The sequence below is a fragment of the Methylobacter luteus IMV-B-3098 genome, assembly GCF_000427625.1.
Lineage (GTDB): Bacteria > Pseudomonadota > Gammaproteobacteria > Methylococcales > Methylomonadaceae > Methylobacter > Methylobacter luteus.
This window is the reverse complement of sequence record NZ_ATYJ01000014.1, coordinates 172,586-229,748: the sequence shown is the minus strand read 5'-3', so window position 1 is coordinate 229,748 and position 57,163 is coordinate 172,586. Positions and strand designations below refer to the sequence as shown.

Here is a 57,163-nt window from a genome sequence, read left to right as displayed (position 1 = left end):
TCCAAAAATCTCGGCGAAACTTAAATCCTGTTTCAGCATGGGCTGCACAAAGCCCGCTGCATCCACGGCGGATTTGATACGCGGCTGCCAGTCTTCGGCCGGATCGTTGAATAGAGAACCGGAGCCAATCCAGTCCGCTACGCAGGTAAAGCCCGCCAGCACGCGCGCCTGCAAATCGTTGGCAATGACGGGAAACTCGGCTTGCAGAGCAGCTATTAATCCGGCGAGCAATTCTTCCCGGCGTTGATTCCAGGTTGTGCCGCCGAATATTTCTTCTATCGCCGAGTAAGTCACATTCGGCGAATAACCGTGATGCTGGCCGAGAATCTCAGGAATGTATTTTCCTAGTTTCAGATATTGGGCCGTCGCTTGGCTGACGCCGGCATGGCCACCCCAGTTTTTTTCCGTATCCGGATTGGCTCTTTCCAGCCCCGGCTTGGAGTTATTTATGTAGCCAGCGGTGCCGCGATAAATTTTTTCCTGAAAAGTCGGGCTGACTTTGCCGATATCGTGAGCACCCGCAATAAGTTCTGAGCCATCAGGAAAAAATTCGGCCACTAACCAGTGAGGTAACCGATGAAGCAGTTCCCGAGCGATCTCGCCGACAATCTGGCAATGATTTAAAACATGCCGCCCAGCGCGGCTTTCACCCGAAGGGGTCTGATAAGTTTTAGCCAGGCACTCATTTAACTGAAGCGCATCGATATAAGAATTACTTGGGGAGTGACGTCTGAACACGTAGGTTGATTCCTTATTTCATGCCTGTCCAATGTAGCTACAAGTACTTCTTTACAGTTGCAAAACGAAATAAAAGCATTAAACTTTATCTATTAAGATATTTTATATATAAATAATATTTTCATATAATCTAGCATTATGACTCAGCTTTTGCAACAGGCTTTAAAATGGGAACAACGGCAACGTTTGACGTTATTAGAAGCGACGGTGTTTTGGAGTGGGAGCGTCTCTACGAATGCGTTAACGGATAATTTCGGCATCAGTCGAGTACAAGCATCGAAGGATTTAACGCTTTATCAGGCGATGTGCCCCGATAACATTCGCTACGATAAATTTTTAAAAAGGTATGTGATTGAAGCCACTTTTAAACCGGCTTTTATGGAAGGGACTGCCAGAGAATTTTTACAGGTTTTGAAAGTACAACGGGACGGAACCCGTGGTGCTGTGCTGACTCTGATAAATAATTTACCAACTGTTGAGATTGTGGAATCGGTATTCAGGCAAATCGATCGGATGATCTTGCAAACAGTCAATCAGGCTATAGTGGCAGGCAAAGAAATACGCGTATGCTATCAATCAATGGCTCGGCCAGAGCTGGCAGAGTTGCAGTTGTCTCCACATGCGCTGGTTTTTGACGGACTACGCTGGCATATGCGAGCTTTCAGCCGAAACCATAACGAATTTCGGGATTTTGTTATAGCGCGTGTGCTATCAACTGAATTTATTGGAGTAACTGATATCAATTCCTCTAATGATCTGGCTTGGCAACAATTTGTCACCGTCAGAATCGGCCCACATCCGGGGCTGAGCGATAGTCAGAAAGCGGCTATTGAATTTGATTATGCAATGAAAAACGGAGTTCTAGAGCACAAGGTAAGGGCGGCAGTTGTGTCTTATTTTCTAAAGGCGATGAGAATCGGTCCTGATGACAAAGAGCGCGAGGCAGTCGTTCAGCAGATTATTCTATTGAACAGAAATGAATTGAAAGATTATTTGTTGTTCTAGAGCATTGATGAGCCTGTTCCTTCTTCTCAAGCGATCTACTCTATTACACTATCAAGCTCAAATAACGATCTAAACCACACCTAATTTATCGAAACAGCAGAGAAAGCTTGAATGGCGAATCAAAAAAGCTATCAGCCGCCCTATACTATTACCCCAACAATATTGAATCTGGTCGCCGAAATCAGCGAACAGATCGGACGTTACACGATCTTGGCTGAACAAAACCTGACGCCACGCTTACGTCGGGAAAACCGGATCCGTACCATCCAGGCATCGCTGGCGATTGAGAACAATACACTGACTTTGGAACAAGTGACGGCAGTGATAGATGGGAAACGCGTCCTCGGTTTGCCCCGTGAAATTCAGGAAGTCCGTAATGCCTTTGCCGCTTACGAAGCAATGGAAAACTGGAATCCAGACTCTGAAGCCGATTTATTGGCAGCGCATGGATTGCTGATGTCAACATTGGTCGACCAATCGGGCATATATCGTCCCGGCGGTGTCGGTATCTTCCGTGGCAAGCAACTAGTGCATATGGCGCCGCCTGCCGACCGAGTGCCTCATCTAATGGCTGATTTGTTGGCTTGGTTGAAACGTACTGAAGAGCACCCTTTAGTTGCCAGTTGCCTGTTTCATTATGAACTGGAGTTCATCCATCCTTTTACCGACGGTAATGGACGTATGGGTCGATTATGGCAAACCCTGATTCTGCGCCATTGGAAACCCTTGTTGGCTTATTTGCCTGTGGAAACAGTTATTCGTGAGCGCCAGAATGATTATTATCGCGTCTTGGCTGAAGCTGATGAACGCGCAGAGACCACGCCATTCGTCGAGTTTATGCTACAAGCTTTATCAGATGCCATTGGCGAGGCAGTTACTACCGACCAAGCAAGCGACCATGTAACCGACCAAGTAAAACGACTGCTTGAAGTTATTGGTAACAAAGAAATCAATAGCGCCAACTTAATGCAAACATTAGGCTTATCTCACCGGCCAACATTCAGAGATAATTATCTGAACCCCGCTTTAGATGGGGGCTGGCTAGAGCGCACCCAACCCGGCTCACCAAGAAGCCCTACACAGCGTTATCGGCTTTCTAAAAAAGGGAAGCTGTGGTTGCAAAATGAGGACAAAAATAAAGGCTAGCCCGAGCTTGGCCTGATAGCACGGCTTCAGAGTCATCAAGTGACCTGTCGGCGACATGGACTACTCAGACTGGGATGAAGCATCTTGTTTCGGCGGATTCTTAGCCGCCAGGTCTTCCTCTAAGGAACGCCCCAAAGCTTGCAAGCCTTTCACTAGATAATCAATCATTTGCTCTTCATCAGCCTGCGTTGTTGCATCCGGCAGCAGGATGGCCTTGAAGCCATGGCTCATAAAGGCCTCCCATTTGGCCTGGATGACTTTTGGCATTAGCAGGGCAAACGCATCAAAATGATCAGCCGCTTGTTCCAGTTGAGTCTGGGCGGCATTGCTTTCCTGGACAGTCTGAGTCTGGCTGACTACCGGATTCCGACCGGCCTGTGCATCGGATACAGTGATCGCGGGCTCGGCATAGGCTATGCCTCGGCATAACAAGCTCGACAACAATAAAATGATTTTAATTAAGCGCATAATTATCAATAACTCACATCGATGGATACGGGCGTAGATAACGCGTGAGCATCATCCATGGCCGTGATGGTCACATGGGCCGACTGCGGTGAACCCGTCTTACTGAAGCTGATCCGATAGCCGGTCGAGCCGATCGGCTGCCCGTTCACTTCCCAACTGTAGCCGATGATCTTGCCATCCGGGTCCGAGCATCTAGCTTCGGCATACACCACATAGATGTTTGGCTTGGGCGTCAGCTCGCACGAGGGCGGCTGGTTAGGCATCAAGGGCAGCGCTTCGTTTACGGTCAGTGTCTCGCCCATCTGGCTGTTCAGCGTGTAGCTGATGAGATGGTCGCCGGCCTCGGCGATCTCTTTCACCATGAAACTGCGGTTGGTATAGTCGTCCACCGGCACGCCGTCCACCTTCCAGATCTGCCCGATGACCTTATCCAAGGGATGCCCCCCGTAGACGGTCGGCCGCACTGTCACCGTCATGGGCGCCCGGCCAAACAGGTTCGACTTGCCCACCTTGAGCGTGGCGCTGTACGGCGCTGCCGCTTCGGTGATGACGTGCTGGGTCAGTACGGTCTCATGCCCCCGGCTATCCCGGATCGCGACACTGATGTCGTACTCGCCGGCATACAGAGCCTGGGCCGAGGCCCGGTTCGGGAACGCCGCATGCTGGCGGCCGTTGACATTGGGCGGGAACGACCATTCGTAAGTCAGGCCTTCGAACCGCCGGTTCATGGCCGGCAGGTCATGGGCCACAAGCAGGTTCAGATCAGACGGTGCCTGCACTGTCAGCTGCTTCATGGTAATGCTCCAGTTTGGCCAGACATAGGCCCAGGGCGCATAGCTCAAGGTGGCCTCCCTCAGCGTCGCTTCTTTGAAGCCGTCCACCCAGGCCCGGAAAACCAGCGGCTGCTTGTCGATCAGATCCTGCGCGGTCGGCGACCAGTCCAGCGTCTGTCCTGCGACGAGAGCGCCGTCCGGCAGCTGCCATTCCGACACCATACGGTGTACGCTCTCCATGCCGCCCCAGGACGGCTTGACCGTGCCCTGATAGTGGTATGTTTTGCCTACCTCGATATCCCTCGGTCCTTGTGCGCTGATTCTTGGTTTCTCTGGCATGTCCACGACCACATAATAGCGCGCTGCCGTCCAGGCTGCCGGGTCATTGTCGCTGGTATCCGCTGGTCGTGTCCGCAACGTTACGTAGACCTTGCCCTCGGTTTCCTCGGTAATCGTGGCGGTCGGGCCGGTTTGCACGGTTTTGCCGCTGGGCGCCTCGATTGTCCATTCATTTACCGTATCCGTGGTCAGGACGCCCGCCCGGTACAGCTGCGCTGCCAGCGTGACCGCTTGCCCCGGCGCCACATGGCGTGGACCCACGATTTCAGCGTCCAGCTTCGAATAGGCCCAGACTTCCACGGGATCGGCGTAGCTTTCGACCAAGGTGTTCTTGTTCACCATTTTGGCCCGGACCCTGCGCCGGCCGGGTTCCGGCATAGAAACATTATGCCGGATCGTATTCGACCTCGGCTGGGGCTCCCAGGTCAGGCCGCCGTTATCGCTGCGCTCCCAGGTCACCTCCTTCAATGCGGCGCGGTTGTCCTGCGTCATCACCAAGGAAAGCGGGAATGTCTTGGGTGCCGGACCATCCAGCGACTTGGCCGTGATCGCGCCTTCGATCGGCGTGCCCTTGACAACTTCGACATAACGGATTGACGAGGTCAGGGTCACATCCAGTTCCGGCCTATCGCTGACCAGCTTGGCGACCGCCGACAGCTTCATGAATAGCAGGCCGGTCGGGTTGATCTGGAAGGTCACTTCGCCGTTGCCCAGGTCCTGCATATCCGTGATCGGCGTCTTGGCCGATTTGAGGTTGGTCTGAACGAGAATCTGGGTTCGCCATTGCCCCATCGTTCCCGGTGTGTAGACCAGGCCATCCCGGGTATACTTGCCGACCCTGACCTTAACGGTCACCAACTCGGTATCCGGGGTTTGTTGCGGGACATCGATCAACAACTTCAAGTTGCTCTCCGTGCCGCCAATCGCCGTGATCACCTGTTCGGTATAGGACTGCGGATAATCCTGCCAGGCCGCACGCAAGGTCACCGGCCGCTCTTCCAGCAAGCCCAGGTTCGGTGTTGAGAGCCAGTAACTGCCGCCGCTCATGACGTTGCCACGCTCCAGGTTTTGCTGGCTGTCGATCAGCTGGTATTTCAGCTTGGCGCTGGTCGGCATCGCCGCTTCGAACGTTGCGCGGGTAATCGGCTGACCCAGCGGGACGTAATATTTACCTTCTGATATTTTATAGCCACCTTTCAGCGTGACTTGTGGTGGAGGGGGCTCCTGAACGCTCACATCGAAAGAGCCGGTCTGTACCACCGAAGTCAGTCCATCGGCAAACTGGCACTTGACGGTATAGCCCAGAGCATGAATTCCTACAGGGCTCAATGCGCCTTCCAGCTTGATATGGTTCAATGACAGGGACAGGTTTTTGGTCAGCCCGTCGGCGCCGGTGAACTCCACAAAACAGGCCCGACTGCCTCTGGCGGCTTCATCCAGAGCAGCGGCCTGATCAATTGCCAGATGACAGACAGGCTCCGATATCTGCCTGAAGGTCAGGTTGACCGTTTCAATCCCGATGTAGACCTCGCTTTTGCCGACAAAGCCAAAGTCCCAAACGACCGGAGAAACCGTCACAGTTTTGACGATCGGTTCGGAGTCATAACGGGTGTCATTAACCCAGCGTGAGACTACGGCCTGCACGGAGAAATCGCCGGCCGTGCCCGGATACCCCGCCAGCGTGGGCAGGCCGTTGTCGTCGGTGCCGGCGGCCAGATCAGGCACGGTCGTGGTCAAGGCGACATAGCATTTCAACGGATCGGCTTCCGCCTCGGCCTGTACGGTGGTCAGCGGGCAGGACGTGTCCGCCGGTAGCTGCAGTGATGCTTCGATTTTTGTTTCGCCCTGATAAACGGTGGCCGGCGATACCGTTAAAGTAGGCAGTGGCGTTGATTTGCCATAACCTTCGTCCTGCTCGGAATCCGGCCCTGAACCGACCGGGTTTTTGGCCACGACGGTGTAAAAGTAATGTGTCAGACCGGCAATGGTCGTGTCATTGTAATGGGTCGCTGGCCAGGCCAGGCCGGATGCAATCAAATCCCCCTTATCACCCGCGACATCCGAGCGATAAATATCATAAAGAGTTGCATCAGGTTCAGCTATCCAGTTTATCGTCACTTTGTCGTACTGAGTGCCATCGGTGGCGCTTACACCGTTAACTTTACCCGGCAACAGGAAGCCTGTTTGAGTCCAAGTGACACGGGGTGTGGTATCGCTTAAACCATGCTGGCCATGGTCGTTATCGCCTGTCACCCAGAGGGTGCCGTTGGTTTTCAAGGCGAGGGAATGAAACCATCCCGCTGAGGCCGTTGTCACGTTGTCCAGGACTTGTTTCCAGTAGGGAGTAGATGTCGTTGTCCCATCGCCGTATTGTCCATTCTCGTTGTCCCATCCAGTGGCCCAGAGTGTGCCGTCTGTTTTAGTGGCCAAAGCAACGGTATTTTTTATGCCTGTATCTGGCATAGCGTTGTAGAATGAGATGTCTTTGACATGGTCAAAAACTTGTCGCCACTCAGCTAGCACTGTAGGGTCTTCCACACCCAAACCATCCGACATATCAGGACCTCCTCCATAAGCCCAAAGGGTATCGTCATTCTTGATACCGAAAATAAAAGGATATTCACAAGCAGGGCTGCATGACGAGATAGGAGCCACCACTATTTTCTTGAATCCAGATCCAACAGAAACGAAGTTGCCGCCATAGTAATACCCTTTGGCGTAAAGCTCACCATCGGTTTTAAGTATATAGGTTACTATTGATGGCAGACCCCGAGTTAAATCATAGGAAGTCGTGATTTGCTTGATGTCTGTATAAGTCGTAGCCTGCCAATTATTCGGCGCTGTGCCTGTATAGGCTGTGCCCGACACGATAGCCCAAAAAGTGCCTTTTTCGGCACTGGCATGAAGGGCCGACACGCCAGTCAAAACTTGTTGCCAGGTATGACTATACCCGAAGCCGGCCACCCACAGCGTATTGTCGTTTTTCAGGGCGAGCGAAACGTTGGCTCCAGCCAGTATATCTTTGACGTCAGTCAGCACTTGTTTAAACGTTGTACTGTTATCGAATGTGCCGTCACCCAACTGACCCGAACTATTAAGGCCCGTAGCAAACAAGCGGCCGTCGGCTTTAAGAGCCAAACTATATTTATAGCCGGCGGAAATCTTGATGTAATTGTCGTTTGAACCTGTAAGGGTCGTAATTTCCGGCATACGGTAGCCGTAATCGGTATTGGTTTGCTGAGCTGTACCGGTAAGCTTCACGAAATAACCATAAGTTACACCATGAAGAGCGGTCTGGTCATAATTGTCAGAGGCCGATCCAGTTACTGTGGTTATTAACGACTTGGGTCCATTCAAGCCTTCAGATCGCCAGATTTCGTAAGTAGTCGCACCATCTCCCATAGGTGTCCAAAGCAACTTGACACCGCCGGCATAAGTCCCCTTACTGACAGTGAGCGTGCCGGTAACGTCAGACCAGGCGGGCGAGGCACCCCCCAGCAGGGCCAGCAATAAGGCAACAAATAGATTGATTAACAGACATTTAGGCAAGCGCATCTTGAGATAATCCTTGGACGTTTAACCTCCATGCGCCGGGTTATCACGGCGGCACGCAGGTGTTTTTTGAACACATGCAACGAGGGCAGCTTAAAATGCCTATTAAGCCCTAAAAAAAAGTTTTCTGTCGGGTCGAAAGACGCGGTTTTTCGCTGACCTTTTACTTTTTGGGGGGCTCATGCGGTTTTCGCCAGGCATAAAAAAACCGAGCACTGAAAAAATCAGGCTCGGTTTTGGGATGAAATCAGGCGCTAACATAACAGCATTAGCGCCTTTTTTGTTCAAAAGTCTCGATAATCTCAAGCAATACTTGGCTGTAGTTGCCTGAGATTTCGAGCGGTCTGTGCAATCGAACGGCCCGAATGGCGATTCCGAGTCTCTGTTTCAGATTAGGATCGACCCGGTACCGAGCACGAAGCCATTGAACATATTGGCGGTCGTCCCCCTGCCAATCAGCAGGAGGTGAGAACGGCGACAGCAGGTTTCCTGGCGAAGTATCGATCCGACTGGCATCGAATACATAGTTGCTCATAGAAACCTCCCTTCTAAATGACAGACCGGAACGCGAAAGCATTCGGCCCGTCCTGGTTATAGACATCCAGCCAATCGATGCTTTTGACATCCACAGGCAAAGGGCCTTTGGGCTCACGAATGACTGCTTCAATACCTTGAGCCCTGGCACGCTCAGCCAGCTTTCTCGCCGCCTCAGAGCCGGGCCGAAGGCCGGTCTTCCTATTGGGCTGATCCAGATCCGCCCAGATGATCAGCTTTTCAACGCCCGCAGGTATCTCAAAGCCTTGCATGAAGGTGGAACTGATTAACGGCCAGGTGACCATACCCGTGGCTTCAATAACAGCCAAGGCAGTTTCGATGCCCTCCGTGACCGACAACACCCGTACAGGGCGACCAAGACGGACAGCCGCTCCCATGATCAAGCGATCGGAAGGAATCGACATCATTTTCTTGGGCGAAGCCACAGGCGCCTTACGACCCTCGCGCGTCAGAAACGTGCGGTGTATGGTAATCGCCTGATCACCTTTTTCGACCAGGGCCAGCATGGCTGGGAAATAGCCGATTATCCGGTTGTCTTCATCCCGGTATTGAAGCCGGGGATGAAAACGCAGGCTAGGCCAATCGGATAACCAGCCATCCAGACCGCGGGCCTCTAAATACAGCCTGACGGGTTCCGCATCGGGATGGTGAAGCGATTTTGATTCGCGCCAAAGCGTCCTCAAACTGCGCTTGATTTTCTCATCGTCCGAGGCCGATCTTGACGGCTCGATAATCACCGGCTTTCGACCAATAATCAGATTCTGATGCGAATCGCAAGACAGTCCGAGCACATCGGCCACGGCCGATAAGGCTTCCGGAAAACTCCAGCTTCTTAGCCACATCAAGAGTGAAAACCCGTCGGCATAAGGCCCACAGGTATTACAAATGCCGCCACCATAAATGTCGGCATTACGAAACAGCTTGAAGCCATCTTTTCCACCATGGACAGGGCAACCAGTATGCCGGCCGGGTTTCGAGATCGCTTTTGCCAGTTCGGGCGCCAGGGAGTCCAGAACGGACAACCAGACACCGCGAGCTGCGTTTCTTACAACATTAGACGCAATCGGTTTAGTGCTCATGCCAACACCTCTTCGACAAGAACACCAACGGGACTCACTTGGGTACCAATTTTAAGTTTTGGGTAAAACATGGTTTTTCTCCTTGTAAAAGTCCCGCCAACCGGGACTTCCTTGATCCCCCTCCAGGTGAGAATCAAGGAAGTCCCGGAAGGCGAACAGGATGAAAAAACCATCCGAGAAAAACCATGGGCCCAGCCGGGAGTTTTTCCCGGATGGGTTAATTGAAGCGTCTAGTCAACTAGACGCATAAAGCCTGACTGTTCAAGACACGTCAAGACGCACTCTTCAATAGTCAACAGAGAACAAGCGTACCGTTCCAAAATACGGTTCAATACAACATGACCCGCAATAGGAACGCCAAATTGCGCTTGTGCAATCGCAATGGCCTGCTGATCAGAACGTGTGCCACTGACCATACGCTCGTAAAAATCAGAGGCGGCCTCCAGGTCCTCGCTATCGATTTCATCAACTTCACTCAGCATCAAAACCTCCAGCAGCACGCTCACGGAGAACTTTGACTTTGACGGGTCGATGAACCGTTTCCTCGACCACGTCATAGCCAACCAGCAAAGCGATGAAGTTATGGCGGATCTGATCGCAAACGGCATCAAAGGCGCAAACCAGATCGACACGTTCTCGCAGCGCCTCCATTGACCACTCTTCGGCATCAAACGCTTCGCCTTGATCAATGCCTTTGCCCGCATAAACGGCCAATTGCACAACAGGCGGCACACTGTAGTTACGGCGTGGCTTCCAACAGGCACCGCAAGCATCCGTCAGGGAACAATCGGCTAACTGGGCTTTCAGGCGGGTGATTATCGACAACTTCTCATCATGGGAAAGCAATAAAGCTTCTATTGAGGGCTGCGACAAATAAACACCCGACTGCCACGCGTTTCTGCTTTTGAGAATCTCCTGAGCAATAACTTGCTCGGCAGCCTCCTCGAAAGCAGGCGGCACTTTTTTGAAGTTCCGCTGGCCGCAAGAAGGACAATAGCTGAGATGTCCTGTCAGCTCACGACGAGGCTCATGCAACACCAGATAACCCCCGGAACGACCGTTAGTACCGATGGTGTAACAGCCACCTTGAGAGTCAGTGAACTCATCGATCGGCCATCTGATTTCATCCCAGAAATCCGTCTCCAGCAGGTCATAGGCTTTGTCTGATTGCTCAGAAGTCAAGCCCAGACGATGGATCTTGATGCACTGCGCATAAGAGGTCGACCGATTCCATGAATTCAGGGTGTCGTAGCGATAATGAGTTCGCAAAAAATCAACCATGGCCGAACGGCTGCGACGGTCAACTTTCTTGGCAAAAAATGAATTTGTCATGATTTTTCTCCTGCTTAAAAGCAAAAAAAAGCGGGAAAAATCATGAGTCCCGGCTGGGAAAAAGATTTTTCCCGCAGGGGTTTAGTTAGTTAATTAATCAATAGCGTCAATTGAAAACTTGTACGATCCAGTCTCGTTTCTATCGGAACCGGACGTATAGCCTTCGCTGACCAGTTTCAACACTTCATTTAAAGCGAGCTCCAGATCAAATGTCTCAACGCCTTCGATAGCCAAGCTCATAGTCAGACGTTTCTGGATGCCGTTGGCGTAATGCCAGTCTTCCGCCTGGTTAAAGGCGTCTTCAGGCGTGGGAGCGGTTGCGGCAATACTGCCTATCGCGCCGAACAACTGAATGGCAATCCAGGTATGGTCCGCTGTTTTGCGGATGACATAATCGCCCAGATGCCCCACCGCATCGCATTGCAAATCACCGTTAGGATTTTTGTACGGTTGGCCAATTGACGTGGAAGTTTGTTTCATCGTGTTTCTCCAAAATAAAAAAAATAAATCGGGAAACACCTCACGCCGCGACCGGGAAAGTATTTCCCGAACGGGTTAATAGAATGAATTAAACAGCCGTTACCAAAGCAACCTGGCCATTTTTATCGAGCACCACTTCAAACGCTTTGCCATAAAGGGAAGGGCAGCCTTGAAAACTCGGCAGCAATCGGTGGAATGCCTGGCCAGAATCTGTCAGCACATTGGCGATAACGAAAGTGGAAAAAGCGTCACCATCGGTCTCGTGTATGGCTTCCTGGTAATCTTCGTGTTCTGACCGGAACGTTGACACTTGTTCCAGGACAGCTGCAGAACCATCGTCTTTAGGCATCACAATGCAACCACCGTTTTCGTTGCCTTCGTAGAAAGCCTGACTAGTAATTTCAACGACATCGTTGCCAATCCGGATGCGGTAGGAATCGCAAAACTTAACATCCACCCATACCCAACTGCCTTTAAATCGCGAGGCGTGTGTTTGATTAACCAGATCAATCATGACTTCTTCCTCATCGAGAGAGCGAATCATCGAATGAATCCAGTGCCCGTTATCAAGACACCCCTCGTAAATCAGGGAATCCCGCATCCAGGCAAACATGAAGCGCGCAGCGCCATCGCTTTGGATATCGCCTTCAATATCGACAATTTCCACCTGACGATTTTCAACTTCTGCGCGAGTCACGGGTTTTTCCGGACAAGCCGTGAAGCAGCCGTAAAGCTCAGAATCGCAGACAGGATAGGACGTGATCTTGCGGACTGCCTGTTGTGGAAGTACCTCCACATCATTGAGCAAGCCCAACAATCCCCAGTGCCTCATCATGTCAAAGAACTGCACAAAATCCTGAGCGGACAATGTGCTTTTGAGCTGAAGCAGGCGATTTTCGATAGCCTGTTGCAACGCTTGATGAATGAGCTTAATCACATCGGACTCATCAACGAGGTTGTCCCGATCCGGTAACCGCGCATGGAAACGCGCAGAGTCGAGATGGATGACATGCGTCGTACTGCAATACAAATGGGATCGGTAAATGGGCAAGCCCTGCAGATACACTTCAAACGCATAATGAGCGCCATCGGGTTTATCCAGGCCGACCAGATGAACCGAGCCGACTTCAGTATCGACAAAATCCAGGCCGGAATCCAACACCTGATCTCTTTCCAGGCTTTCGCCATTGAAAAAAACCGGAATTGGAAATCCTTTCGCGAAGCGTTTGAGCGTTGATTCGATCAGTTTCGATTCGAGCTCAACACCTAACATCTTGATGCGGGTGATGCCATTCCAATCAGTGACGGGTGATACCGTAACCGGCTTGAACGACAGGACATCCTCCGTATTAACGGAAATGCGGCCGCTTTTGCTGACGACAGCGATGTGCCGGCAGGCAAAGAGAGCTGACAGAAAGCCAATACCGAACGGATGCTCTTGAGCGACAACATCCGCATCCCAACCGGATTCTGCCACAGTTAGCAGCGTTTCGATGGAATTGATGCCACAACCGTTATCCGTGATCTGGAGAATTTTAGTCTCCGGAGCGAATTCGAATTGAACGGAAGCTGCGCCGGCACGACGGGCGTTCTGCATGAGTTCGCCAAGAGCCGTGGTCTTGTTGGTAAAGCTGAACTTCAAGCTTTTAACCAGGTTGCCTGGGTTCACTTGCATTGAGATTTGTTTCATAGTTTTGTCTCCAAAAAACCGGGAGACAAAACTTCCCCCACTGGGAGCAAAATTGTTCCCGGCGGGTTTTTAAAGTAAAGGTCGCTTGCCATGCGGAGCATGGGGCGATAATGGCCTGAAGCCAGACAAAAACCATGAATCCCGACCGGGAAAACATGGATTTCCCCTGGACAGGTTGAAAATACGGCTAAGCCGCTAAAAAGTAATCGCGCCGAAACGCTTCACCGATTCCTTATTTTAAGTGCTGAACTGGCACTGCTTTTGAGTTCTCTCAGAGAACTGCAAAAATTCCGTCTTTCCGCAATGCTCGATCCAGGCAAGCATTCTGGAAAGACGGTACAGAACTGAATCTGTGCCGTCTAAATGTTAAGCTACCCAGAAAAGGAAAACGCCTTGTCCGGGTAGGAAAATGGCTAATCAAAAAAACGAATTAACCATATGTGAAGGTAAAGCATTAAATTAATGCTTTACGAATAGTACCAGCGGCATCCATATCAAGATAATCGGCAAAAACATCTATCCCATCTATCAAAACATGAATACCATCGTCATCTTTAGTATAGGTAAAGCCAGCATTGTACTCATCGCACAAGTCAGCTAGTTTTGATAAGAACTCAGATTGCTTTTTTGAAAGCATAAATTCTCCATTGGAACTGAATAAAAAATCTGGCCAATCAAAAAAGATTGGCCATAAGGCAAAGATCAAGCGGTCAACAACAGGTCTCGGCTGATTCTGAATAGTTCAGTTTTCAACTCGGAGACGTTGCTGATGCAGATCGAGTTATCGAACAAATGGCTGACATTATGGCAGATGCCAATGCCAACCAGTTCGATGCCCGTCGCTTCACAACGATTGATGATCGCTTTAGTCAAACTTCGATCATCGGGTTCGCCATCGGTCAGAACGATGATGACTTTCCGCGCTTCACGCGTGGCCAGTACAGATCCTGCCGCATACCAAAGAGCCGAATGCAGTGGCGTGCCTCCATCCGTAGCCGGCAAAAACACTGCCGCATTAGGACGAGCCTTCTGCCCATGCTTCAACAACGGAACCACATTGGACGTATCACCATACGGAAATCGCGTCACAGCCGGATTAACACCTGAAATGCCTTCAAGCGCCAATACCAATGCAACGGCCGATTCAATGGCAATATCGATCAACCGGGACTTCGATTGCTGATCATACACGCCACTCATAGAGCCGGAGCCGTCAACCAACAGGTGAATTGCGGTATTGGGTGCCGAATGATGAAATCGGCGTTCGAAAATGCGCGCATCACCTTGAACCAAGCGGGACAATTTTCGACCGACAATACGATTGCCTGAACGCTTAGCCACAGGTCTGTCATAACGGCTTGATTGCACCAGGCCCTGAAGAGAAGCCCGGATTTTGCCCGAATGATTCAGTACACTGTTTAACACGGCATTGCCAGCAGCAGAATTCCTGGAAGGATCCATGGCAAGTGGCATTTCAATATCCGAATCATAAGCGTTTCGAGGCTGACTGCCCAAAAGCGCTTGAACGACTTCGAACAAGTCATCAGGCACATCGTCTTCACCGGCCGATAATACAGAAGCCAAGGCTTGCGCCAGTTGCTCACTGTCCTGGCCCTGTGATTGATCATTACTGCTGCCGGCGGACTGTGTATTGCCCTGACCAGCTTGTTGATCGTCCTCCTGATCATTGTCGTCATCACCCTCATTACTCGACTGTGAGTTTTGAGATTGGCTTTGATCCTGACCATCATCCTGATCGCTTTGAGAATCATCATCTTGAGACGAATCATCCTGTTGGGAATCATCATCGCTTGAATCATCATCCTGATCAGAATTACCGGAAGCCGTCTGCGATTGCGATGACGAATCATCACTCTCTTGCTGCTGAGACTGCTTCTGTTGCCGCACTCTTTCCTGTTCCTTTTCCTGCTCTTCTTCGATCATGCGCAGAATACGATCGGTAAGCCGAACACAAGCACGCGTAGAATCTAGATTCGGGACTTCGGAAAGAAGACCTGCAAGTCGGGTTACTGCGCCGACCGGGAAGGTTTCTTCCAACAAGGCTTCAGCAGTATCTGCATAAGATGACAGGGCATTCTGCCCCAGCACATCATTACGAAGACGAAACAGCAAAAACTGACTCAAAACGGCAGCGGGATGAACCTGCTGATCTTGACTGACGACTTTAAAATCGCCCGTCTTAATCAAATGCTCAACCACTTTTTCCGTCGTCCGTCTGGTACCCGGATAAGTTTCCTGCATCTGCTTCTCGATACGGATATCTTCCAGAAAATTGAGAATGTGCTTGCGGATCGGACTGGTAGCGGCATTACCAAAATCAGCGAAATCGGTAAACCGCAGATGAGCCGCTTCATGCGCCAGATAGCCCCAAGCCACATCCTTGTAAGACGAATCTTCAAAGTTGTAAGCCGGCAGGTTGATTGACTTGCCATCGGTATAGGCATGCTGGCCGCCTACTCTGACCTTGACACCAAATTTGTTGCCTAAGGCTGCCGCAACAATGGGAAATGCGTTGTTCAATGTGTTATTTCTCATGGTCTACTCCAAAAAAATGGGCAAATCATGATTCCCATAGGGCATGTTTGCCCCTTGAGGGTTAAAGTTTAAATTATCAAAATCCGTTCATTACTTTTTTGGCCAAATCACAAGGTCTGCAAACATGCCATCCAGAATAGCTAAAAGCTCATCCGGGATACTTAGTTCATCTTTGTGATCATAGAGTGAAAACAGATTTGAAGTTGATACAGTCATTTTCCCGAAATCTGTATCAAACTGGAAATCTCCTTTGTACTGTTCCAACCCCTCAGCGTCATCGGTTATAGGCTTGATGTTAGCAAACAGCTGAAGCAGTTCGAGCGTTTTTCTCGCATTCACTTCAGAGTCGCATGTTGCCGTATTAAACATCAGATGGCACCCGCTGATTAATTCATCAAACAAGTGACATTGAATCCAGTTGAAAGCAATATCAAATTGAGGGTTATCCCACAAGTCAATATGCCATTCTCCTTGCAAGCGAGTAATAACTTTTTTTTGCATGCTTGCACTTAATTTTAATGTACTCATATTCTGTCCAGGAAATGGAGGCGAGGGCAGAACACCCCTGCGGGATGCATTGCACCCGCCGGGTAGAATGAAAAAAGCGAGATTAGAACCAGAAATCGCCAGCTTCAGCAGAAGCAACAGTTTCGTCAGGTTTCATCTCATCAGCATTGACATCCCGATCATCCTGAACGGATTCAGCAGGGATGGCCGACACTGATTGAGCCGCGGCATTTACAGTTTCCTTAACGGATTCTATAAAGACAGCCGCCGCCGGAGTTTCGAACACCGCTTCCTGAATGGTGCTGACTTGAGTATCAGCAACAACGGCAGGTGCGGCATCAGAAACATCCTGACCAGGCTGGAAAGTCGCCAGGAAATCGTCAAACCCAGGAATATCATCGATATCAGCACTTTCGGATGGCGCTTCAGGTTGTTCACCCACAGTGCTCTCTTCAGCCACAGCGATAATCTCTGGCGCAGACGATTGAATCACTTCCGGAGCAGAAACAGGCGCTGGAACAGCAACCTCGGAATCCGCCGCGAGAATGACCTGGTCATCAGAAATGACCTGCTCATTCACAACAACATCATCGTCAGCTTCCTCTTCTTCAGGGAAGATACCTGGCACCTGCAACAAGCCGCTGCCATGACGTTTGATCTTGTCCGGATCGGACAACAACAGACCTAGTCTGAACAGACTGTGGAACGCCACGCCGTTATAAGGACCGTTAGCCGGTAAAGCGCCCAGAACCGTATCGATCTCGTCGACAACCGGCATGCACCGATGGTCAAGGAAACCCAAACTATCCAGTTTATCCCGCATGCGACGGAACGTATTCAACGCTCTGCCAGTCACGGTGTCCTTGCCCACAAACGAGCGCTCGACCAGTTGGTTGGCTTCCTGGGCAATCTCATGAAAAAGCTGATCACTCATAGAATTCGCACGCCGAACCAATGCTTCATCCGCCTGCTTCGCGTGCTGAGCCAATGATTCATCCGCTTGTCCGTCCGAATCCGGTCGGGTAACGCGGAAAATGACATAGTCGAAGCGCAATTTGCTGGCCACGCTGGCGACGGGCTCAATGGCACGACGGATAGCATCGCCGAATTCAGGATGGCGGGCGATCCAGTCTTGGGTATCGTTGTCATAGGTCGAGATGAACTCTCTCTTTGCCTCCTCAAAGGTTTTGGAAAGGTTGTCCAGCTCTTGTATGATCCGAGGAATTTCGCTCCTGGGATTGGCAAAACCGCCGAGAAAACGGGTGCCCGATTCCAGGCAGATACGTTCCGCTTCCTTCTTGATCCGGTTGAATTCCCTCAATTTTTCAGGATCGACGGTTTTCTTGGTACCGAGATGCGCCAAATCTTCCGGGGGAAGTATTGAACCATCGCCGAGCACCAGGTCCTCAGGGCGTAATTTTTTCGAACTCGTCCACAGGTTAATGTCGAGTTTAACAACATCGATCTGGTCCAGAATCATTTCTGCATTATGTGACATAGCTGCGTCTCCAAAAGAATAAATACAAGAGAGGGCAGACTACGCCCACCAGGGACGATAGTTGCCCCCTGTGGGTTAAATTCAAAAAGTTGTCAGAAATAAAAATCGTCAACAAAGGTCTCGACCGTGGAGAGGTCAAGCCTTTTGTCGAGCAGATCAATGCTTTCTGCAAGCGAACGAACAAATTCCAGATCCGTGTCGAAAAACGACAAGGCCTGGCTTTCCAGTTTCAGTTGGTCGCTGATTTCTATGCCGTCTTCACGAGACAGGGAAATCGTGACACCGCTGGCTGCGCCTTTTTTCTTCAGCGCCATCAGCAGGAGCAGAGAACCCACTCCGTTTTCTTTCAGCAAAGAACCAGCACCCGGCTTAATAAGATCGCCGTGGCCGTCTTTGACTTTCTCTACCCAGGTACAATCAGGATAAGCTCTCAAAACGGCAATCGCGTACCCCGTAGCAGTACCCTTCAAAAACGCAACAGTAGCGCTATTCACGGAACTGGGCATCTTGATGCGCCAATAAATGCGCGCATCCTCCTGGGTAGAATGGGGATCTTCGCCGGCAGGCTTTGAAGAGGCTGGCGGGATCGTACTGATGTTCCCGTCATCATCAATAAAGCACATGCCTAACGATTGGTAGCCCTTGTTTAATTTTCCACGCTTCTCCGTATGCACATCGTCGGGATGAGACATAGGAAAATCCTTGGCCGTTAAACGGGTACCGGTTTTGCCCCAGCGTTTCGTATAAGTCCCATCGCCATTAATCCTGATTGCCCAGTCTTTCGACGAGCCATCGGGATTCCGGTAACGGAACAGTTCATACTGACGGTTTGACATGATCAGTTACTCCAGGCATCGCCGAAGACATCCTGCGCGATACGGTGGATAGCTTCACGTTGGGCCGGTTCCGCACGCAAGGTGAGAGCACGATCCAGCGAATAAGCCAGCGCATTGGGAGCGCGTTTGTACGCAATCATCAGATTGGTCCAGCGTATCAACGTCCGGGTGGACATTGTGACGCTCAACTCGCCTGAACCATCAGTTCCACCGATAAAAAGTCGGCGGATTTCATTGGCCACCTGGATCATTTTGTCTGTCAACGTTTCCATCACGGAATCGACAGGAATGCCCATGCTGGCCAACACGGATTTCAGGATGTCCTTCTCAACAGAAGCTTCGGGATAACCGACTTCCATTAATCTGAAGCGATCGAGAAACGCCAAGTTCTGCTGCATGACGCCTTGATAAAGTCCGCTTTGATCGCCTTGGCCGGCCGAGTTGCCGGTAGCAATCAAACGGAACTTGGGATCAGGCTTAATCACTTCGCCGCCGTTTTGAGGAATCATCAAAGGTTGGCCTTCAATGATATCGTTCAAGCCAGCCAGCTCGGACGGATCCATCAAGTCGATCTCATTCAAAATCAACAGATGCCCATGCAGGACGGCCTGAGCCAAAGGCCCATGGACAAAAGTCATGGAACCGTTGACGAGCATGAATTGACCAATCAGATCATTTAACTCAAGACGACCATGGCAGGTCGCTTGCTGAACGGGCCAATTAAGACGGGATGCCACCTGGCAGATCAGCGAAGTCTTGCCGGAACCTGTAGGTCCGGTCAGATACAACGCATCACCCAGCGGATTGGCCAGAAAAGCCAATACATCCCTTAGATGTTCATTTCTGAACAGGTATTCCTTCTTGGCCGGAATGGAAGGATGCTGATCCTCCTCAAAACCTTCCACCATCATCGCTGCAGGAGCCTGGATGCCGAAAGTTGAGCCAATAGGGAATTTTTTAGTTTGAGTATTCATCGTGTGTTTCCTTAAGTTATAAAACCAAGGAAAAACACACGTAGCCCGGCCGGGGAACATGGATTTCCCCTGAACAGGTTAAAAATATAAATGCGGCAGAGCCGCTTAAAAAATAATCACGCCGTAGCGCTTCATCGATTCCTTATTTTGAGTGCTGAACTGGCACTGATTTTGAGTTCTCTTAGAGAACTACAAAAATTCCGTCTTTCCGCAATACTCAATCCGAGCATTCTGGAAAGACGGCACAAGCCTATTATGCCTGTGTCCGTCTGAATGTTAAATGCTAAAAACAGCAAAAGTGCACGTCTTTAGAGAAGAGGCCTTACAACTTGCCGCCTGCACTACAGGCCAGGATGGCTGCCATCGTCTTTTCAGAAGCAAACCGCCAGTCAGCGCTGGACCAGCAAGCAAGCTCAAAACCTGACTGTACCACGCGCACATAGGTGCAAGCTGCCGATAGCCAGCGAATCTCGCGGCCGTTTGCGAGCTTAACCGCATCTTCAGAGCCATAGACACTATCCAAGGCTGAGATTGCGTGAGCAAGTTCTTCCTGCGTCCAGTCATGATAATCGGCCAAACGCTTTGCGGTCGCTCTTGGCGTCATGATGTCGATGGTCTCGGTCAACTGAGCCAATGAGCTGTAGCCCAGATCCGCACAAGCCGGATTGTCCACGTACATCCCGTTGCTGAGCCTGAAGAATAGATAACCGTCTTCAGTCAGTACCGCATCGGGCTCAACAGGCTTTACAGTGGTGTCTTTGTCAAATGACATATTAGTAACTCCTTGAACATTAAAAAATCGCGGAGTTACTCCCTGGCGGGAATAAGCCCGCGAGGGTTCAAAAATGAAACACGCTTCCTGGAAGGGAAGGTGCCTGATTACATGTGGAGGGCTGAATCGATTAAATCCAGCAATTCCTGTGAAACGCCGCCATGGTTAATCCAGGCTGTAGGTAACGCTTCTCTCGCATCCATTAACGCAAGTTTCAATACCTCAAAATCATCAGAGCTATGCAAAACGCAGTTGATACGAACGATCAGGTCAGGATCAATGCCTTCCTGTTCAGCAAAGCTCGCATCGGGCAATGCAGCTCTGGCTTGTTCCAAAGCCTGCTTTAACCGAAAAAAACGATTAGTCAAATATTCCAACATAGTCAAAATCCCCACACCTTCAAATTGTCCAGAACTTCACTCGGCACCGTAAGGTTAGAGCGAATAGGATGAAAGGTTTCGGCATCGAGAATCATGGCGATCCTATAATACTTGTCATCATACATGGCGCCCCAGTTCTCACTGTTTTCCTTGTGAATGACAATATCGTTCTTACCATTTCTTGACATGAAAATGCTAGGCATCTTCTGAATACGAAATGGACCGACCGTTTTCGGTACAAGATTGGATTGAGTGTTAATCAACATGATGATTTCCTCCATTAAAGGGGAGAAGCTATTTTCCTAAAAGGAAAATAAGCCCTCCCTCAAGCTAAATCGAAAGTTAGATTAAATGCGTCAAGGGCGAGAAATACGCCAATGACATCAGATGCTTGACAATAATCTGTTGAACGGCCTGAAAACGGCGTAACAACGATTTTGCCGGCGTTTTACGATCAATGCGCCAGACCTTTCCCAATGAGAGAGGGTAAGCAAGCAAAAACTCGTGCGCCTTAATCTTTTTCGAATGACCGTCAAATCCCTTATGGAAATACCGGCCTCTGGATTGAGCATTCAAGAAAATACCTGTCATAAAGGAATCATTGACAGCCAAGGAGAGCTCAAGGTTATAGTCTTGAGCAAGATCCAAAACCTCTAAGCTGGTCAAACAGTAGTTCTCCGGTTTTTCAGCAACCTTGGGGCAAGCCTTTTGGGCAAAATCACGTGCTACATTAAAGTCGCCTTCCAATAAGGATCGGCAAGCCTGATAGGCAAACTGATCTTGCTTCAGCTTGATCACTGACGAATCGGGTTCTGGAAATTCCGAAACTTCTTCAGCGAAAAATTCCAGGGTTTCGCCTTCAATTTCTTCATAGTCATCGAATAGGAGCGGCATATCAGGCGTATCCTCCCAAATCTCGCCCTCATCAAATGCCTTGGTGGCAATTTTGATGGCGGACTCGGCATTCAATGCTGAGATGCCAACAACTATTCGATGTTGGTAGTCAATGGTGTAACTGACTGCGAATTTTTTCAATTCAGGCATGGTGTTTCTCCTAAATCTAAATCAGAATGGGGAAACGCCAAGCCCCAGACCGGGAAATGGTGTTTCCCCGGTTGGGTTAAGTTAATGCAAGAAGAACTTGCGTATTTTTGCCAGACGGTACAGCACCGAATCCCGAATGGCATCGGGATCAAGTTCTGTCAATAGGCAGCAATTGTTAAAACTAAATGGGTTGGGATCGTTGTCGTCCGTTAACCATTTGTATATTTCGACAACGGTTTCCAATGAGCAGCGGCTGTCAAACAGATTCTGCAAAGAATCCTGCAGAAGACATTCGCAGACATCGAAAATCTCCTGTTCCGACCAGGGCGGTGTTTCTTCCAGCAACGGTTCCGTGCTGTGAAGCCATAGCCACTCGTCCTCGATTCAGTCCAGGTTCAGCGAAGGATCAAATCCTCGGTATCGTCGGCGCATAGTGCCTCCAAAAAATGGGGAACACCTGCACCCAGCGGGGACAGTGTTCCCCGATGGGTTAAAAAATTAACGACTAAAGGCTCGTCAGAACCAGAAATCGCGCTCTAATGTAGACATGACCGCATCCATTGAGAATGGCACGGTCGCTTTTTCTTCGTCCTTGGTCGTAACACGAGTTCGTTCCGAGGACGACTTACGAAATTGCTCCAGAAAGGCGGGATCAACATCGGGTTGCAAGGCCATTAACGCCGCCTTGTAATCGATGCTGCCCTGAACCAGAAAGCGACTGACCCTAAGACCTGCACTTTCGGCTTGGGCATATTCACCCATCAGGTCCAGGAAGCCTTTTTCAATGTCGGCCTGCTGCTGCAAAAGAGGCTCGATCCTGGCTTTCAATTCCCTGATCGTTTCCTCATTCCGATGGTAATCAGCTGCAAGCAACTGCCATTGATCCATCTCCTGGCCGGGTGGTATGTAAATATCGCGATCCGGATCCGTTGGCGGCGGCTGATTCTTTTTCATACGCTCGACAAAATCGCGCGCTTTAAAGATCAGTTCCTGGATCACCTGATCATCTCTTGGAATCAAGAAATCGAATTGCTCCTTGTCATTCCAGTAGAGCGACAAATAGCCTCGATCGGTTTCGGCAACCGCGATCTGCTGCTGGACTTGATAGTAATACCGTTGGTAAATCTTCGAATTGACGCCGTTTTGTTGCGCGTCGCGAAAATTAGCTTCCATCGGCACTTTCAATTCCACCGGAATCCCGTCATCGTCCAAGCCATCAAACGAGGCCCGAAGAAACGGGAATTCTTCAGATTCGGCACAGATCGGCAAAAGCAGGGTGTTATGCCGGCGTTCAAAAGAACTGCGCGCGGTGGATTCAAGGCGAATGCCACGTTGAACAAAGGGATTGTTGGCCAGATTATCGAGCAATGTGATCCCTTTTTTCTCCGTGTACAGACGGTAAATTGTCCTTGCCGAACACTTCCCAAGCACCACGATAGCTTCCGATGCCGAAACACCAGAAGTCCGCCATTCATGCCATTCGGGCGTGCGCTGCGGAAAGTTGACAATTTTCATTGTCGATCTCCCGTTTCACGCAAGTTCCAGAATTTTCTGAGGATGCTGAATCCCTTGCGACGAATAATCGTCGGTGTGTCGTACTCGCGGTAATCAATGCTGTACCACAACTTGTTGATTATTATCCTCATAATGCCTCCAAAAAATAATGGGAAGCACACGATGAACCCACAAGGGAACGATGCTTCCCAGGTGGGTTAATTTAATAATGAAACTTACTTAAGAACCGTTACGAACAACTCAGGAAAGGTCAGATCTCCGATTAATGCCAGCGCAAAAGTCAGCGCGATGAACAAAAAGGATATGCAGTTGATAAGTAGGTCTTTAATCATAGGATGCTCCTAAAAAACAAAGGGCATCCTTAACCCAAATGGGCATTCAGAATGCCCGAAAGGGTTGATACAGTTAACAATTAAGCTAATGTGGCTCTTGTTTCACTTAGAGGCGTTTTACGTTGCCTGTTGACAGTAGCGTTTTGGCCCTGAGCTTGCTTGCCAGAATCTGATGCAGAATCGGTGTTCTGAGCTACATCTGTTTTTGGCGCAGAGGATTGCTGTGCTGAAGCTGGCTTAGCGTTAGGGTCAGCATTGGGCGCAGAGGCTTGTCGTGCTGGACCTGGCTTAGCATTGGCATCAGCAGGAAGCTGAGTTACTTCAGCCGCTACTTTAGCCGCATTAAGCCCATGTTTCATGAAATCCAGATCGAATCCTGAGAATTGTTCGCCGACATATTCAAGCGCGGCTTGCCAAGAACCTTCTCGGGTAGCGCGATTGATGAGGCGTGGCAGCATCTGTTTGGCCTTCACACTGGCTTCGGATTGAACCTCTTCAATAATACGCTCAGCCTGGCCTTCGATAATACGTTCAGCTTCGTCCTGGTCATAAATACCGGTGAAACCAAAGGCAATACGAGAACACTGGATTAAGGCTTTATGGCGCAGCATCCTTTTGGTATGCGACTGCCAGGGGGTTTTAATCTCAAAAGGTTGTCCGTTTTTAACGCCTTTAAAGGTTGATCGATACGTTTCATCCAGGAACTCCTTGATACGGACTGGATGCGCTCTGCCTTTACGGTAGATCACGCACTCGATCGACGCAGGGCAAGGCTTGGCATCCGCCTCAGTCACGATGTTTTCATCGTAAATGAACTCAAGGCCATCCATATCAGGATGCTGATTGATGATGCGCGACCAGCCATCGACAGAGACAACAGGCACGATACCGTTCTGTTTGTCGGGATAGGCGAAAATTTCCTTAGTGAACGGATTCAGCCCATATTGGTCAGCAACGATCAATAAGGCCATCATCTGGGCATCGGTGACTTCGCCGTCTTTGACTTTGAAAGCGGTCGCCTTCAACGTGTTGATCAACTCTCTTTCATCCGAGAAACTGAATTTTTCTGCGAATTTCTGGAACAGTGATGATTGTTTGCTCATGGTGTTACTCCTAAATAAAAATGAATTAAGGTAGGGACACCAGGAGTCCCAAGGGACAATGATGTCCCCATGGGAAAATTTAAAACGAAGCGATGCTCAGAAAAGACGGAGCAACGCCGTGATTAACCAGCAATACTCCTAAAGCGGCTGATTACCATCAAAATCATCGTAATCCGAATAAGCCTCCGATGGACTTGACGATGGTGCAGAGCCAGAAGCTGCCTTATCCGATTTGGAACCGAGCATTTTCAAGACATCCGCATGGATCTCAGTCGTATACCGATCATTGCCAGAATTATCCCGCCATTTGCGGGTACGATTAGGTCCCTCAAGCAAGACTAGCGCGCCACTTTTGAGGTGATCGCGGGCAATTTCGGCAAGCTTGCCGAACAGAACAACACGGTGCCATTCTGTCCGTTCTTGACGCTCGCCAGATTTATCTCTCCAAGATTCCGTCGTAGCCACGCTCAAGTTGGCAATTGCCTTTTGCTGCGCGGTGTACCGAATTTCTGGATCAGCACCTAAACGACCAATAAGAACTGCTTTGTTGTACATTTGAAAGTCTCCTATAGACAAAAAAGAAAAAGGAGACCATGCCCCTTTGCTGGGAATGATCTCCCAGAGGGGTTAGTTGGATGTCAACGCTTCAATGAGAGCGTGACGACTGGCATTTAAAGCCGCGCCTGCCTTCAATGTTTGACTGGCAGGCCAAATGGCGCCAATGCTGAACATCATCAGAACAAGAATGAATAGTCTCATGTCATTTCCTTTGGAAAATACCAGAGGAAACACACGAAGCCCGGCCGGGGAACATGGATTTCCCCTGGACAGGTTAAAAATATAGCGGCAAAACCGCTTAAAAATAATCACGCTAAACGCGCTTCATCGATTCCTTATTTAAAGTGCTGAACTGGCACTGGCTTTTGAGTTCTCTTAGAGAACTACAAAAATTCGTTATTTTTGAGTATGCCAATATAGAAACAGCGAAAATTACATATCGTTTTCGCTCTTTCAATTTCTTAGACGACTCAAATGCTATCTGTATTTAATACAAAAATACTCTATGTCCGGCTAAAAATCAAAAAAACGTTCTGTCTCAGTTAGAGCCAAAGACAAAGATAACGCACTGACTAAGGCGCATACAGGACATACTCTATCGTAACTTGATCGGCGGTAACTGTCGTAATATGGCCAGCAAATTTCGTCCTCCATAAATTGAAGCAAACACACTGATAGCAGTTTTCGAAAATTTCAATTTTCAAATTGCATGTGCTCCATCAAAAGAGACCGTTTTTTGGCGTTTTTCGACCCGACGCATTTTCAAAAATGCGCATAATATAAGCGATCACTGAAACAACTAAGCAGAGATCGATGAAAACGCCTGAAATAGCAAAAACTAAATTTGTCCGGCCGTCAGTTACCGCTTTCGAATGTCAGCAGATAGATCTGTTCCAGGATTTTTTGGTTAACCATAATTTCCAGCGGGAGCCACTATCCAATACGATTGAACTATGGGATGCCTTGCCGAAATATTCGATTTCACAGGTCGAACAAAACAAGATGCGTACAAAAGAGGGGTTGTTACCGCTGCTTCGAAGAGATGTAACATTCATGAGGAACAACTATAGCATTTATATTTCTCCCGCATTGTTGGCTGACGAAAACGGGCAAGCCTACTACCCATCTGCCAATGAATCTCTCGTTGAAGACGCACTAAGAAAGATTGCGACCTTTCAAAACCAATGCTTTCACGATCTTAAGGACATGCAATGCGGAGTCACTTTCAGCCTGCATCAATTGAGAACCGAACTTAAAAATCAAGGCCATACCCGTTCTTACCAGGAGGTCATTAAATCGTTACTCATACTATCCGGTTCAGACATCGAAATCCGAACTAAAAATGCAAAAGGGGAGGGCGTTTCTATCGAAAAATTCATCTCCCTGACTGGCTTTTCAAGAAAAGACAGACTTGAAAATCCAGATTCGCAATGGGTTGCATATTTTCATCCGCTTGTAGAAAAAGCCATGAGATATGTTGATTACAGGCAATTTAACTATAGCGAAATGATGCACTTGAAATCACATTTGGCACGTTGGCTATACAAGAAATTGGCGCACTACTACACCAATGCCAGCTTAACAACCCCAATTACCCTGTCTCACGCCACTATCCGGCAGGAAAGCGGTATGCTGGAGCGTGCGCGAGGAAATGACGCTATCAAGGAACTAGAAGAAATTTTCAAAAATTTCCAAGCTATTAACGTGTTTTCATCTGTAAAAAGAATAGAGGACATACGAGGTCCCCGGAATAAAATTATCAATATTATTTACGAGGCCAATCCACATCAGAATTTCATTAAAATGGTCAAGGCAGCCAACAAAAGACAAGCTGATGCTAAAGAAAAATTACTGCAACTGCATGTGACAACCGGTAAAACTATCACCCAATCTACTAACTGGCCACTGTAACTACTATCCACCCACATCTTCCTCAACTTCTTGCCATATCCCGGTAGTTGACGCATCAACAAGCAAGCACCATTCCGATCTTGCACATTGGCAACCGTTATCCTACGACCAGCAATAGCCCCAGTGCATCCACCCGCAGAGGGCGTCAGCAGCCCTCGATCAGCTTCCCGGCATCGAAACCACCAGATCCGGGAACTGTTGTGCACTTGATGTTTTGGTTGTCCAAACCAACAGCCGTCGGGACTGAGCGGCAGCTTAACCGCGAACCGTTCGTTGACTAATCTGACGGTAGGTTTAACCCGCAGGTGACGGTAGGTTTAACCCGCAACTAGCGGTAGGTTTAATCCGCAGGTGCAAAATCGGGCTAACTTATCCACAGATTTTTCAGAAAAATGCGGTAGGTTTAACCCGGAGGTGCTCAAAAATGCGGTAGGTTTAACCCGCAGGTACTCAAAAATGCGGTAGGTTTAACCCGCAGGTGCTCAAAAATGCGGTAGGTTTAACCCGCAACTGAAATGCGAAAGTAGGTTTAACCCGCAACTGACGGTAGGTTTAACCCGCAACTGACGCCGTATTCAATTGAAAAATAAAATGTTTTTCAACCCCTCCTTATATATCCTTTCTTAATATCCTTTATATCCTTAGTTTCCTTCGAAAAAAGCTCAAATGTATTAAATCAAAACAGGCTGTTTTTGGCCTTCTTTCGACCCGACACAACGTTAAAAAAATGCTTATCATTGCGCGTAGGTATTCTCTACGTCGTGTAAGGCCAATGTCATCCAAAAGCATAATTCCAATAAAAAAATATCTTCCTCCGTCATCTGGCTATTTCAAATGTCAGCAGATCGATATGTTCCAGGATTTTCTGTACAACACGCCGAAGGAATTAGAGAGCTTGTCCGATTCCATTCCACTCTGGGACTGTTTGCCGAAATATGTTCTTTCTAGCCAAACGGCAAACGAATCAAGAAAGAACAATCAATTTCCTCCAATGCTTAAGCTCAGATGCCAGCATTTCGAGCAATGGTTCTCTGTTAAAATCTTGCCAGCTCTCATTTCTGATGATGAAGACGATGTCTCTGTATATTATCCAAGTGCCACGGAAGAGCTTGTTGAAGAGGCGCTTGAGGTATAGTCATTTTTGGTGTATGACCTAGAGAGGAAAGCGGTGTAACCTGTTGGTAGATCTCGCCAGATCAACCACCAACCTAAGGAAAACACCGCTATGACAGATAGTAATGTTATTAACCTGAATAAGCCAGAACAGAATAATCCGTTACAGGAAGTGCTGCGGGAAGGCGCCCGTAAACTATTGGCTGCCGCCATTGAAGCCGAAGTCGCGGCCTTCCTCGAGCAGCATCGCGCATTAACAACCGATGAGCATAAAACCGTCGTGGTCCGGAACGGTTATCTGCCTGAACGTTCGATTCAAACCGGGCTCGGCGACATTGCGGTCAACGTGCCGAAAGTGCGCGACCGTTCCGGCTCGGGCATCAAGTTTAACAGCAATCTGGTGCCGCCCTATTTGAAGCGTACCAGGAACATGGAGGAGTTTCTGCCCTGGCTTTATCTGAGAGGGATCTCCACGGGAGACTTCTCAGAGACTTTAAAGCATCTGCTGGGACCGGAGGCGCCGGGCTTGTCCGCGGCCACGATCAGCCGTTTAAAGCAGGATTGGGAGCAGGATTACCAGAACTGGACGCGGCGTGACTTGAGCCAAAAGCGCTACGTCTATGTCTGGGCCGACGGCGTCTACAGCCATGTGCGCCTGGATGACCGATTATGCCTGCTGGTGATTATCGGCTCCGATGAAAACGGCCGCAAAGAGCTGGTAGCCCTGGCCGACGGCTACCGTGAATCGGCGGCGAGTTGGGAGGAGGTATTGACGGACTTGAGGCAGCGAGGCCTGAAGGATTCACCCAAACTGGCTATCGGTGATGGGGCGCTGGGCTTCTGGAAAGCCGTGGCCAAGCTCTGGCCGGAGACCGACCAGCAGCGCTGCTGGGTGCATAAGACGGCCAATGTCCTGGAAAAGCTGCCGAAAGCCATGCAGCCCAAGGTCAAGGAGGCGCTGCACGCGATCTGGCAGGCGGAAACCCGGGAAAAAGCTTACCAGGCCTTTGATCATTGTATTGAACGGTTCGAGCCGAAATATCCGAAAGCGATGGCCTGCCTGGCTAAAGACAAAGAGGCTATGCTGGCCTTTTATGATTATCCGGCCGAAAACTGGCAGCACATTCGCACCAGCAATCCGATAGAGTCTGTCTTTGCCACCGTCAGGCTGAGAACGATCAAAACCAAGCACTGCGGCAGTCGGACGACCACCCTGGCGATGGCCTTTAATATTACAGTTGTAATTTGAAGGATATTGATGTCGTCCGCTCAGTCCAATGCCTGTTGTTCCTATGCATTGACGAGGTAAGTGATGAATGCGACGACAAGACAGTACGCGGCCCGGTCAGCGAATTGGCAATCGGACTTGCAGATCGGGTTTGCCAGGATTGGCCAGCATTTTGGGCGGCAGGCCATGCGCCAGCGGGCGCTCGATTACGTGACGGGCTTGCTCAGCCCCATTGAGCGCAAAACCAGCTGGCAATTGTCGGAAGCGGTCAATCGACAGACGCCCTACAGCTTACAGCATCTGCTGGACCGGGCACGCTGGGATGCCGATGCGGTGCGTGATGACCTGCGGACGTATGTGATCGAGCATCTGGGCGAGCCCGATGCCGTGCTGGTGGTCGACGAAACCGGCTTTCTCAAGAAAGGCCGGCATTCAGTCGGCGTGCAACGCCAGTACAGTGGCACAGCCGGACGCATCGAGAACTGCCAGCTCGGCGTGTTTCTGGCCTATGCCAGTCAGCGCGGGCGGGTGTTGATGGACCGCGAACTGTATTTACCCAAGGAATGGGCCGGCGATACGGTCCGACGGGCTGCCGCCAAAGTGCCTGAAACGGTCGAATTCGCCACCAAGCCGCAGTTGGCGCAACGCATGATCGAGCGGGCCGTTGCCGCGCAGGTGCCGTTTGCCTGGATCACTGGCGATGCCGTGTATGGCGACAACCGCAGTCTGCGCGTCTGGCTGGAGCAGCAGGACTTGCACTTCGTGCTGGCAGTGGCGAACAATCAGTACGTGTGACCGGACTCGACCGGCCAAAAAACGGTGGCTCAGCTGGCGGCCACGGTCCAACAGCAAGACTGGGTCAGACTATCGGCGGGCGATGGCACCAAGGGACCGCGCTATTATGACTGGCTGAGAATCCCGCTGCTGTCCTGGCAGATGCCGGGGGAACGCTGGCTGCTGCTACGGCGCCGTTTGACGGATGGCGAGTTGGCTTACTACGTTTGCTATGTGCCGCCCGGTACGGATCTGCAGACCTTGGTACAGGTGGCAGGCTCGCGATGGACCGTGGAAGAGTGCTTTGCGGCAGCCAAAGGCGAAGTCGGCCTGGATCACTATGAAGTGCGTAGTTGGCACGGTTGGTACCGACCCATGACCCTGGCGATGGCGGCGCTGGCCTATCTGGCGGTGTTGTGCGCCCGTGCTAAGGAACCGTCTGCCGCTAAAAAAACAGCAAACGGCTGAGCTGGCAAGCCTGGAAGCAGCGGCGGCACTGATTCAGTTGACCGTGCCGGAAGTGCGTAAGCTGTTGTGGCAATGGCGGTGGCGGCATCCGCCCAAGGCCGTGCACACCGTGGGTTGGTCATTATGGCGAAGACGCCATCAAGCCGTGGCCCGTGCCTGCCACTATCGGCGGCGCAGGCAGCGAGAGAATCTACAACTGTAATACTAATCTCAAGTTTTTAATACTTTGATAATGTGATTTTTTTATCGCTGATCAATATCTGAATCATCACAGTATCTCCAATGCCATAACCCAAACTGATCATTTTCTGAATCAGATGATAAAAGCGTCGAAATTTCATAGAAAATCTTGCTGGCGCATCGAATCCATTCACTACATAGTCACCTTCTTCAAGATGAGGTACAACTCTTACAGGAGCTTCAATAAACTTATTGCGTACCAAGTACTCAGTAAGAGTTAATGGAAAACTAACATAACCATCAATTATTTCAGCGGGTTTAACCGACGGTCCTCCTACGCTTTCCATGGCTCGCTGTATTGATGCAATATTAAGAGGTCGACCACGTAAAGCAAAGACACCGACGTCCAACTTAGTAAATATTGATGAATTATCCAGATTCATCGATAGCATGACATTGCTAAAAACATTCTTTGCTTGAGCGATTTCATAACGAGACATTGCCCCACCTGCAGACAGCATTAAATTGTATATTTCCAGTTCAGAATCAGAGAGAACGTCTTCGACTGGAATCATTGGATCAGCTAAAAAGTCATCGGATTGAATCACTTTTGCCCATGGTACCCCCCCTGTGTCAGGATAGTTGTCCTCTCCCGCTAACGGGATAATTGGAAACTAGACAGGGGACGGAAAGAAAGCTCAATGCCACATTATTCAGCGGAACGCAAAGCGTCTGTATTAAGAAAACTGTTGCCACCCCATAACCGCTCAGTACCGGAAGTCGCCCGAGAGGAAGGGATTTGTGACCAGACGTTATACAATTGGCGTAAACAAGCCAAACAACAAGGGGTGCCCGTGCCAGGCAGCAGGAAACAAACAGAAGACTGGTCGCCGGAGGCAAAATTTGCCGCCGTGGTGGAAACTGCGGCCATGACCGAACTGGAACTGAGCGAATACTGCCGCCGCCAGGGCCTTTATCCCGAACAGATCCGGCGCTGGAAGGAGGCCTGTATTCAAGGCGCACAGAAGGCCGGAGCGCAACAACAGCAGCAACGACTGGAAGCGAAGCAGGACAAACAGCGCATCAAGGCGCTCGAGAAAGAGCTCAACCGCAAGGAGAAAGCCCTGGCGGAAGCGGCGGCTTTACTGGTGCTGCGAAAAAAGTTGACCGCCCTCTGGGAGGCAAACGAGGCCGATTAACCTCGTACCCGGAGCGGCAACAATTAGTGACCTGGATCCGCGCAGCCATCTCAGCGGGTGTCCGGAAGCGTTTGGCCTGCGCAGAGGCGGGCCTGAGCCTGCGCACCTTCCAGCGCTGGACGCAGGAGGCCGGCCAGATTAGTCAGGATCAGCGCGCGCAAGCGCAACGTCCGGCGCCTGCGAACAAGCTGTCGGAACAGGAACGGGCCCAGGTACTGGCTGTCTGTAACCAGCCGGACTATGCCGACCTGCCGCCCAGCCAGATCGTGCCGAGACTGGCGGACCAGGGCGTGTATCTGGCCTCGGAATCCAGCTTTTATCGCATTCTGAAGGCGGCGGATCAGTTGCATCATCGGGGCCGTGCGAAAGCCAGACAGAAATCCCGGCCGCCGACCACACATCAAGCCCGAGCGGCCAATGAAGTCTGGACCTGGGACATCAGTTATCTGCCGAGCGGCGTGCGCGGTCGGTTCTTTTATCTGTACCTGATCGTGGACATCTTCAGCCGTAAAATCGTTGGTTGGGAAGTGCACGAGCAGGAGTGTGGCGAAGCGGCGGCCGCTTTGGTACAGCGCGCGGTCTTGGCCGAGCATTGCTGGCGCAAGCCCCTGGTGCTGCATGCCGATAATGGCAGCCCGATGAAGTCGCAGACGCTGCAGGCCAAGCTTTACGAGCTGGGCATTACGCCTTCCCATAGCCGGCCCCGGGTCAGCAATGACAACCCGTATTCGGAAGCGCTGTTTAGGACCTTGAAATACTGTCCGCAATGGCCCTCGCAAGGCTTTGCCTCCCTGCTGGTCGCGCGTGAATGGATGAGCCGCTTCGTGTCTTGGTATAACGAAACGCATCGTCACAGCCAGATTCGGTTTGTTACGCCGGCACAGCGCCATCGGGGCGAAGACCGGGCGATTCTTAACCGACGTGATCAGGTCTATGCCCAGGCCAAAAAACGGCATCCGGCCCGCTGGTCAGGCGCCACAAGAAACTGGACGCCAGCAGGCCCTGTTACGCTGAATCCGGAACGGAACGAGGCGGAAATAAAACAGGCTGCGTGATCAAAAAACACGACAACTATCTTGAAAAACACCGTACCTGTGAGAGTATGGATTTAACGACTGTCAGTGGTGGTTCAATCATTATTGGGCGCGACCGATTAGGGTCGTAATAATAACGCCTGGCTCGCGATAAGCCTTGCTGAATATCTTCGGTATCGAGACGGCGACCGGCAACCGCCAACATTTTTTTTGATTGAGTCAAAACCCTATTATCAGCCGGCATAGACTCCCCTAGCCAGAACCAGCCATCTTCCTCGACAAGCCAATTAAAACCAGTGATCATCCTGCATGTTTGCAGAACATCTTGTACTGTTACCATCTCTCGACTTAGTTCAGAGGCACATCCAGCAACCCAGTGAACTTGTGCTCCGCCGCTGCTGCGAATCATATCAAGTGCGGCTTCACGAATAGCACGTATTTTTGCTTCGTTATGCGTTGCGGGATTGATAACGACTTTTTCCCATGTTCTTGATATTCCGCCTGGATTTTCTGTGATCTGAAAACCGCCTTTACCGAGAACTTCACGGGAGAAGCGACTCAAACTTTCAACAGATAGTGATTCTCCCAACTGATCCCTATAATGCTGATCAATATCGGCGAGCGTGGCAGGAAGACAAGTCAAAATACTGCTAAATAGCTTATCGATAATAGGCGTTTCAAATTTGTGAAACTGAAGTCTTTCAAGCATCGCATCAACAATTTGCCTGACGCGTTCTCGAGTCAATGCAAAAACATCACCGACAGCCTTTAAGGTCGATATCTCTTCACCCGCTACACCGTAACGCAAAGCAAACATTTCGGCGAATCTTGCTTCGGCTGGTGTTAATTGGTCAATATCCATCGTTTTCTCAAGTTTTTTTCTGGCAATCCAGCAACCGATCTTACGAATTTCTTCGGCGGCCGTCAGAGAGTCATCAACCTTAACTACGACTACAACCGGCTCTGGTACAGGAATCTCAATCTCCGTGTTCAAGACCCATCCTTTCGGTACTTCAAGCGCTGCTTCCCAGGCATTTATACTTGCCTGTCTGATATTGTTCGGAATAGATTTTTCCCGGCTTATAAGCGTGGCAACACTAATACCGGCCTTCAACGCTACCTCTTTCCGACTTAGCTTGAGTGCTTTACGTCGTTCTCTAGCTCTTACCGCCAGTAAGTCGAGCTGAGTGAGTGGTAAACTTTCTGCTGGCTTTAGGTTGATAAAGAAATCACTATCCGATTTTGCTCCACTTACAAGTTCACTCTCAAGATCCAGCAACCATCCATTCGGTACTTTAAGGGCTGCTTCCCATGCATTAATATCTTCCTGGCTGATAGTGCTTGGAATGGATCTTTCCCAGGAAAAAAGCACTCCCGGATTAATACCAATTATTACTGAGGCTTCATTTCTATTTTGCTTGAGCACTTTGCGCTGAGCTTTAGCTCGTTGACCTAAAAAAGCGAGTTGATCAGGGGTTAAGTTTTCCGCTGGCTTAGATTGAATAGAGAAAAGGCTAGCTGTTGTTTCTGTGTCTTCCGTGTCACCGGTTAATACCTCTTCACTGATTGACAACGCCTGGCTAAGCAGGTTGAGATACTTTTTTTCACTCTGCGGCCCAAATTGTTTTTCCCACGCTCTGTAGGTTCCAATCTCTTGACCTACACGCCGAGAAACCTCCACTGCACTCAGACCTAATGCTTTGCGACGCATCCGTATGCGTGTTGCGATCTTGAACGCGCGCTGATCTAATTTGGGTCTCCCCCCTTTATTCATTAGCCCTGCTCCAACTTTCCTTATATGGTTTTTATCCAATAATTTTTTAATTATTTATTTTAATTAAATCTGTCACTATCAAAAAATAGTAAAGGAATAACCGGTTGTGCCTATTTCATCTGAATGAATTAGATTTTCGTCTAAAGGGATTAGATGGTGTTTTGCATATGTCATAACCGTGGTTTTTACACTGCCTTGACTCTCGGCTTTATGAATGCCAAGACACCAAATACTCCGTAAGTCGTCCTGAGAGGATTTAACCTTTAACACTTTGACCACATCGTTCATCATGGCCTTTATGCAATATTCAGGCGAGTGGTGCTGCTTAAACTCGATACCCAGCGCGGATTGCTTGTGTTTTTGTCTGACCCAAAAATCGATAACGCAAGTGTCTTTGTTTTTGGATATTCTTTTGTCGAGTTCGTAACGAATTTCTTTATCCCAACTGGCCACTTTTTCATGATTTTGACAATGTATGGCAAACTCAACCTGAACCCATTTTTCCCAGTCTAATATTTTTTCCCTCTCCTTATAAATAAAGGACAATCTATTCATGGTCGACTCTTGCTTAAAAAAATCTCCAGCCAAGTCTTTTAAAAATTCGAAATCGCTTTTCATAGCGGTGTTTTTCAAGATAGTTGTCGTGTTTTTTGATCACGCAGCCTGTTTTATTTCCGCCTCGTTCCGTTCCGGATTCAGCGTAACAGGGCCTGCTGGCGTCCAGTTTCTTGTGGCGCCTGACCAGCGGGCCGGATGCCGTTTTTTGGCCTGGGCATAGACCTGATCACGTCGGTTAAGAATCGCCCGGTCTTCGCCCCGATGGCGCTGTGCCGGCGTAACAAACCGAATCTGGCTGTGACGATGCGTTTCGTTATACCAAGACACGAAGCGGCTCATCCATTCACGCGCGACCAGCAGGGAGGCAAAGCCTTGCGAGGGCCATTGCGGACAGTATTTCAAGGTCCTAAACAGCGCTTCCGAATACGGGTTGTCATTGCTGACCCGGGGCCGGCTATGGGAAGGCGTAATGCCCAGCTCGTAAAGCTTGGCCTGCAGCGTCTGCGACTTCATCGGGCTGCCATTATCGGCATGCAGCACCAGGGGCTTGCGCCAGCAATGCTCGGCCAAGACCGCGCGCTGTACCAAAGCGGCCGCCGCTTCGCCACACTCCTGCTCGTGCACTTCCCAACCAACGATTTTACGGCTGAAGATGTCCACGATCAGGTACAGATAAAAGAACCGACCGCGCACGCCGCTCGGCAGATAACTGATGTCCCAGGTCCAGACTTCATTGGCCGCTCGGGCTTGATGTGTGGTCGGCGGCCGGGATTTCTGTCTGGCTTTCGCACGGCCCCGATGATGCAACTGATCCGCCGCCTTCAGAATGCGATAAAAGCTGGATTCCGAGGCCAGATACACGCCCTGGTCCGCCAGTCTCGGCACGATCTGGCTGGGCGGCAGGTCGGCATAGTCCGGCTGGTTACAGACAGCCAGTACCTGGGCCCGTTCCTGTTCCGACAGCTTGTTCGCAGGCGCCGGACGTTGCGCTTGCGCGCGCTGATCCTGACTAATCTGGCCGGCCTCCTGCGTCCAGCGCTGGAAGGTGCGCAGGCTCAGGCCCGCCTCTGCGCAGGCCAAACGCTTCCGGACACCCGCTGAGATGGCTGCGCGGATCCAGGTCACTAATTGTTGCCGCTCCGGGTACGAGGTTAATCGGCCTCGTTTGCCTCCCAGAGGGCGGTCAACTTTTTTCGCAGCACCAGTAAAGCCGCCGCTTCCGCCAGGGCTTTCTCCTTGCGGTTGAGCTCTTTCTCGAGCGCCTTGATGCGCTGTTTGTCCTGCTTCGCTTCCAGTCGTTGCTGCTGTTGTTGCGCTCCGGCCTTCTGTGCGCCTTGAATACAGGCCTCCTTCCAGCGCCGGATCTGTTCGGGATAAAGGCCCTGGCGGCGGCAGTATTCGCTCAGTTCCAGTTCGGTCATGGCCGCAGTTTCCACCACGGCGGCAAATTTTGCCTCCGGCGACCAGTCTTCTGTTTGTTTCCTGCTGCCTGGCACGGGCACCCCTTGTTGTTTGGCTTGTTTACGCCAATTGTATAACGTCTGGTCACAAATCCCTTCCTCTCGGGCGACTTCCGGTACTGAGCGGTTATGGGGTGGCAACAGTTTTCTTAATACAGACGCTTTGCGTTCCGCTGAATAATGTGGCATTGAGCTTTCTTTCCGTCCCCTGTCTAGTTTCCAATTATCCCGTTAGCGGGAGAGGACAACTATCCTGACACAGGGGGATAGTCTTTATCAGTCAAACCGCAACAAAAATCCTGTTATAAGCCGACATTGGCTCTTGCTGCTGGACGGCTCATCAATTGCTCACCAGACGGTGAAAGAATTGTAATTGAAAATCCCTAGCTCCGCGGCATAAATGGGTTTCCGGTTTGCCTTTTAAACGAGGGTGATGACAAATTTGTGACGCTTTGGAGCAGGGAGACTATTGCCAGTTTGGTATCCTTGATGGTTTTAGATATAACTGTTTTCTGGTCCGGCGTGAGAATTCTGCTGTTAGGTAAATTTGGCATTGGTTTTCCTTGAAGAATTAGCTCTTTGCGTCCATCCCTGCCGCTTATGGACAGGGATCTTTCTGAAACGATTATGCTTGGGCGATAGAAGAACTGCTTTCTGCTGGAATTGGTCTGTCTATTATCCCCAATTCGTTCTCGCCTTCGTTATCCATTAACGCCTCTTCTGATGGGTAAAGAACAATGCAATCATCCGTGATACCAATAACTGATTTATCATTTAATTCAATCATTTCAATTATTACTCCACCTCCAGAATGATGAGGTTTCACATTTTTTACAAAGCCGTTTGTATTTACACTATCAATCGAGCAGATCCATTCATTAACCTCGGCATCTAAATTTCCGGATAAAAGTCCTTCTTCAACCAAGATCTGGGCGGATTGATTAAGCTGTTCAGCAATATCAGTAAACTGACATCCGTTGGCGCTGTAATCGATGGTAAGAGTCATTTGTACTTGCATATTTTTCTCGCAGTAGTTGATGAGTTAGTGTTGATACACATTTTCCACGGTTTGAAAAATATGCAAGGCTCTAAACTGCGTTTTTTTGCTTGCATCTCTGATCGGACTTTAAATCTGATGAAAATGCACCTGTTGTTAATGAGGAAGCCTGCCGCATTCTGATGAGCTGGCTCTGATGATTTAGGCTTTTCCCTTTCCAGGGGAGGGAATATCTGGGAAAGGAGTTCTTATTGTCCGTTAAGAATTCCCAGGCTATTGAGCGGTCAACTCAGCCAATCGGTCGAAAACGTCGATGTATGGATAGAGCAGTTCGTCCTCAGAGATCAAGCCTTCGCTCTGTAATTCAAACAGAATATCTTGCAGCCATACAGTAGGCGTTGTTGGGCCATCGAGCAGGGCTTCGCCGTTCTGGTCTGGAACGACCCATGCGATTCCGTTATCGGGAATGGATTCGAAATCAGCCAGATAATACCTTACGGATTCTGACTGCAAGTTATCGGGCTGCCATTTCAAAATTCTCATGAGATTTCCTCATTGGATCGTTAAGGAAAATGACCATTTTTCGCCCGATGAGTTTCAATATCAGTATCGTGGGAAATCATTCTTTATATTGAAAAAAATTCAAAAACAGCCCTTGCATATTGGGGCTGCATATTCTGGCCCAGCCTGAACACCGATTCTGGTTTCAAGTTGAACACTTTTTGGGTTATTTCCAGAATCGGTGTTCAAGCTGCCGGAATCGCTGTTCAGATTGCCAGAATCCTTCCTAACGCATTGTTTTCTTAAACCTTAGTATCCTATTCGGTTCTGTTGCATTAGTTAGTAGCGGTCGTTTCCAGTAAGCTATACACTCTCCGCCGACCCTCCAACAAACCGACATGATTAACTTCAAAGGACACCGATTTGAAAAGGACATCATCCTGACCGGTATCTGCTGGTATCTGGCTTACCCGCTGAGCTATCGGAATCTGAAGGAGATGGTGGCGGAGCGCGGCGTGTACATCAACCACACGAGTATCTATCGTTGGATTCAGAAATTCACGCCTCAACTGGAGGCTACTTTCCGCAAAGTTAAGAAGCGCCCGGTCGGCACGAGTTGGAGGATGGACGAGACGGACATCAAGATCAAAGGCCAATGGACGTATCTCTACCGCGCCGTCGACAAAGAAGGCCAAACCGTCGACTTTCTGCTCACCGCCCGTCGCGATAAGCAGGCTGCTCTGCGCTTTTTCAGGAAAGCGGTTCGACAGCATGGTCTTCCGGACAAGGTCACGATCGATAAGAGCGGCGCCAATGCCGCGGCTATCGAGGCACTCCAGGAGGAAACCGGTCACAAGATCGAGATTCGTCAGAGCAAATACCTGAACAATCTCGTCGAGCAGGACCACCGGGCCATCAAACGCATTATTCGACCGATGCTCGGCTTCAAATCTTTTCGTTCGATCAGCATCACTCTGCAAGGCGTTGAACTCATACACATGATAAAGAAAGGCCAGGGGGTTTCTGACAATAACCAAAATCTATCCGCTGCAAGACAGTTTTATTCATTGGCCGCCTAAACCAATTTGGAATGACCAAGTTGCGATTGACGAAAATTTACGCAACAGAACCCAAAAAAGCCATTTAATCGCACCTGACACGCAACAGTTCCCGCCAATCGGTCGTATAGCGCTGGGAAAGCCGTTCCACTTTGGATTGCCAGGCTTTGTCAAAGCCGGCGGCTGCCACCGCAATGCCTTTTGGGAAGCGCCGGTTGATCCGGTCCATGGCCTGCATGAGTGCTGGACTATCGGCCTGCCAGCCAGGTGTTGCCCTATCAAATAAATCCAGCTGCCCCGGCACTGATGCCGATTGGATGTAGCTCAGCTGCACGCCGCATTTCTGGTAGCGATAACCAGGCCTGAATAGCTCCTTGAGCAAGCGGTGCGCCTCGCTGACGATCACGCGGGTATCCTGTGTCGCGGCCTTCAGCCTCACGCCGGCCGAACGCTGGTATTGCGGCTCCTGCGGATTAAACGGGTTGGTGCGAATAAAAACGCTGAGATGGCCGGTCACCGACTGCTGGCTCCGGAGCTTTTCGGCGGCCCGGCTGGCGAATTCGGCTAACGCTTCGGACAATTCCCGGTATTCCGTTAACCGGCGGCTGAAACTGCGCGAGCAGACGATCTGCTGCTTGTCCGGCGCTATCGCTTCCAGTTCCAGGCACGGAATGCCGTTCAACTCCAGCACGGTTCTGGCCACGGTGATGTTGAACTGTGCCTGCATGCGCTCAGCCGGCTGGCGGGCCAGATCCCAGACCGTATGAATGCCCAGCTGGTTTAAGCGGGCAGCGATGCGCGAACCGATGCCCCAGACCTCATTGACCGGCACGGTGCGCATCAGCTTTTCCCGGCGCACCGGGTCTGACAGGTCCAACACGCCGCCGATCCGAGGCCACTTCTTGGCGGCGAAATTCGCCAGTTTTGCCAGTGTCTTGGTCGGACCGAAACCGACGCAGACCGGAATGCCGGTGTTTCGTCTCACAGTTGCCCGGATCTCTTGGCCGTAAGCCATAGGGTCTTTCAGGCACACGCCCGTTAAGTCCAGGAAAGCCTCGTCGATCGAATACACCTCAAGGCTTGGGGCAAACTCTTCAAGTACAGACATGACCCGAGCCGACAGATCCCCGTATAAGCTGTAATGGGAGGAAAATAGTTGAATGTGGTGCTTATTAATCAGGTGCCGGACCTGGTACACCGGCACGCCCATCTTGATGCCTAAGTCTTTGACTTCCTGACTACGGCTGACGATACAACCGTCGCCATTGCTGAGCACAATTACAGGCTTGCCGATCAGGTCCGGCCGGAATACGCGTTCGCACGACACGTAAAAATTATTGCAATCCACCAAGGCGAGGAGCGACGCCATCACAGCGGATGGATCACGGCCGTGACCACGCCCCACACCACTAGCTCCAGGCCTTCGTTCACGACGATATCGACATAGGCCGGGTTTTCAGCCGCTAGCCGCCATTGTCCGGCAGCCTTTTTCAGGCGCTTGACGGTCAGGGCGCCGTTCAAAGCGCAAATCACCACTTTGCCGGCTACCGGTTCCAGGGAGCGGTCCACGACCAGGATATCGTTCGGGTGAATGCCGGCGCCGAGCATCGATTCGCCTTCGGCCCGGACAAAGAACGTGGCCGCCGGCTTCTTGACAAGCAGCTCGTTCAGGTCCAAGGTTTTCTCGATGTAGTCGTCGGCCGGCGAGGGAAAGCCGGCCGCTACCTTATCCGTATACAATGGCAGAGCTATCTGTCTCTGCGCGCCATCCGGACGCCAGAGATCCTTCACGAGTGTGCGTATCAGCAATTGATCCATAATGCCCTCGAAAAAAGATGATGATTGTTGTTGTTCTCTTTTTGTTCTCTTTCTCTGCCATTCTAAGCGGTTTTGGGTATACTGGCAAAAAATAAACCCCAGGGGCGAATGAAACGCGTTCTGTACTGGTTGATACAACGCAAGCCTTGGTCTTTGTAGAGCCGACAAGCCGCGCTTTTATTTTCGGTCTTCTCGGGTTACAGTCGCTGGTTTTTGCTTACAGTCGAGCTTTAATTCATGCGTTACGCTATCTTCAGCCTTGTGCTTTTCCTGCTTTCATCGTGCGCCGCCCAATCCCATCCCGGTCGAACCAACGCCGAGGGCTGCCACACCGACCGCAAAACCGGCGAAACCCATTGCCACAACTCGAAAAGGCCGGCCACCTCACCATCCGAAGCGCGAGCGGCAGGGATGGCTCCATTCTCCCGGCCAACCCAAATCACCCAAATAGACAGTCTACTTCAGCTGGATTACGAGGGGTTTACCGTCTGGCTGGATTGCACCCGGCGGGGAGCGGTCAAATTCAGATACAACGCCCAGCACGATACCGGTAACGCCAAGCGGTACGGCCAGTTCTTCCTGGATCCGCATGTGCCGGCGGCATGCCAGCAAACCAGCTCTGAAGCCTACGGCCGCAGTTACGATCGTGGCCATCTCCTGCCGGCGAACCATCTGGACCACTCCGAGACAGCGATCCGGCAAAGCAACACCATGACCAACATCCTGCCGCAGGCCGCGAATATGAATAGGGGAGCCTGGCTGCTAACCGAGGAGATCATCGAATGCTACCGCGACATCGACGAGTTGCTGGTGATCGGCGGCGTGATCTGGGGCGACAACCCAAGCGATGATTTCTTTGTAAAGTCGCACGGCGTTAAAACCCCGGACGCGTTCTGGAAAGTGATCATTCGTGGCATGGGCCAAGACGAAAGGGCGATCGCCTGGATCGTGCCGAACTCGCCTGAGGCCACGAAGAAAAACCTGGACCGGTACCTGGTCAGCGTTGATGAGCTGGAGCGTGTGACCGGCGAAAAAATACCGGTAGCCGACTATGCAAAACACGACAAACCGGCAGTCTCATGGCTGATTCCAAAAGGGTGCAACAAGGGGTGATAACCATGAACTCCATCAAAAACGCTCACAAATACCCGTACATGACGGATCTGATTAATAACGGTGGCGGGATTAAGCCTGGAGTATATTGTCGATATGAAAATGGCCGCTTTTGCTTTTGAAGAAGGCGGGGCAAAAGCGGCTATGACTCTATTGAAGCGCTGCTGGATGATGCGGAGGCCGGGATAAAAAAATGGGCGGAGGATCGCTGGTAATGATGACACTGGGTTGTTTCCATTCGACTGCGTCTCAATCTCTCAGTATGAATAGATTGTCGCGAAAATTTGAAGTTTTGCGACTTACTCTACACTCTTGATTTTTGCTGACATCGGCTTTGACAATCCACTGACATCGGCTTTGAAAAGTGACAGCCGGACAAGCAGCAGATCGTCTGCTCGCGCAGTTTCAGCCGCCGGTTAACGGAATACCGGGAATTGTCCGAAGCGTTAGCCGAATTCGCCAGCCGGGCCGCCGAAAAGCTCCGGAGCCAGCAGTCGGTGACCGGCCATCTCAGCGTCTTATAAGGGGAATCGCAGAATTAGGAAAAAATGGTACGTTAGCGTCTATGCTACGGTGTACTGATGTGTAGACCAATCAACACAGCTGCCAGGAACGATTTAAAAGCGGCCACTGGCAATTTTTTGATTTGAAGCAGATTGGTCGGCAAAAAACGACTTAAATCTGCACAACTGGGCGAATAGCGAGCTCGGAAGAGCATCCGGTTTTCGCTCCCGCGAAAGCGCCCCAAAATTTACTGATATACGGATAATTGTATGAACAACAATACCTACAATTAAAAAGCCTATGGGAGCTTCATAACTGAAGGACAGGACAGTTCCTCGGTATTGGTTATTTCCGAGAACTCCCATAGCTATTCAAAGCTTAGATAATCACAAGCGCTTGTCAAGCCAACTTGGGGTAGACCCAACATCCGTGTTACCAGCCTCCATTTCGATCATAGCATTGAGTCGGCGATCATGTCGAGATCGAGCCGTCCATACGGGTTCACATGCTCCTGAATCAACAAGGGTTAATTCAGCATAGTCGCATCACTGACTAACATAAGCGGAAAACCCTTGAGTTGAAGTTTCCGCACGGTAGCAGATTACGAGAGGGTTTTCCGTACATTTTTAGCGCGACGATGCGCCTGTTTTGAACGCCTGAGCAGTGCGGTCGGAAAACAAGTGTTTTACGACAGCTCAATGCCAGCTTGGTGCCAAAACCCGCCAGTTTAAGCTATCTTCAGTTGTTATCCCGTTTAAAAAACCAGTAGGACAGGAATTGATCAGCTGAGTTTGAGAGATAGTGTAATATATCCGCCTCAGATCATGACGATTTAGACAAAGCTTATCAATCCAGAAGATCAGGTAAGCGCCAGGCTTTGCTAGGGTAATGCTGGAATTGCCGATCATGATCCATGAAAAAGAAAATAATAAATAAAAAACTTCAAGGAAGTACCATGCACCAATACATCATCCGTTTTTTCATCCTGTTGGGGCTGTTTTTTTCCTCACTCGCCTCAGCGGTTACGTCGACAGAATCTCCAGCCAATAGTCGGGTATTCGCCTATGCCGAAGCCAATTTCCCGAGCCTTTTCACCGGTGCCGGAACAGCCGGACAATATCAGCAATATCTCTATCGCTACTATCCGGCCAGTGGCAATTATTTAGGCATTAATGCAGTGGGTGACATTTTCGTCCTGGGTCCCTATAGCAATGATGCGCTGACAGCCGTGGGTTCCGTGACTGATTACGTCAGTGCTATCACGGACTGGGAAGCCACGCAAAGACCCATAACTGATGAGCGTATGTTCGCCTATGAGGAAGCCAACTTGCCCGGCGTTTTCAATGGTACGGGAACAGAGGGACAGTATCAGCAGTATCACTATCGCTACTATCCGGCCAATGGCAATTATCTAGGCATTGACCCTTCCGGTGACATTTTCATCCTGGGGCCGTATACGGGCAATGTGCTGACAGCCGTTGGTAACGTGGCTGACTATCGGAGCGCCATCCTGGCTTGGGAAGCACAACCGAGCTTGAGACTCGATTATCCGGGTTTCACGGTCTGGCTGGATTGTTCTCGACGAGGTGCCACAAAATTTCAGTATGTGGCTCAACATGATATTGGTAGCGCACCACGTTATGATAGTTTCTTTCTCGATCCGCATGTTCCGGCTGACTGTCAGCAAACCAGTGCCAGCACCTATGGCATGAATTACGATAGAGGCCATCTGGTGCCTGCCAATCATCTGGATATGTCAGACGAGGCGATCAAGGCCACGAATACCATGACCAATATTCTGCCGCAGGCCGCCAATATGAATAGAGGTGCTTGGCTGCAAACCGAAGAGATTATTGAATGCTACAGGGACATTGATGAGCTATTAGTGATCGGTGGCGTGATCTGGGGCAATAACCCAGCCGATGATTATTTCGTCCAGTCACACGCGGTTAAAACACCGGATGCTTTTTGGAAAGTCATTATCAGAGGAACGGGGCAGGATGAACAGGCGATTGCCTGGATTGTTCCCAATAGCCAGGAGGCCACTCGAGATCGTCTCGATCAGTATCTAGTGACCGTTGATGAACTGGAGCATATAACGGGTGAAGTCATACCCGTGGCTGACTATGCCAAGCATGACAAACCCAGCCAGTCCTGGATCATTCCGTTGGGTTGCGATAAAAGCTAGAAAAACAGGATAACTATCAAGATTGGATTTATGGTCGAAATGAGACGGTTTAAGGTAGCCGCGACCAGCTCAAATCGGCCACTATGTGTAGTTTCAAACTATGTATAGTGCGATAAAATTTGCTGGCCGAGAGCCGCAATTATATTGGCTTATAAGGAAGCTGAAAGCCTAGTAGCTAAACATAGTTTTTGCTATTGTTCTGAAACCGAAATCTCTCGCTTCGATACGTCGAGACTGGCTTGCCTCAAAAAAGTTAGAAATTGGCACGAACCCAAGAGCCAAAATATAAAAAATGAGCGATTTCCTATCAAGTGATGCGCTGATGGTGTTCCTTCAGGAGCGGAAACTATGTATAGATGCTTTCGTCCCGATGCAAGAGCTAACCTGCCGTCGATAGTTATACTGCACATAGTTTGAAACTACACATAGGGGTCGCTATGTTAAGCTTAACATAGCGACCCTTTTCTGCCGGTCAATGTGTATTTCTGAACGGCTACTTTATAGTTACAAAAGCTCACTTAACGTTCAATTCAGGTGAAACCGATGCAATGCGTAGCATTTCAACTGCAATTGTTTGTTATGCGCTTATTTGAGTCGCTTCTTGCGTGGATCATGAGTAGGATTCGTATAAGTAATGCCCCATGGCCCAGTGGCAATTAGTTGCACGATTGTTTCCTCATCAGTTGTCCAGACATAATGAGTGTGGCCAGCGGGTAACACAAAGCTGGAACCTGTTTTAAGCATCTCACCCTTCTTCATGTCGAAGGTTTCACCCATGCCATTTCCTAATTTGCCGCGCAGAACTGTAATTACCTCTGTAAATGGATGAATGTGTGGTGGAATTGGATAATTGGACGGAAATTTCAGCCAAGCTATAAAAACTCCTGCTTTGTCTGGGTCACCAACTAGAACTACACTTTGGGCGCCTTTTGGGAGTATCGGTTCGTCATTCCACTTAACCGTATCCGGCGTAAACGATTCCATGTTAACAGCGCTCATGCGATCGATTTTATCCTGAGCTAATGCAGAACCTGCGAAAGAAATAATCATTGCAGCTATCAAAATTTTCATTGGTCTCTCGTTTTTCTATGCAGCTTTTAACCACCATATTGCGACGGTGCTCTATATTGCACTATTCACAAACCAAACCGCAATAGCTGGAATGGGGGGAATTTCAGTCTTTCAATAAGATAACCTGGCCGGCAGATAGGGGTCGGTTTCTTACTTTTTGCAGTTTCCCAAGTGACTGCTAGAAAGCGGTCACTGATTGAGTTAAAAATACCAGATTTCAGTTTGCTCAGATATTCCAAGGGCATCATCGACCTCGATACCCAGATATCTGACTGTACTTTCAAGTTTGGTATGACCCAGCAATAGCTGAACTGCACTTGACTTCCTCCTCACCCTGAAGGATGAGGATTCCCCGGGTGCCATCAAAAGACGGCACTGAGCTGGTTTCTGCTGCTGACGGCCGAAACGGCACCGTTCACTTCACAGACGAACCCCGCAAAGTCCTGCGGTTTTTGTTTGGGTTTCCAGGACAACAGCGCGATGGCCCTGTCCAGTACATTGATAGCCCCGACCGTATCGGCATGATCGGCATAACCGCAGTTCACGCAGACAAATGTCGCCTGGGTTTGCCGGTTAGCCCGGCTGGACTGCTTGCAGTCGGGACAATGCTGGCTGGTTCCCTGGGGCGGGACCGCGACCATCCAGCCACCCTGCCAGTGCTGCTTGTACTCCAACTGCCGCCTGAACTCACCCCAGCCCTGATCCAGAATAGCCCGGTTCAAGCCTGATTTCTGCCTGACCTGTTGGCCGGGCGCCTCTCTCGTGCCTCTGCTGCTTTGGGTCATGTTCGCTACCTTCAGATCCTCGACCGCGATCATCGCGTGGCTTTTGCTGAGCCGGGTTGAGGTCTTGTGCAGGAAATCCAGACGGGCGGCGGCAATATGCGCCTGCAGACGGGTGATCTTGGCTCGTTGCTTCTGCCAGTTGGCGGAGAACTTTTGCTTTCTAGCCAGCTGCCGTTGCAGCTTGGCTAATGGCTGCTGATGGCGTTTAAAACTGTTGGGGCCGGCAATAAACTTGCCATCGGATAAGGCGGCAAAGTTTTTGACGCCCAGACCGATGCCGACAGCGCTTTGGGCCGGATGAACCGGTGGCTCCACCTCGCGTTCGGTTTGTATCGACAAGGTATAATGGCCGGCAGTGCGGCTGACAGTGACGTTTTTGACCGTACCGGTTATGTGCCGGCTGCGGCGGTATTTAACCCAGCCCAGTTTCGGCAGTTGAACAACCTGATTGGGTTCATCCAGGGCAAACCCTTGCGGATAACGGATGCCGGCTTCATTCTTGCCGGCCTTTTTGAACACGGGGATATGCTTGTTCGGCTGGGTTTTGTCGAAGGCGTCCTTGAAGGCGCGAGCCAGGGCCTTGGCTGTTTGCTGCAAGGATTGTGACGGCGCTTCACGCAGGAAAGCGTACTCTTCCGACTGTTTCCAGAGGGTGATGAACCAGCACATTTCATAATACCAGAGGATCGGCTGTTTATTGGCCAATCTTGCCAGGTTCATCGCCAGCAGTTTATTCCAGACAAAACGATTAGCGCCCAAAGCCTGATTCAAATGCGCTAGGTATTTGGATTTAGGTTCCAGCTTGAATTGATAGCCCTGCAATCGTTTCACAATTTAATTATACTGACCCAGAAAATAATGGAAAACTAGAGTTTATATATTTAGTGATTATACACCTGATATATTAATTGAAATGGGAGGTATATTTCACTTCCGCCTTACATCCTCGCCCTGAACGACGAGGCTTTACGGCGTCATCAGGTAAATGAGTGTGGCTTTGGTTCTCCGCAAAGTGCGAGTTCCATAGGCGGCTGGATCGAGACCAATCGACTTCACCCAGTGTTCAACTATTCGGGCGTATTGCCGAGTAGAAAGATGCGGCGATTTATGAATTCGACTCGGAAAAAGATATCGCTCGGGTTTCAACTTGGCTTGGGCGATCCAGGCTTCAAGCGAATCCCGGGCCTGCCCGATTATCTCGAACTGAATAGGCCGGTGCGTTTTCTGCTGCAGGATAATGGCCCTTGATCATCAGTATTGGGGTTCATGGCAAACTCCTAACTGTAGTGGCCCAACTCACGGCCAATGGTGCGGACTTACGCTATTCCACCTATCTGGGTGGCAACGGGGGAGATGTAGGCTTAAGTATCGCCGTGGATCGGTGGGGCCAAGCCTATGTAACGGGATCGACCAGTTCAACCGACTTTCCGACTGTGAAGCCTGTGCAGCCAGCCTTCGGCGGCAACTCTGAATATGGCCGAGGAGATGCCTTTATAGCCAAGCTGACGGCCGATGGCAGGGCTCTGAGCTATTCCACCTTTCTGGGTGTGGCAGTGGTAGTGAGAACGGTTCCAGTATCGCCGTGGATCGGCGGGGGCAAGCCGTTGTAACGGGACATACCGACTCGCCCAACTTCCCGACCAAGAATGCTTTCCAGTCCACTTTCGATGGTGGCTACGGTGATGCCTTTGTTGCTCAGTTTACGGCTGATGGCGGGTCGCTGCGCTATTCCACCTACTTGGGTGGCAGTGGTCATGATGATGGCTCAGGCATCGCCGTGGATCTGCGAGGCCAGGCCTATGTGACAGGAAGTACCAACTCGCCCGATTTCCCGACCGTGAGCGCTTTACAACCAGCGTTCGGTGGCAATAGTGATGTCTTCGTGGCAAAAATCAGAAACGATGGTCAGCAATGAGCCTGGAAAGACTTGCCGCAACAATTTATGAAAATCATAGGTAAAGACAAGCAGGGAAAACATGGCTTCAAAAACTGCTTTCTCATTAGTCAATCAGCAGGGACCATTTGCCAGCCGATTGACTAATGAGGTACAGCTAGCGTGTTCGCGTCCGCAGCGCGAACGCGCCCTTCCTGAGCAAGCGACCCAGCTCCCTGCTGGCAGTTGATCAGGATGACATACAGATAAGTCTGCGGCTTGAGTTTGTATGTACTGATATCGAATGACCGGAAAAGGTCGTTTTTAGCCTGTGGACTGACTGACGAAATCGTGCCAATTGAAGACATTCAAGGATTTCTGCGTATGTTGGCTGCAAAACGGAAAGCTGTCATTAGGAAGCTGGGCAGGTTATTCAACTTGCTCCCCTAACGTTTCCTTATTTCACGCTGGTTTCAAACGTTCAGGGCGGGGTTGATAACCCCCGTCCCGCTCAACTAGACAATAAATTTAGCGATTTCCATCTAAACGCAAACTGTATATCGAAGCAGCACAATATTTTGACATCCGTAGTCCAGTTTACTAAACTGAACATCTATTTCACTCACCAACCCATCGAAGGAGGCTGTATGTTCGATTTTGCAACGCGCTTAAGCCTCGCATCCTTTACCGGTCGGTAATTAATCCGATCATCAGGATCGGGCTTCCGCATTAATCCCTTATTTTAATTTTTGGCCGACTCCGGTCAGTGCTTGCTATTGCCGTTAGGCTGCAGGTTTCGGATAGGCTTTGTGGAAGTTTATGAAAACACATCAATCTAACCGCACACGTTTGTTGTGCGCAGAATGGCGCGAAGGCGATGGTCTAGCGCCTCATTTCGAACAACGCGACCAAGTTAAACGACAGGCGCGTAAAGATCAACAACTGAGTAAACAGGCACTTCGAGCTTTAAGTTTATTTCTCGAAGGCGAATGTAAGCACCCCGATTTGTTAGGCGTTGAGGTGCTCGCCGTACAGTATGAACCCGCTAAACAACGCCTATGTGTCAACGTTGGTTCTACCAACGTTGACGCTGATGGCGAAGCCATTTTAGCTGCGTTAAAACATAGTCAAGCGGTACTGCGTAGCGTGGTAGCGGCCAGCTTACATCGTAAAAAAGTCCCTGCTCTCAGTTTTTATTACGTTGGTAGCAATAACACAGGAGGTGAATCATGCCAATCCAAACCTTAATTACCAAAGGCAAAGTGCCGGTCAAAATTTACACAGACCAAGTTGATCCGGCGGCCTATCAACAATTGCTAAACTTATCGCACATGCCTTTCGTGCACAGCCATATTGCCGTGATGCCCGATGTGCATTGCGGCAAAGGGGCAACGGTCGGTTCGGTGATCCCGACGCAGGGAGCGATTATACCGGCAGCAGTCGGTGTGGATATTGGCTGCGGCATGTGCGCTGTGCGTTTATCGATTAACGCTAATGATTTGCCAGACAGCTTACGTTCATTGCGGTTAGCGCTGGAAGCGGCGGTGCCGGTCGGTTTTGCTATGCACCGTAGCGATCAAGCACAGCGCTCGACTATTAACGCGCTTGGCGTGGGTCTACATCAAATTTTGGATAAACACCCCAAAGTCAATGCCAAGCAAAAAAAGCCCTATCAGACTTGGATACGTCAGTTAGGCACGTTAGGTGGTGGCAATCATTTCATCGAGCTCTGCTTGGATGAAAGCGATCAAGTGTGGATCATGCTACATTCCGGCAGTCGAGGTATTGGCAATGTAATTGGTGAGTATTTCATCAATCTGGCAAAAAAGGACATGGGACAGCATTTTGTAAATTTGCCGGATAAAGACTTAGCTTATTTTCGCGAAGGCTCAAAACACTACGATGATTATCTGCTGGCAGTCAGTTGGGCGCAAGACTACGCCATGACTAATCGCCGCGAAATGCTGCGTTTAATCGGCGAGGTATTACATAAAAAATGGCCGAAATTAACCTACACCAAGGAAGTCATTAACTGCCATCACAACTATGTCGCACAGGAATGGCATTTCGATGCCAAGGTACTGGTCACCCGCAAAGGCGCGATTCGTGCTGGCGAAGGTGAGATGGGGATTATCCCGGGCAGCATGGGCGCACGCTCTTACATCGTGCGCGGCAAAGGAAATGAACAATCCTTTTGTTCATGCTCGCATGGCGCTGGACGCCTTATGAGTCGTAGTGAAGCCAAGCGCCGTTACAATGCCGACGATCTATCCGATCAAACACAGGGTATTGAATGCCGTAAAGACAGCGGTGTGATCGATGAAATACCGGCCGCGTATAAGGATATTGAACAAGTTATGGCACAGCAACGCGACTTAGTCGAAATCGTGCATCAATTGCGGCAAGTGATGTGTATCAAAGGCTAGTCAATACCAAGCAGGCGATTGCGAACATTTTTGACGTAAGCGCCTGCTCTCATATTTGCGTAACACGATAAATAAAGCTCCTATCCAAAATACAGCTAAATCAAGCCATTGTGGTTTTGATCTGAAGAGTCGATGTTATTGGGGTAGCCACAGAATTCGGAAAAAATCGTACGCTAAGCCACGCGCTTGAGCCAAATTGATCGGAATTGATTAGTTCGAACCAACCGCACCTTCTTTAGTATAGTGATCTTCGCCCAAGCCCTGGCCTATCTTCAAAATGATTGCCGACCAAATAATTCATCAAATGACGTCATAATATGTGTACGGTAAGCTTTGCGTTGCGCTAAATCGTTGTACCAGCGACGTATATTTGGTACTGCGGGAGTCACAAGCCCCATTTCAAAGTAACGGTATAAACAAGTTGCAACCGGAATATCACCCATTGAAAACCTATCACCAGCTATAAAAGCGTGGAGGCCTAGATGATTGTCTAGGATAGAAAACAAGTATTCGCAACGTTGACTGGCTTTTTGTATTGCATCCTGATTTCTTAGCGGTTCTGGTGTGCGGTAATACCCCCAAAACAAGTCTAGAAAGACTGGTTGCAGTGAGGCCAACTCCCAATCCATCCAACGCTCAGCAAGGGAGCGTTCGGCAGGCGCTTCTGCCCACAAAGATCCAGCGCTGTATGTTGCGCATAAATACCTTACTATGCTGTTGGATTCCCATATGGTGACATCGCTATCTAAAAGCACAGGAATACGGCCATTGGGATTCATTTCGATAAATTTAGGATGATCGAGTCCACCAGTGCTGCCTCCGGCATCAATATGTTGGTGAGAAATTTTCAGTTCGCCCAAAGTCCATAAAACCTTTTGAACATTATAGGCATTGCGGCGGCCCCAAATTTTAATCATTTCTTCTATTCCATTTGGATTTCGATGCTTATAGTTATTCAGTAAAATCAAATAAGTGTCTATTTGGATTATACCCATGTTACATTGGTAACAATCAGCTCATTGCTACCGGCCTACCGTTTTGTCTCAGATCGGCGTTGATGGCCAATGGAACGGCAACGCCTTACGCCGATGTTTTCAACAAGCTCTGGATAAGCGGGCATGATACTGAATCGGTGTTGCTAGCACAGCTCGCCACCAAGTTGGACAGGGCTGTCTCCATCGTGCGTAAGCCTTCAATGCGTTCGCGGATCAAAACAAGTTTCTTTAGTGCAATTTCTCTGGCTTCCTGGCAATGTCGCCCTTCCTCAAGACTCAATAATTCTGCAATCTCGTCGAGCGAAAAGCCCAGCTTCTGGCCTTCCTTAATAAATCGTACTCGCTGCACGTCTTGTTCGGCGTAATGCCGGATGCCTTTGAGTGGTTTGACAGGCTCCACCAGCAACCCGCGTCGTTGATAAAAACGGATCGTTTCGACATTCACGCCGGCTTGTTTTGCCAGTGCGCCAATCGTAAAGCTTTTTTGTGTCATGGGCTTGACTCCGTACATAGGTACGGTCCCTATACTACAGGAATCGCTAGAAAAGAGGTATTCATCATGAACTCTAAACAAACCCTGATTGCGAGCGTTCTGGCCGGGATAGGCGCTAGCTTATGTTGTGTTGCTCCTTTGGTATTGCTGAGCCTTGGCATTGGCGGGGCTTGGGTAGCAACGCTGACAGCCTTCGAGTCGGTGCGCCCGGTGTTCATGGGCTTGGCATTGCTTTTTATCGGCCTGACGTTTCGTAAGCTCTATTTGACACCTCAAACCTGTGAATCCGGCAAACCCTGCGCCGATGATGAAGTGATCCGCAAGCAACGCTTCATTTTTTGGGGCGTGACCCTTCCTTTATTGGGTTTGTTGGCATTTCCATGGTTTGCCCCACTGTTCTATTGAGGAAAAACCGATGGCAACTAGATCTCTTATGTCTATTTTGACGTTTGCCGTTACATTCGGATCGGCACTGGCTGCATCACGCGAGGTCACGCTCAATGTACAAAACATGACTTGCGCCGTCTGCCCGATTACGGTCAAGAAAGTGCTTGAACATGTTTCCGGTGTGCAACAGGTTTCGATCGATTACGCCAGTAAATCTGCCACGGTACAATTCGACGATGCACTGACCACAGCGGACAAGCTGACGGAAGCGACCAAGGCCGCCGGTTATCCGTCCTCTATCAAGAAGTAAAATAAATGAACACCATCATTCTCGAATCGAAGATCACCTGCCCACACTGCGGACATACCGAAACGGAAACCATGCCGACCGATGCCTGCCAGTTTTTCTATGAATGCAGGTCCTGCGGAACACTGCTCAAACCAAAGCCAGGGGATTGCTGCGTGTTTTGCTCTTACGGTTCGGTTAAATGTCCACCCATCCAGCAACATAACTCTTGTTGCGCCGGATAGGATAGAAACCTCAGGCTAAACGGGACAGGCTATTTAATGGTTTGATCGACTGTCAGTATACTGCTTCGCGTCAATGATGGATTGAGCTGAAGCCCGAATTTCATTTGCAATTAGAATGAGCCCGAGAGAATCGATTGCGAGCTCACGCGGATAAATGCAAGCTCAGTTGCATTTATTGGGGTAGATCCAACACTCGTGTTACCAGCCGCCATTTTGATCACAGCAATGCCAGCCGCGCGTTCATGTCAAGATCGAACCGCCCATACGGGTTCACGTGCTCCCAAATCAATGGGGTCAACGCTGCATAGTCACGAGCCGTCAGCTTCCCGTGCCAATGCGGTTGTGCCAGCACTTTCTGGATCATGAACGTATTGATATAGATCATGCAATTTTGCACCAGATGTAGCGCGAGCATGCTGATCTCTTGGTTTTCCTGGCGGTTGCTGGCATCTCGCCGCGACGGGCGAAGAACACGAAGTCGGTAGCCCCATTCCATTGCTCCACCACGTTCAGTCTTTCGTGGATTTCGCGGTGCAGTTCCTCGGAGTGCAGGTACCGGCGCAGAAAAATGGTCTTGATGGCCTTGCCGAGCTCGGCCAAAGCCTTGTAGGTCGGGTGCTGGACGTTGTTCCTGGTGAAACGCCGCAGGATAGCTTCCGTCTCCGCCGTCCCCAGGCGCAGCGCTGTGGCGTATTTGATCATCTGGTCGTACTGCTGGCGCACCAGATCCCAATTGTCATTTTTCAAAGTCGGCGTCAGCGGATTGTCAAAATCGATGTCAGCAGAAAATCAAGGGCGTGGAGCAAGTTCCACAACTGTTGGTTACTGGCATCTATTCTGCTGAGTAGATCCTGAACACACGACTAGGTTTACCCATTTTTGCGACATGCTGACGTCAACCTCGACGATTTGCAACGTGCTGACATCGGGTTTGAATGCTACTGACATCGACTATGACATTTTGATTTGCGCCCATCAAGGTGATATGCGGGCTCTGGCCGATTCCTGCTGACAGCGACTTTGAAAAGTGACATCGGCGCTGACTGTCTTCTCCGGTTTCGCATGCTCTCTAGTGTGAAAAAATTATTGACAAAATATATGACCGGTCGTATATTTTTATACCGTATGAACAACAAGCTATCTAAACGCACAAAATTACTAGACCAAGGTGTTTATCTACTGATGAACCAAGGCTATCATGCAACCGGTATTAACGAAATTGTAAATGCCGTGCAGGTGCCCAAGGGGTCATTTTATAGCTACTTTGATAGCAAGGAAGAGTTTGCCGCTCAAAGCATTAACCACTATATTGAACCGTTTATAGAGCTATTAACGAAGCACCTACAACACTCACAAGTCGATCCGCTCACGGCTTTAAAAAATTACTATGCCGAACTTATTGTTGAAGTGGAAAAGAACGGATACAAAGGCGGATGTTTATTGGGTAACCTGATGGGTGAAATTGGCGATACCAGCGAGTTGTGCAACCGGGCGCTAAAATCTGCTGTTGAACGCTACAAATTGCTGCAATATAAAGCATTACTGCAAGCACAAAAAGAAGGCACGGTACGTAATGATAAAAGCGCCGAAACCATGGCCAATTTACTGATAAATAATTGGCAAGGGGCGTTGTTGCGAATGAAAATCGAACAGTCCGTGCAACCTTTGCAGGAGTTTTGCGATACGTTACTGAATGATTATTTTGTTGCCTAGTCGATTTTAGATTAGGCACACGGCGAGACGACTGCCGGTTGTTTGGGGGCTTTTTTTGTGCCCACCAATAAGACGACCGGTCATATATTAATCATGGGATTTTGATATGAGCGAAGAAAAAACCTTAATGGATTTTGTTAACCAAGCAAAGTCGCAAATCCACGAAATAGAGGTACTGAATGTTGAATCTCTATTGGATGAAGGCTATCAGGTACTGGATGTGCGAGAACCAGCTGAATTTATGTCGGGTACTATTGAGGGGGCGTTAAATATTCCGCGTGGAATACTGGAAGCAGCGGCGGATCGTCAATATGCGGGCCGTCGCGAAGAACTGATGGATCGCGATAAAAAATGGCTATTACTCTGCGCCAGTTCGGGACGCTCGGCAATGGCCGCGGCCGTAATGCAGCAAATGGGCTTTAAAAATATTAAGAATATTAATGGCGGCATCAACGCCTGGAAAGCGGCTGAATTAGCCGTGAAAATTCCGTCACGGACTTAATAACTAATCATTTAAAAAGACTGTTTAACCAACAAAATTTTAGCGATATGGCCATGACGGCCTATATCGTTTTTTTAACAGCCAATCAGAGACGACTGGTCGTATAACAGAATAGGAGGCAATATGCCTAAATATATTATTGAACGAGAAATCCCGAATGCTGGCCAATTAACCTCGGCAGAGCTACAGCAAATATCACAAAAATCCTGTTGTATTTTGAACGATATGGGGCCGCAAATTCAATGGGTGGAAAGTTATGTGACAGACGATAAAGTTTATTGCATTTACATTGCGCCCGATAAACAGAGCATTAAAACACATGCGGAACGTGGCGGATTTCCAGCAAATTCTATTGCCGAAGTAAAAACCATGATCAATCCAACGGCAGCTGAATATAGCTGAGGTTAAACACCATGAAAATACAATGGGATAAACAAAAATGCTCTCACTCTGGCAACTGCGTTAAATCACGGCCCGAGGTATTTAAAATTGTAAACGGACAATTCGTTATCGAGCCTGATAAAGCGGCTTACGATGAAATCGTTAAAGTTATCAATCAATGCCCTTCTGGTGCGCTTAAAGCTATCGGCTGATTAATTAAAACCAGTCTTCTTAAAGGAGTCATTATGACTAACACAACCAAACGTATTATCGTCGTTGGCGGCGGGATCGGCGGCACCATGACCGCCAATAATTTAGTCGCTAAATTTTATCCAGAAATTCTAAATGGCGAAATTGAGATTATGATGCTCTCAAATTCTCCCGACCATATTTACAAACCAGCCAATATGTATGTGGCTTTTAATGCCTATCATCCTCATGAACTGGTGCGTAAACAACGTTCATTATTACGTCCGGAAATCATTTTTCACGTCGATGCCGTAGAAGGTTTCGAGTTTGAGCAAAATCGTGTCCGCTGTGAAAGCGGCAAACGCTACGATTATGAGTATCTGGTTATTTCTACGGGCTGTATTCCCGCACCAGAACGCATTGAAGGCCTAAAAGAGGCGGGAGATCATTTTTACCAAACTAAAGCGGCGCAGCAACTCGCTCATAAATTACATACCATCCAGGAGGGACGAATATTCATTACGGTTAATTTCCCTAAAACCCCCAATGTACCTCATCAATGCGGCATTGCCCCTATCGAAACAACTTTAATGCTTGATGAATATTTGCGTAAACGGGGTGTGCGGGACCGCATAGAGATTATTTATAGCTATCCCACCGTCTCTCAATTATTGCGGAATTGTTTATTTTTACAGAAACCGACCTGC

The 57,163-nt window shown here is 49.7% G+C and carries 56 protein-coding genes and 5 pseudogenes (2 of these 61 cut by a window edge); 23 read left to right on the top strand and 38 right to left on the bottom strand.

Translation table 11 applies throughout. The features are described 5' to 3' along the window. Positions 1-738, bottom strand: the 5' portion of a protein-coding gene (locus tag METLU_RS0101170; RefSeq protein WP_036242623.1) for a CRISPR-associated helicase/endonuclease Cas3. 1,836 nt of this gene lie to the left of the window's left edge; only the first 738 of its 2,574 coding nucleotides appear in the window; it begins with the start codon at positions 736-738; its stop codon lies off the left edge, out of view. Positions 739-876: 138 nt separating this feature from the next. On the opposite strand from METLU_RS0101170, the gene METLU_RS0101165 reads away from it, so the two are divergent. Then, on the top strand, positions 877-1,743 hold the full coding sequence (locus tag METLU_RS0101165; protein WP_036242621.1) for a WYL domain-containing protein: 867 nt from the start codon (positions 877-879) through the stop codon (positions 1,741-1,743). 111 nt (positions 1,744-1,854) lie between these two features. Beyond that, a complete protein-coding gene (locus METLU_RS0101160) occupies positions 1,855-2,889 on the top strand; it encodes a Fic family protein (protein WP_027156629.1) in 1,035 nt (344 codons plus the stop codon). A gap of 60 nt (positions 2,890-2,949) precedes the next feature. Here METLU_RS0101160 and METLU_RS0101155 read toward each other — a convergent pair whose 3' ends face one another. The 24 genes from METLU_RS0101155 to METLU_RS28910 all read right to left on the bottom strand — a co-directional run bounded on the left by METLU_RS0101155 (position 2,950) and on the right by METLU_RS28910 (position 25,433). Then, the gene (locus tag METLU_RS0101155; RefSeq protein WP_027156628.1) at positions 2,950-3,357 is read right to left on the bottom strand and encodes a hypothetical protein; all 408 of its coding nucleotides are present in this window, start codon (positions 3,355-3,357) and stop codon (positions 2,950-2,952) included. A 5-nt stretch (positions 3,358-3,362) separates the two neighbouring features. Beyond that, a complete protein-coding gene (locus tag METLU_RS0101150; protein ID WP_027156627.1) occupies positions 3,363-8,024 on the bottom strand; it encodes an RCC1 domain-containing protein in 4,662 nt (1,553 codons plus the stop codon). 265 nt (positions 8,025-8,289) lie between these two features. Next, positions 8,290-8,556 carry a hypothetical protein gene (locus METLU_RS24140; RefSeq protein WP_036242619.1) on the bottom strand — a complete coding sequence of 89 codons (267 nt, stop codon included), beginning with the start codon at positions 8,554-8,556 and terminating at the stop codon, positions 8,290-8,292. Between the two features lie 13 nt (positions 8,557-8,569). After that, entirely contained in the window at positions 8,570-9,655 is a 1,086-nt protein-coding gene (locus METLU_RS24135; RefSeq protein ID WP_051299712.1) for a DUF7146 domain-containing protein, read from the bottom strand. Positions 9,656-9,885: 230 nt separating this feature from the next. Beyond that, positions 9,886-10,137 (bottom strand): hypothetical protein, encoded by a 252-nt coding sequence (locus tag METLU_RS0101135; protein ID WP_027156626.1) that lies wholly within the window; start codon positions 10,135-10,137, stop codon positions 9,886-9,888. Then, positions 10,127-10,987, bottom strand: coding sequence for a hypothetical protein (locus METLU_RS0101130; RefSeq protein WP_036242618.1), 861 nt, complete (start codon positions 10,985-10,987; stop codon positions 10,127-10,129). Before METLU_RS0101130 ends, METLU_RS0101135 begins: the two co-directional genes overlap by 11 nt. Before the next feature lie 93 nt (positions 10,988-11,080). Next, positions 11,081-11,467, bottom strand: coding sequence for a hypothetical protein (locus tag METLU_RS0101125; RefSeq protein WP_027156624.1), 387 nt, complete (start codon positions 11,465-11,467; stop codon positions 11,081-11,083). 88 nt (positions 11,468-11,555) lie between these two features. After that, positions 11,556-13,157, bottom strand: a complete 1,602-nt coding sequence (locus tag METLU_RS0101120; RefSeq protein WP_027156623.1) for an ATP-binding protein — start codon at positions 13,155-13,157, stop codon at positions 11,556-11,558. 454 nt (positions 13,158-13,611) lie between these two features. Then, the gene (locus METLU_RS0101115) at positions 13,612-13,794 is read right to left on the bottom strand and encodes a hypothetical protein (protein ID WP_027156622.1); all 183 of its coding nucleotides are present in this window, start codon (positions 13,792-13,794) and stop codon (positions 13,612-13,614) included. Between the two features lie 65 nt (positions 13,795-13,859). Next, positions 13,860-15,713, bottom strand: coding sequence for a VWA domain-containing protein (locus tag METLU_RS0101110; RefSeq protein WP_027156621.1), 1,854 nt, complete (start codon positions 15,711-15,713; stop codon positions 13,860-13,862). 90 nt (positions 15,714-15,803) lie between these two features. Next, positions 15,804-16,241 carry a hypothetical protein gene (locus METLU_RS0101105; protein ID WP_155920369.1) on the bottom strand — a complete coding sequence of 146 codons (438 nt, stop codon included), beginning with the start codon at positions 16,239-16,241 and terminating at the stop codon, positions 15,804-15,806. An 82-nt stretch (positions 16,242-16,323) separates the two neighbouring features. Then, positions 16,324-17,718: a DUF3150 domain-containing protein gene (locus METLU_RS26530; protein ID WP_051299711.1), complete on the bottom strand. Its 1,395-nt coding sequence runs from the start codon at positions 17,716-17,718 to the stop codon at positions 16,324-16,326. A 92-nt stretch (positions 17,719-17,810) separates the two neighbouring features. Further along, on the bottom strand, positions 17,811-18,554 hold the full coding sequence (locus METLU_RS26525; protein WP_027156619.1) for a hypothetical protein: 744 nt from the start codon (positions 18,552-18,554) through the stop codon (positions 17,811-17,813). Positions 18,555-18,556: 2 nt separating this feature from the next. Then, positions 18,557-19,528, bottom strand: a complete 972-nt coding sequence (locus tag METLU_RS0101090; RefSeq protein WP_051299710.1) for an AAA family ATPase — start codon at positions 19,526-19,528, stop codon at positions 18,557-18,559. Positions 19,529-19,850: 322 nt separating this feature from the next. Beyond that, entirely contained in the window at positions 19,851-20,300 is a 450-nt protein-coding gene (locus METLU_RS0101085) for a hypothetical protein (protein WP_027156617.1), read from the bottom strand. A gap of 107 nt (positions 20,301-20,407) precedes the next feature. Further along, a complete protein-coding gene (locus METLU_RS0101080) occupies positions 20,408-20,680 on the bottom strand; it encodes a hypothetical protein (protein ID WP_027156616.1) in 273 nt (90 codons plus the stop codon). 2 nt (positions 20,681-20,682) lie between these two features. Beyond that, positions 20,683-20,946, bottom strand: a complete 264-nt coding sequence (locus METLU_RS0101075; RefSeq protein WP_155920367.1) for a hypothetical protein — start codon at positions 20,944-20,946, stop codon at positions 20,683-20,685. A gap of 76 nt (positions 20,947-21,022) precedes the next feature. Further along, entirely contained in the window at positions 21,023-21,724 is a 702-nt protein-coding gene (locus METLU_RS26520) for a hypothetical protein (protein WP_051299709.1), read from the bottom strand. A gap of 81 nt (positions 21,725-21,805) precedes the next feature. After that, entirely contained in the window at positions 21,806-22,069 is a 264-nt protein-coding gene (locus METLU_RS0101065) for a hypothetical protein (RefSeq protein WP_027156614.1), read from the bottom strand. Between the two features lie 171 nt (positions 22,070-22,240). Beyond that, entirely contained in the window at positions 22,241-23,239 is a 999-nt protein-coding gene (locus tag METLU_RS0101060; protein WP_027156613.1) for a lambda-exonuclease family protein, read from the bottom strand. Then, positions 23,236-23,370 carry a hypothetical protein gene (locus tag METLU_RS28915; protein ID WP_269209132.1) on the bottom strand — a complete coding sequence of 45 codons (135 nt, stop codon included), beginning with the start codon at positions 23,368-23,370 and terminating at the stop codon, positions 23,236-23,238. Before METLU_RS28915 ends, METLU_RS0101060 begins: the two co-directional genes overlap by 4 nt. 281 nt (positions 23,371-23,651) lie before the next feature. After that, the gene (gene bet, locus METLU_RS28585) at positions 23,652-24,674 is read right to left on the bottom strand and encodes a phage recombination protein Bet (protein WP_081678979.1); all 1,023 of its coding nucleotides are present in this window, start codon (positions 24,672-24,674) and stop codon (positions 23,652-23,654) included. A gap of 138 nt (positions 24,675-24,812) precedes the next feature. After that, positions 24,813-25,229 (bottom strand): single-stranded DNA-binding protein, encoded by a 417-nt coding sequence (locus METLU_RS0101045; RefSeq protein WP_027156612.1) that lies wholly within the window; start codon positions 25,227-25,229, stop codon positions 24,813-24,815. 72 nt (positions 25,230-25,301) lie between these two features. Further along, complete coding sequence (locus METLU_RS28910) at positions 25,302-25,433, bottom strand: hypothetical protein (RefSeq protein WP_269209130.1); 132 nt, start codon at positions 25,431-25,433, stop codon at positions 25,302-25,304. Positions 25,434-26,045: 612 nt separating this feature from the next. On the opposite strand from METLU_RS28910, the gene METLU_RS24110 reads away from it, so the two are divergent. The 5 genes and pseudogenes from METLU_RS24110 to METLU_RS27690 all read left to right on the top strand — a co-directional run bounded on the left by METLU_RS24110 (position 26,046) and on the right by METLU_RS27690 (position 30,928). Then, the gene (locus METLU_RS24110) at positions 26,046-27,143 is read left to right on the top strand and encodes a hypothetical protein (RefSeq protein ID WP_051299708.1); all 1,098 of its coding nucleotides are present in this window, start codon (positions 26,046-26,048) and stop codon (positions 27,141-27,143) included. Between the two features lie 850 nt (positions 27,144-27,993). Then, positions 27,994-28,278, top strand: a complete 285-nt coding sequence (locus METLU_RS0101030) for a hypothetical protein (protein WP_027156611.1) — start codon at positions 27,994-27,996, stop codon at positions 28,276-28,278. 90 nt (positions 28,279-28,368) lie between these two features. Beyond that, positions 28,369-29,490, top strand: a pseudogene (locus METLU_RS24105) (IS256 family transposase); the annotation flags it as partial. A 78-nt stretch (positions 29,491-29,568) separates the two neighbouring features. Then, a pseudogene (locus tag METLU_RS24100) lies at positions 29,569-30,726 on the top strand (IS701 family transposase). Next, positions 30,683-30,928, top strand: a complete 246-nt coding sequence (locus tag METLU_RS27690) for a hypothetical protein (protein WP_155920365.1) — start codon at positions 30,683-30,685, stop codon at positions 30,926-30,928. Before METLU_RS24100 ends, METLU_RS27690 begins: the two are co-directional and overlap by 44 nt. 16 nt (positions 30,929-30,944) lie before the next feature. Here METLU_RS27690 and METLU_RS0101015 read toward each other — a convergent pair whose 3' ends face one another. Next, on the bottom strand, positions 30,945-31,514 hold the full coding sequence (locus METLU_RS0101015; RefSeq protein WP_155920363.1) for a hypothetical protein: 570 nt from the start codon (positions 31,512-31,514) through the stop codon (positions 30,945-30,947). Between the two features lie 93 nt (positions 31,515-31,607). Here METLU_RS0101015 and METLU_RS27075 point away from each other — a divergent pair. Next, a protein-coding gene (locus tag METLU_RS27075) for an IS3 family transposase (protein ID WP_155920359.1) occupies positions 31,608-33,160 on the top strand; the annotation gives its coding sequence in 2 pieces (ribosomal slippage) (positions 31,608-32,070 and positions 32,070-33,160; 1,554 coding nt in all). Positions 33,161-33,176: 16 nt separating this feature from the next. On the opposite strand, the gene METLU_RS0101000 is transcribed toward METLU_RS27075, so the two are convergent. The 5 genes from METLU_RS0101000 to METLU_RS0100975 form a co-directional block, all read right to left on the bottom strand. Next, complete coding sequence (locus tag METLU_RS0101000; protein ID WP_196806465.1) at positions 33,177-34,850, bottom strand: helix-turn-helix domain-containing protein; 1,674 nt, start codon at positions 34,848-34,850, stop codon at positions 33,177-33,179. Positions 34,851-34,991: 141 nt separating this feature from the next. Next, positions 34,992-35,546 carry a hypothetical protein gene (locus METLU_RS24095; RefSeq protein WP_155920361.1) on the bottom strand — a complete coding sequence of 185 codons (555 nt, stop codon included), beginning with the start codon at positions 35,544-35,546 and terminating at the stop codon, positions 34,992-34,994. Positions 35,547-35,567: 21 nt separating this feature from the next. Next, a protein-coding gene (locus tag METLU_RS27070; protein ID WP_155920359.1) for an IS3 family transposase occupies positions 35,568-37,120 on the bottom strand; the annotation gives its coding sequence in 2 pieces (ribosomal slippage) (positions 35,568-36,658 and positions 36,658-37,120; 1,554 coding nt in all). Positions 37,121-37,556: 436 nt separating this feature from the next. Beyond that, a complete protein-coding gene (locus METLU_RS0100980; RefSeq protein ID WP_027156606.1) occupies positions 37,557-37,949 on the bottom strand; it encodes a hypothetical protein in 393 nt (130 codons plus the stop codon). A gap of 252 nt (positions 37,950-38,201) precedes the next feature. Continuing rightward, positions 38,202-38,471: a hypothetical protein gene (locus tag METLU_RS0100975; RefSeq protein WP_027156605.1), complete on the bottom strand. Its 270-nt coding sequence runs from the start codon at positions 38,469-38,471 to the stop codon at positions 38,202-38,204. A gap of 356 nt (positions 38,472-38,827) precedes the next feature. Between METLU_RS0100975 and METLU_RS0100970 the strand changes: the two genes are divergently transcribed. Beyond that, on the top strand, positions 38,828-39,508 hold the full coding sequence (locus METLU_RS0100970) for an IS6 family transposase (RefSeq protein WP_036242614.1): 681 nt from the start codon (positions 38,828-38,830) through the stop codon (positions 39,506-39,508). A gap of 64 nt (positions 39,509-39,572) precedes the next feature. On the opposite strand, the gene METLU_RS0100965 is transcribed toward METLU_RS0100970, so the two are convergent. Together METLU_RS0100965 and METLU_RS0100960 are read right to left on the bottom strand one after the other, a co-directional pair. Next, positions 39,573-40,856, bottom strand: coding sequence for a Y-family DNA polymerase (locus METLU_RS0100965; protein WP_027156603.1), 1,284 nt, complete (start codon positions 40,854-40,856; stop codon positions 39,573-39,575). Beyond that, positions 40,856-41,305: a LexA family protein gene (locus METLU_RS0100960; protein ID WP_196806464.1), complete on the bottom strand. Its 450-nt coding sequence runs from the start codon at positions 41,303-41,305 to the stop codon at positions 40,856-40,858. The genes METLU_RS0100965 and METLU_RS0100960 overlap by 1 nt, the downstream gene beginning before the upstream one ends. A gap of 237 nt (positions 41,306-41,542) precedes the next feature. On the opposite strand from METLU_RS0100960, the gene METLU_RS24090 reads away from it, so the two are divergent. The 3 genes and pseudogenes from METLU_RS24090 to METLU_RS26515 all read left to right on the top strand — a co-directional run bounded on the left by METLU_RS24090 (position 41,543) and on the right by METLU_RS26515 (position 45,110). Then, complete coding sequence (locus tag METLU_RS24090) at positions 41,543-42,418, top strand: DNA/RNA non-specific endonuclease (protein ID WP_155920357.1); 876 nt, start codon at positions 41,543-41,545, stop codon at positions 42,416-42,418. Positions 42,419-42,789: 371 nt separating this feature from the next. Then, a pseudogene (locus METLU_RS27065) lies at positions 42,790-42,936 on the top strand (DinB/UmuC family translesion DNA polymerase); the annotation flags it as partial. 941 nt (positions 42,937-43,877) lie between these two features. Beyond that, positions 43,878-45,110 carry a DNA/RNA non-specific endonuclease gene (locus METLU_RS26515; RefSeq protein WP_051299704.1) on the top strand — a complete coding sequence of 411 codons (1,233 nt, stop codon included), beginning with the start codon at positions 43,878-43,880 and terminating at the stop codon, positions 45,108-45,110. Between the two features lie 585 nt (positions 45,111-45,695). Here METLU_RS26515 and METLU_RS0100940 read toward each other — a convergent pair. Together METLU_RS0100940 and METLU_RS24085 are read right to left on the bottom strand one after the other, a co-directional pair. Beyond that, entirely contained in the window at positions 45,696-46,181 is a 486-nt protein-coding gene (locus METLU_RS0100940; protein WP_027156600.1) for a cupin domain-containing protein, read from the bottom strand. Between the two features lie 362 nt (positions 46,182-46,543). Beyond that, positions 46,544-47,797, bottom strand: coding sequence for an RNA-guided endonuclease InsQ/TnpB family protein (locus METLU_RS24085; RefSeq protein WP_081678978.1), 1,254 nt, complete (start codon positions 47,795-47,797; stop codon positions 46,544-46,546). 455 nt (positions 47,798-48,252) lie between these two features. On the opposite strand from METLU_RS24085, the gene METLU_RS24080 reads away from it, so the two are divergent. From METLU_RS24080 to METLU_RS0100905, 4 genes are all read left to right on the top strand, one after another. Continuing rightward, entirely contained in the window at positions 48,253-48,576 is a 324-nt protein-coding gene (locus tag METLU_RS24080; protein ID WP_196806463.1) for an SBBP repeat-containing protein, read from the top strand. Beyond that, positions 48,549-48,881 (top strand): SBBP repeat-containing protein, encoded by a 333-nt coding sequence (locus METLU_RS27055; protein WP_196806462.1) that lies wholly within the window; start codon positions 48,549-48,551, stop codon positions 48,879-48,881. The genes METLU_RS24080 and METLU_RS27055 overlap by 28 nt, the downstream gene beginning before the upstream one ends. A 777-nt stretch (positions 48,882-49,658) precedes the next feature. Continuing rightward, on the top strand, positions 49,659-50,087 hold the full coding sequence (locus METLU_RS0100910) for a ribosome-binding factor A (RefSeq protein ID WP_027156597.1): 429 nt from the start codon (positions 49,659-49,661) through the stop codon (positions 50,085-50,087). Beyond that, positions 50,069-51,265, top strand: coding sequence for an RtcB family protein (locus METLU_RS0100905; RefSeq protein WP_027156596.1), 1,197 nt, complete (start codon positions 50,069-50,071; stop codon positions 51,263-51,265). Before METLU_RS0100910 ends, METLU_RS0100905 begins: the two co-directional genes overlap by 19 nt. Before the next feature lie 272 nt (positions 51,266-51,537). On the opposite strand, the gene METLU_RS0100900 is transcribed toward METLU_RS0100905, so the two are convergent. Together METLU_RS0100900 and merR are read right to left on the bottom strand one after the other, a co-directional pair. Next, positions 51,538-52,260, bottom strand: coding sequence for a glutathione S-transferase family protein (locus METLU_RS0100900; protein WP_051299703.1), 723 nt, complete (start codon positions 52,258-52,260; stop codon positions 51,538-51,540). A gap of 85 nt (positions 52,261-52,345) precedes the next feature. Then, entirely contained in the window at positions 52,346-52,753 is a 408-nt protein-coding gene (merR, locus tag METLU_RS0100895; RefSeq protein WP_027156594.1) for an Hg(II)-responsive transcriptional regulator, read from the bottom strand. 66 nt (positions 52,754-52,819) lie between these two features. Between merR and merP the strand changes: the two are divergent. Both merP and METLU_RS28580 read left to right on the top strand, forming a co-directional pair. Further along, positions 52,820-53,450 (top strand): annotated as a pseudogene (merP, locus tag METLU_RS29090) (mercury resistance system periplasmic binding protein MerP). Positions 53,451-53,455: 5 nt separating this feature from the next. Beyond that, positions 53,456-53,671: a GDCCVxC domain-containing (seleno)protein gene (locus tag METLU_RS28580; protein ID WP_081678976.1), complete on the top strand. Its 216-nt coding sequence runs from the start codon at positions 53,456-53,458 to the stop codon at positions 53,669-53,671. Positions 53,672-53,888: 217 nt separating this feature from the next. Here the strand turns inward: METLU_RS28580 and METLU_RS24075 are convergent. Continuing rightward, a pseudogene (locus METLU_RS24075) lies at positions 53,889-54,406 on the bottom strand (Tn3 family transposase); the annotation flags it as partial. A 390-nt stretch (positions 54,407-54,796) separates the two neighbouring features. Here METLU_RS24075 and METLU_RS0100865 point away from each other — a divergent pair. The 5 genes from METLU_RS0100865 to METLU_RS0100845 all read left to right on the top strand — a co-directional run. Then, on the top strand, positions 54,797-55,384 hold the full coding sequence (locus tag METLU_RS0100865) for a TetR/AcrR family transcriptional regulator (protein ID WP_027156590.1): 588 nt from the start codon (positions 54,797-54,799) through the stop codon (positions 55,382-55,384). A 106-nt stretch (positions 55,385-55,490) separates the two neighbouring features. Beyond that, the gene (locus tag METLU_RS0100860) at positions 55,491-55,886 is read left to right on the top strand and encodes a rhodanese-like domain-containing protein (protein ID WP_027156589.1); all 396 of its coding nucleotides are present in this window, start codon (positions 55,491-55,493) and stop codon (positions 55,884-55,886) included. Positions 55,887-56,009: 123 nt separating this feature from the next. Further along, on the top strand, positions 56,010-56,288 hold the full coding sequence (locus tag METLU_RS0100855) for a DUF4242 domain-containing protein (protein ID WP_027156588.1): 279 nt from the start codon (positions 56,010-56,012) through the stop codon (positions 56,286-56,288). A gap of 11 nt (positions 56,289-56,299) precedes the next feature. Then, positions 56,300-56,479: a (4Fe-4S)-binding protein gene (locus METLU_RS0100850; protein WP_027156587.1), complete on the top strand. Its 180-nt coding sequence runs from the start codon at positions 56,300-56,302 to the stop codon at positions 56,477-56,479. 33 nt (positions 56,480-56,512) lie between these two features. Then, a protein-coding gene (locus METLU_RS0100845; RefSeq protein ID WP_027156586.1) for an NAD(P)/FAD-dependent oxidoreductase crosses the window boundary here: on the top strand, positions 56,513-57,163 show its 5' portion. Its footprint extends 549 nt past the window's final position; 651 of the gene's 1,200 nt are visible here — the first part of the coding sequence; its start codon is at positions 56,513-56,515; its stop codon lies beyond the right edge, outside the window.

What these genes read in the sequence shown, in the direction of transcription:
- METLU_RS0100975 (WP_027156605.1), bottom strand. Translation starts at nt 38,471, where the DNA reads ATGAGAATTTTGAAATGGCAGCCCGATAACTTGCAGTCAGAATCCGTA.
- bet (WP_081678979.1), bottom strand. Translation starts at nt 24,674, where the DNA reads ATGAGCAAACAATCATCACTGTTCCAGAAATTCGCAGAAAAATTCAGT.
- METLU_RS0101085 (WP_027156617.1), bottom strand. Translation starts at nt 20,300, where the DNA reads ATGTCATTTGACAAAGACACCACTGTAAAGCCTGTTGAGCCCGATGCG.
- merR (WP_027156594.1), bottom strand. Translation starts at nt 52,753, where the DNA reads ATGACACAAAAAAGCTTTACGATTGGCGCACTGGCAAAACAAGCCGGC.
- METLU_RS0100865 (WP_027156590.1), top strand. Translation starts at nt 54,797, where the DNA reads ATGAACAACAAGCTATCTAAACGCACAAAATTACTAGACCAAGGTGTT.
- METLU_RS0100965 (WP_027156603.1), bottom strand. Translation starts at nt 40,856, where the DNA reads ATGGCGTCGCTCCTCGCCTTGGTGGATTGCAATAATTTTTACGTGTCG.
- METLU_RS0101060 (WP_027156613.1), bottom strand. Translation starts at nt 23,239, where the DNA reads ATGAAAATTGTCAACTTTCCGCAGCGCACGCCCGAATGGCATGAATGG.
- METLU_RS0100905 (WP_027156596.1), top strand. Translation starts at nt 50,069, where the DNA reads ATGCCAATCCAAACCTTAATTACCAAAGGCAAAGTGCCGGTCAAAATT.
- METLU_RS0100900 (WP_051299703.1), bottom strand. Translation starts at nt 52,260, where the DNA reads ATGGGTATAATCCAAATAGACACTTATTTGATTTTACTGAATAACTAT.
- METLU_RS0101080 (WP_027156616.1), bottom strand. Translation starts at nt 20,680, where the DNA reads ATGTTGGAATATTTGACTAATCGTTTTTTTCGGTTAAAGCAGGCTTTG.
- METLU_RS24110 (WP_051299708.1), top strand. Translation starts at nt 26,046, where the DNA reads ATGAAAACGCCTGAAATAGCAAAAACTAAATTTGTCCGGCCGTCAGTT.
- METLU_RS0101075 (WP_155920367.1), bottom strand. Translation starts at nt 20,946, where the DNA reads ATGTTGATTAACACTCAATCCAATCTTGTACCGAAAACGGTCGGTCCA.
- METLU_RS0100855 (WP_027156588.1), top strand. Translation starts at nt 56,010, where the DNA reads ATGCCTAAATATATTATTGAACGAGAAATCCCGAATGCTGGCCAATTA.
- METLU_RS0101115 (WP_027156622.1), bottom strand. Translation starts at nt 13,794, where the DNA reads ATGCTTTCAAAAAAGCAATCTGAGTTCTTATCAAAACTAGCTGACTTG.
- METLU_RS24135 (WP_051299712.1), bottom strand. Translation starts at nt 9,655, where the DNA reads ATGAGCACTAAACCGATTGCGTCTAATGTTGTAAGAAACGCAGCTCGC.
- METLU_RS26530 (WP_051299711.1), bottom strand. Translation starts at nt 17,718, where the DNA reads ATGTCACATAATGCAGAAATGATTCTGGACCAGATCGATGTTGTTAAA.
- METLU_RS0101030 (WP_027156611.1), top strand. Translation starts at nt 27,994, where the DNA reads ATGTTCCAGGATTTTCTGTACAACACGCCGAAGGAATTAGAGAGCTTG.
- METLU_RS0101135 (WP_027156626.1), bottom strand. Translation starts at nt 10,137, where the DNA reads ATGCTGAGTGAAGTTGATGAAATCGATAGCGAGGACCTGGAGGCCGCC.
- METLU_RS0101105 (WP_155920369.1), bottom strand. Translation starts at nt 16,241, where the DNA reads ATGAGTACATTAAAATTAAGTGCAAGCATGCAAAAAAAAGTTATTACT.
- METLU_RS0101090 (WP_051299710.1), bottom strand. Translation starts at nt 19,528, where the DNA reads ATGAATACTCAAACTAAAAAATTCCCTATTGGCTCAACTTTCGGCATC.
- METLU_RS28910 (WP_269209130.1), bottom strand. Translation starts at nt 25,433, where the DNA reads ATGAGACTATTCATTCTTGTTCTGATGATGTTCAGCATTGGCGCCATT.
- METLU_RS26515 (WP_051299704.1), top strand. Translation starts at nt 43,878, where the DNA reads ATGCACCAATACATCATCCGTTTTTTCATCCTGTTGGGGCTGTTTTTT.
- METLU_RS0100980 (WP_027156606.1), bottom strand. Translation starts at nt 37,949, where the DNA reads ATGCAAGTACAAATGACTCTTACCATCGATTACAGCGCCAACGGATGT.
- METLU_RS0101110 (WP_027156621.1), bottom strand. Translation starts at nt 15,713, where the DNA reads ATGAGAAATAACACATTGAACAACGCATTTCCCATTGTTGCGGCAGCC.
- METLU_RS0100860 (WP_027156589.1), top strand. Translation starts at nt 55,491, where the DNA reads ATGAGCGAAGAAAAAACCTTAATGGATTTTGTTAACCAAGCAAAGTCG.
- METLU_RS0100960 (WP_196806464.1), bottom strand. Translation starts at nt 41,305, where the DNA reads ATGGATCAATTGCTGATACGCACACTCGTGAAGGATCTCTGGCGTCCG.
- METLU_RS0100910 (WP_027156597.1), top strand. Translation starts at nt 49,659, where the DNA reads ATGAAAACACATCAATCTAACCGCACACGTTTGTTGTGCGCAGAATGG.
- METLU_RS26525 (WP_027156619.1), bottom strand. Translation starts at nt 18,554, where the DNA reads ATGTCAAACCGTCAGTATGAACTGTTCCGTTACCGGAATCCCGATGGC.
- METLU_RS24140 (WP_036242619.1), bottom strand. Translation starts at nt 8,556, where the DNA reads ATGAGCAACTATGTATTCGATGCCAGTCGGATCGATACTTCGCCAGGA.
- METLU_RS0101045 (WP_027156612.1), bottom strand. Translation starts at nt 25,229, where the DNA reads ATGTACAACAAAGCAGTTCTTATTGGTCGTTTAGGTGCTGATCCAGAA.
- METLU_RS0101000 (WP_196806465.1), bottom strand. Translation starts at nt 34,850, where the DNA reads ATGCGTCGCAAAGCATTAGGTCTGAGTGCAGTGGAGGTTTCTCGGCGT.
- METLU_RS0101155 (WP_027156628.1), bottom strand. Translation starts at nt 3,357, where the DNA reads ATGCGCTTAATTAAAATCATTTTATTGTTGTCGAGCTTGTTATGCCGA.
- METLU_RS24090 (WP_155920357.1), top strand. Translation starts at nt 41,543, where the DNA reads ATGCGTTACGCTATCTTCAGCCTTGTGCTTTTCCTGCTTTCATCGTGC.
- METLU_RS0101125 (WP_027156624.1), bottom strand. Translation starts at nt 11,467, where the DNA reads ATGAAACAAACTTCCACGTCAATTGGCCAACCGTACAAAAATCCTAAC.
- METLU_RS0100970 (WP_036242614.1), top strand. Translation starts at nt 38,828, where the DNA reads ATGATTAACTTCAAAGGACACCGATTTGAAAAGGACATCATCCTGACC.
- METLU_RS0101160 (WP_027156629.1), top strand. Translation starts at nt 1,855, where the DNA reads ATGGCGAATCAAAAAAGCTATCAGCCGCCCTATACTATTACCCCAACA.
- METLU_RS0101150 (WP_027156627.1), bottom strand. Translation starts at nt 8,024, where the DNA reads ATGCGCTTGCCTAAATGTCTGTTAATCAATCTATTTGTTGCCTTATTG.
- METLU_RS28915 (WP_269209132.1), bottom strand. Translation starts at nt 23,370, where the DNA reads ATGAGGATAATAATCAACAAGTTGTGGTACAGCATTGATTACCGCGAG.
- METLU_RS28580 (WP_081678976.1), top strand. Translation starts at nt 53,456, where the DNA reads ATGAACACCATCATTCTCGAATCGAAGATCACCTGCCCACACTGCGGA.
- METLU_RS0100940 (WP_027156600.1), bottom strand. Translation starts at nt 46,181, where the DNA reads ATGAAAATTTTGATAGCTGCAATGATTATTTCTTTCGCAGGTTCTGCA.
- METLU_RS0101165 (WP_036242621.1), top strand. Translation starts at nt 877, where the DNA reads ATGACTCAGCTTTTGCAACAGGCTTTAAAATGGGAACAACGGCAACGT.
- METLU_RS0101130 (WP_036242618.1), bottom strand. Translation starts at nt 10,987, where the DNA reads ATGACAAATTCATTTTTTGCCAAGAAAGTTGACCGTCGCAGCCGTTCG.
- METLU_RS26520 (WP_051299709.1), bottom strand. Translation starts at nt 21,724, where the DNA reads ATGCCTGAATTGAAAAAATTCGCAGTCAGTTACACCATTGACTACCAA.
- METLU_RS0100850 (WP_027156587.1), top strand. Translation starts at nt 56,300, where the DNA reads ATGAAAATACAATGGGATAAACAAAAATGCTCTCACTCTGGCAACTGC.
- METLU_RS0101120 (WP_027156623.1), bottom strand. Translation starts at nt 13,157, where the DNA reads ATGAAACAAATCTCAATGCAAGTGAACCCAGGCAACCTGGTTAAAAGC.